The 51,532-nt window shown below is 39.7% G+C and carries 55 protein-coding genes, 1 tRNA gene and 1 pseudogene (1 of these 57 running past the window's edge); 31 read left to right on the forward strand and 26 right to left on the reverse strand.

Features of this window, described 5'->3' with window-relative positions; translation table 11 throughout:
* The 3 genes from purL to FTU34_RS02085 form a co-directional block, all read left to right on the forward strand.
* On the forward strand, positions 1-1,226 hold the end of the coding sequence (purL, locus tag FTU34_RS02080; protein ID WP_180034371.1) for a phosphoribosylformylglycinamidine synthase. The gene continues 2,611 nt to the left of window position 1, outside the view; 1,226 of the gene's 3,837 nt are visible here — the last part of the coding sequence; the start codon falls outside the window, past its left edge; it ends in the stop codon at positions 1,224-1,226.
* Positions 1,227-1,553: 327 nt separating this feature from the next.
* Positions 1,554-1,682, forward strand: coding sequence for a KGW motif small protein (locus FTU34_RS17820; RefSeq protein ID WP_257223223.1), 129 nt, complete (start codon positions 1,554-1,556; stop codon positions 1,680-1,682).
* 78 nt (positions 1,683-1,760) lie between these two features.
* On the forward strand, positions 1,761-2,216 hold the full coding sequence (locus FTU34_RS02085; protein WP_180034370.1) for a hypothetical protein: 456 nt from the start codon (positions 1,761-1,763) through the stop codon (positions 2,214-2,216).
* Positions 2,217-2,257: 41 nt separating this feature from the next.
* Here the strand turns inward: FTU34_RS02085 and FTU34_RS02090 are convergent.
* Positions 2,258-3,999: pseudogene (locus FTU34_RS02090) on the reverse strand (FAD-dependent monooxygenase).
* 156 nt (positions 4,000-4,155) lie between these two features.
* Between FTU34_RS02090 and FTU34_RS02095 the strand changes: the two are divergent.
* Together FTU34_RS02095 and FTU34_RS02100 are read left to right on the forward strand one after the other, a co-directional pair.
* Positions 4,156-5,037: a LysR family transcriptional regulator gene (locus FTU34_RS02095; RefSeq protein WP_180034369.1), complete on the forward strand. Its 882-nt coding sequence runs from the start codon at positions 4,156-4,158 to the stop codon at positions 5,035-5,037.
* A gap of 15 nt (positions 5,038-5,052) precedes the next feature.
* A complete protein-coding gene (locus FTU34_RS02100; RefSeq protein WP_180034368.1) occupies positions 5,053-5,370 on the forward strand; it encodes an NGG1p interacting factor NIF3 in 318 nt (105 codons plus the stop codon).
* Positions 5,371-5,578: 208 nt separating this feature from the next.
* Here FTU34_RS02100 and FTU34_RS02105 read toward each other — a convergent pair whose 3' ends face one another.
* The gene (locus tag FTU34_RS02105; RefSeq protein ID WP_078192029.1) at positions 5,579-6,352 is read right to left on the reverse strand and encodes a nitroreductase family protein; all 774 of its coding nucleotides are present in this window, start codon (positions 6,350-6,352) and stop codon (positions 5,579-5,581) included.
* Between the two features lie 95 nt (positions 6,353-6,447).
* Positions 6,448-7,248 carry an enoyl-CoA hydratase-related protein gene (locus FTU34_RS02110; RefSeq protein WP_078192396.1) on the reverse strand — a complete coding sequence of 267 codons (801 nt, stop codon included), beginning with the start codon at positions 7,246-7,248 and terminating at the stop codon, positions 6,448-6,450.
* A 106-nt stretch (positions 7,249-7,354) separates the two neighbouring features.
* Here FTU34_RS02110 and FTU34_RS02115 point away from each other — a divergent pair, with 106 nt between their 5' ends.
* Entirely contained in the window at positions 7,355-7,924 is a 570-nt protein-coding gene (locus FTU34_RS02115; RefSeq protein ID WP_180034367.1) for a nicotinate-nicotinamide nucleotide adenylyltransferase, read from the forward strand.
* 86 nt (positions 7,925-8,010) lie between these two features.
* Positions 8,011-8,577, forward strand: a complete 567-nt coding sequence (locus tag FTU34_RS02120; RefSeq protein ID WP_180034366.1) for a YceI family protein — start codon at positions 8,011-8,013, stop codon at positions 8,575-8,577.
* 17 nt (positions 8,578-8,594) lie between these two features.
* On the opposite strand, the gene FTU34_RS02125 is transcribed toward FTU34_RS02120, so the two are convergent.
* Complete coding sequence (locus FTU34_RS02125) at positions 8,595-9,482, reverse strand: LysR family transcriptional regulator ArgP (protein WP_180034365.1); 888 nt, start codon at positions 9,480-9,482, stop codon at positions 8,595-8,597.
* Positions 9,483-9,621: 139 nt separating this feature from the next.
* Between FTU34_RS02125 and FTU34_RS02130 the strand changes: the two genes are divergently transcribed.
* Positions 9,622-10,221 (forward strand): LysE/ArgO family amino acid transporter, encoded by a 600-nt coding sequence (locus FTU34_RS02130; RefSeq protein WP_180034364.1) that lies wholly within the window; start codon positions 9,622-9,624, stop codon positions 10,219-10,221.
* A 60-nt stretch (positions 10,222-10,281) separates the two neighbouring features.
* On the opposite strand, the gene FTU34_RS02135 is transcribed toward FTU34_RS02130, so the two are convergent.
* The 5 genes from FTU34_RS02135 to dapD all read right to left on the reverse strand — a co-directional run bounded on the left by FTU34_RS02135 (position 10,282) and on the right by dapD (position 13,642).
* Positions 10,282-10,740, reverse strand: a complete 459-nt coding sequence (locus FTU34_RS02135; RefSeq protein WP_078192395.1) for a peroxiredoxin — start codon at positions 10,738-10,740, stop codon at positions 10,282-10,284.
* A gap of 135 nt (positions 10,741-10,875) precedes the next feature.
* Positions 10,876-11,283: a hypothetical protein gene (locus FTU34_RS02140; protein ID WP_078192024.1), complete on the reverse strand. Its 408-nt coding sequence runs from the start codon at positions 11,281-11,283 to the stop codon at positions 10,876-10,878.
* A gap of 13 nt (positions 11,284-11,296) precedes the next feature.
* Positions 11,297-11,968 carry a 7-cyano-7-deazaguanine synthase QueC gene (queC, locus tag FTU34_RS02145; RefSeq protein WP_078190349.1) on the reverse strand — a complete coding sequence of 224 codons (672 nt, stop codon included), beginning with the start codon at positions 11,966-11,968 and terminating at the stop codon, positions 11,297-11,299.
* 29 nt (positions 11,969-11,997) lie between these two features.
* On the reverse strand, positions 11,998-12,708 hold the full coding sequence (queE, locus tag FTU34_RS02150; protein WP_180034363.1) for a 7-carboxy-7-deazaguanine synthase QueE: 711 nt from the start codon (positions 12,706-12,708) through the stop codon (positions 11,998-12,000).
* A gap of 112 nt (positions 12,709-12,820) precedes the next feature.
* Complete coding sequence (gene dapD, locus FTU34_RS02155) at positions 12,821-13,642, reverse strand: 2,3,4,5-tetrahydropyridine-2,6-dicarboxylate N-succinyltransferase (protein WP_078190347.1); 822 nt, start codon at positions 13,640-13,642, stop codon at positions 12,821-12,823.
* A 374-nt stretch (positions 13,643-14,016) separates the two neighbouring features.
* Here dapD and carO point away from each other — a divergent pair, with 374 nt between their 5' ends.
* Entirely contained in the window at positions 14,017-14,745 is a 729-nt protein-coding gene (gene carO, locus FTU34_RS02160) for an ornithine uptake porin CarO (protein ID WP_111883964.1), read from the forward strand.
* A 58-nt stretch (positions 14,746-14,803) separates the two neighbouring features.
* Here carO and FTU34_RS02165 read toward each other — a convergent pair whose 3' ends face one another.
* The 8 genes from FTU34_RS02165 to FTU34_RS02200 form a co-directional block, all read right to left on the reverse strand.
* Complete coding sequence (locus tag FTU34_RS02165; protein WP_180034362.1) at positions 14,804-16,018, reverse strand: OmpP1/FadL family transporter; 1,215 nt, start codon at positions 16,016-16,018, stop codon at positions 14,804-14,806.
* Between the two features lie 164 nt (positions 16,019-16,182).
* Positions 16,183-17,106, reverse strand: a complete 924-nt coding sequence (locus FTU34_RS02170; protein WP_078192020.1) for a CysB family HTH-type transcriptional regulator — start codon at positions 17,104-17,106, stop codon at positions 16,183-16,185.
* Positions 17,107-17,161: 55 nt separating this feature from the next.
* On the reverse strand, positions 17,162-18,223 hold the full coding sequence (locus tag FTU34_RS02175) for a sulfate/molybdate ABC transporter ATP-binding protein (RefSeq protein ID WP_111883965.1): 1,062 nt from the start codon (positions 18,221-18,223) through the stop codon (positions 17,162-17,164).
* An 11-nt stretch (positions 18,224-18,234) separates the two neighbouring features.
* A complete protein-coding gene (gene cysW, locus FTU34_RS02180) occupies positions 18,235-19,122 on the reverse strand; it encodes a sulfate ABC transporter permease subunit CysW (RefSeq protein WP_078192018.1) in 888 nt (295 codons plus the stop codon).
* On the reverse strand, positions 19,119-19,952 hold the full coding sequence (gene cysT, locus FTU34_RS02185) for a sulfate ABC transporter permease subunit CysT (RefSeq protein WP_078190342.1): 834 nt from the start codon (positions 19,950-19,952) through the stop codon (positions 19,119-19,121). Before cysT ends, cysW begins: the two co-directional genes overlap by 4 nt.
* 85 nt (positions 19,953-20,037) lie before the next feature.
* On the reverse strand, positions 20,038-20,643 hold the full coding sequence (locus FTU34_RS02190; protein WP_180034361.1) for an alpha/beta hydrolase: 606 nt from the start codon (positions 20,641-20,643) through the stop codon (positions 20,038-20,040).
* A 33-nt stretch (positions 20,644-20,676) separates the two neighbouring features.
* The gene (locus FTU34_RS02195; protein ID WP_180034360.1) at positions 20,677-21,690 is read right to left on the reverse strand and encodes a sulfate ABC transporter substrate-binding protein; all 1,014 of its coding nucleotides are present in this window, start codon (positions 21,688-21,690) and stop codon (positions 20,677-20,679) included.
* 175 nt (positions 21,691-21,865) lie between these two features.
* Positions 21,866-22,873, reverse strand: coding sequence for a sulfate ABC transporter substrate-binding protein (locus tag FTU34_RS02200; protein ID WP_180034359.1), 1,008 nt, complete (start codon positions 22,871-22,873; stop codon positions 21,866-21,868).
* Positions 22,874-23,034: 161 nt separating this feature from the next.
* Here FTU34_RS02200 and pabC point away from each other — a divergent pair, with 161 nt between their 5' ends.
* The 6 genes from pabC (at position 23,035) to FTU34_RS02230 (ending at position 28,032) form a co-directional block, all read left to right on the forward strand.
* A complete protein-coding gene (gene pabC, locus FTU34_RS02205; RefSeq protein ID WP_180007631.1) occupies positions 23,035-23,844 on the forward strand; it encodes an aminodeoxychorismate lyase in 810 nt (269 codons plus the stop codon).
* 1 nt (position 23,845) lies between these two features.
* Entirely contained in the window at positions 23,846-24,898 is a 1,053-nt protein-coding gene (mltG, locus tag FTU34_RS02210) for an endolytic transglycosylase MltG (protein ID WP_180034358.1), read from the forward strand.
* Between the two features lie 9 nt (positions 24,899-24,907).
* On the forward strand, positions 24,908-25,513 hold the full coding sequence (gene tmk / locus FTU34_RS02215) for a dTMP kinase (RefSeq protein ID WP_180034357.1): 606 nt from the start codon (positions 24,908-24,910) through the stop codon (positions 25,511-25,513).
* Positions 25,514-25,582: 69 nt separating this feature from the next.
* Positions 25,583-26,002: a PaaI family thioesterase gene (locus FTU34_RS02220; RefSeq protein WP_180034356.1), complete on the forward strand. Its 420-nt coding sequence runs from the start codon at positions 25,583-25,585 to the stop codon at positions 26,000-26,002.
* A 195-nt stretch (positions 26,003-26,197) separates the two neighbouring features.
* Complete coding sequence (locus tag FTU34_RS02225; RefSeq protein ID WP_180034355.1) at positions 26,198-27,154, forward strand: hypothetical protein; 957 nt, start codon at positions 26,198-26,200, stop codon at positions 27,152-27,154.
* An 11-nt stretch (positions 27,155-27,165) separates the two neighbouring features.
* Positions 27,166-28,032: a histone deacetylase gene (locus tag FTU34_RS02230; RefSeq protein ID WP_180034354.1), complete on the forward strand. Its 867-nt coding sequence runs from the start codon at positions 27,166-27,168 to the stop codon at positions 28,030-28,032.
* Positions 28,033-28,083: 51 nt separating this feature from the next.
* Here the strand turns inward: FTU34_RS02230 and nadB are convergent, their stop codons facing one another.
* Positions 28,084-29,730, reverse strand: coding sequence for an L-aspartate oxidase (nadB, locus tag FTU34_RS02235; protein WP_180034353.1), 1,647 nt, complete (start codon positions 29,728-29,730; stop codon positions 28,084-28,086).
* A gap of 228 nt (positions 29,731-29,958) precedes the next feature.
* On the opposite strand from nadB, the gene FTU34_RS02240 reads away from it, so the two are divergent.
* From FTU34_RS02240 to FTU34_RS02295, 12 genes are all read left to right on the forward strand, one after another.
* On the forward strand, positions 29,959-31,341 hold the full coding sequence (locus FTU34_RS02240; protein WP_111883975.1) for a Do family serine endopeptidase: 1,383 nt from the start codon (positions 29,959-29,961) through the stop codon (positions 31,339-31,341).
* Positions 31,342-31,460: 119 nt separating this feature from the next.
* Positions 31,461-31,910, forward strand: coding sequence for a thioesterase family protein (locus FTU34_RS02245; protein ID WP_180034352.1), 450 nt, complete (start codon positions 31,461-31,463; stop codon positions 31,908-31,910).
* A gap of 195 nt (positions 31,911-32,105) precedes the next feature.
* Positions 32,106-33,923 carry a translation elongation factor 4 gene (lepA, locus tag FTU34_RS02250; protein WP_111883977.1) on the forward strand — a complete coding sequence of 606 codons (1,818 nt, stop codon included), beginning with the start codon at positions 32,106-32,108 and terminating at the stop codon, positions 33,921-33,923.
* A gap of 21 nt (positions 33,924-33,944) precedes the next feature.
* Complete coding sequence (gene lepB, locus FTU34_RS02255) at positions 33,945-34,772, forward strand: signal peptidase I (protein ID WP_168378032.1); 828 nt, start codon at positions 33,945-33,947, stop codon at positions 34,770-34,772.
* A gap of 20 nt (positions 34,773-34,792) precedes the next feature.
* The gene (locus tag FTU34_RS02260; RefSeq protein ID WP_078192003.1) at positions 34,793-35,164 is read left to right on the forward strand and encodes a DUF4845 domain-containing protein; all 372 of its coding nucleotides are present in this window, start codon (positions 34,793-34,795) and stop codon (positions 35,162-35,164) included.
* Positions 35,136-35,834, forward strand: coding sequence for a ribonuclease III (gene rnc, locus FTU34_RS02265; protein WP_111883979.1), 699 nt, complete (start codon positions 35,136-35,138; stop codon positions 35,832-35,834). The genes FTU34_RS02260 and rnc overlap by 29 nt, the downstream gene beginning before the upstream one ends.
* Positions 35,834-36,862, forward strand: coding sequence for a GTPase Era (era, locus tag FTU34_RS02270; RefSeq protein WP_067765139.1), 1,029 nt, complete (start codon positions 35,834-35,836; stop codon positions 36,860-36,862). Before rnc ends, era begins: the two co-directional genes overlap by 1 nt.
* A 31-nt stretch (positions 36,863-36,893) precedes the next feature.
* Positions 36,894-37,088 (forward strand): NF038104 family lipoprotein, encoded by a 195-nt coding sequence (locus FTU34_RS02275; protein ID WP_078192000.1) that lies wholly within the window; start codon positions 36,894-36,896, stop codon positions 37,086-37,088.
* Positions 37,089-37,096: 8 nt separating this feature from the next.
* Positions 37,097-37,813: a DNA repair protein RecO gene (recO, locus tag FTU34_RS02280; protein ID WP_180034432.1), complete on the forward strand. Its 717-nt coding sequence runs from the start codon at positions 37,097-37,099 to the stop codon at positions 37,811-37,813.
* A gap of 9 nt (positions 37,814-37,822) precedes the next feature.
* Complete coding sequence (gene pdxJ, locus FTU34_RS02285; RefSeq protein WP_180034351.1) at positions 37,823-38,548, forward strand: pyridoxine 5'-phosphate synthase; 726 nt, start codon at positions 37,823-37,825, stop codon at positions 38,546-38,548.
* 16 nt (positions 38,549-38,564) lie between these two features.
* Positions 38,565-39,218 (forward strand): tRNA-(ms[2]io[6]A)-hydroxylase, encoded by a 654-nt coding sequence (locus FTU34_RS02290; protein WP_078191997.1) that lies wholly within the window; start codon positions 38,565-38,567, stop codon positions 39,216-39,218.
* A 136-nt stretch (positions 39,219-39,354) separates the two neighbouring features.
* On the forward strand, positions 39,355-40,179 hold the full coding sequence (locus FTU34_RS02295) for a DUF4198 domain-containing protein (protein ID WP_180034350.1): 825 nt from the start codon (positions 39,355-39,357) through the stop codon (positions 40,177-40,179).
* Between the two features lie 56 nt (positions 40,180-40,235).
* On the opposite strand, the gene FTU34_RS02300 is transcribed toward FTU34_RS02295, so the two are convergent.
* Positions 40,236-41,309 (reverse strand): hypothetical protein, encoded by a 1,074-nt coding sequence (locus FTU34_RS02300; protein ID WP_180023361.1) that lies wholly within the window; start codon positions 41,307-41,309, stop codon positions 40,236-40,238.
* An 88-nt stretch (positions 41,310-41,397) separates the two neighbouring features.
* Positions 41,398-41,473: transfer RNA gene (locus tag FTU34_RS02305), tRNA-Asn, on the reverse strand.
* Positions 41,474-41,724: 251 nt separating this feature from the next.
* On the opposite strand from FTU34_RS02305, the gene FTU34_RS02310 reads away from it, so the two are divergent.
* Positions 41,725-42,183 carry a hypothetical protein gene (locus FTU34_RS02310; RefSeq protein WP_180034349.1) on the forward strand — a complete coding sequence of 153 codons (459 nt, stop codon included), beginning with the start codon at positions 41,725-41,727 and terminating at the stop codon, positions 42,181-42,183.
* Positions 42,184-42,234: 51 nt separating this feature from the next.
* Here FTU34_RS02310 and FTU34_RS02315 read toward each other — a convergent pair whose 3' ends face one another.
* The 3 genes from FTU34_RS02315 to map all read right to left on the reverse strand — a co-directional run bounded on the left by FTU34_RS02315 (position 42,235) and on the right by map (position 45,322).
* Positions 42,235-42,669: a PaaI family thioesterase gene (locus tag FTU34_RS02315; protein WP_111883987.1), complete on the reverse strand. Its 435-nt coding sequence runs from the start codon at positions 42,667-42,669 to the stop codon at positions 42,235-42,237.
* A 328-nt stretch (positions 42,670-42,997) separates the two neighbouring features.
* Positions 42,998-44,224: a pyridoxal phosphate-dependent aminotransferase gene (locus tag FTU34_RS02320; RefSeq protein WP_111883988.1), complete on the reverse strand. Its 1,227-nt coding sequence runs from the start codon at positions 44,222-44,224 to the stop codon at positions 42,998-43,000.
* A gap of 270 nt (positions 44,225-44,494) precedes the next feature.
* A complete protein-coding gene (gene map / locus FTU34_RS02325; protein WP_078191991.1) occupies positions 44,495-45,322 on the reverse strand; it encodes a type I methionyl aminopeptidase in 828 nt (275 codons plus the stop codon).
* A gap of 207 nt (positions 45,323-45,529) precedes the next feature.
* Here map and rpsB point away from each other — a divergent pair, with 207 nt between their 5' ends.
* The 3 genes from rpsB to FTU34_RS02340 all read left to right on the forward strand — a co-directional run bounded on the left by rpsB (position 45,530) and on the right by FTU34_RS02340 (position 47,978).
* Positions 45,530-46,276, forward strand: a complete 747-nt coding sequence (gene rpsB / locus FTU34_RS02330; RefSeq protein ID WP_078190314.1) for a 30S ribosomal protein S2 — start codon at positions 45,530-45,532, stop codon at positions 46,274-46,276.
* Positions 46,277-46,418: 142 nt separating this feature from the next.
* Entirely contained in the window at positions 46,419-47,294 is an 876-nt protein-coding gene (gene tsf, locus FTU34_RS02335) for a translation elongation factor Ts (RefSeq protein ID WP_078190313.1), read from the forward strand.
* Between the two features lie 174 nt (positions 47,295-47,468).
* Positions 47,469-47,978, forward strand: a complete 510-nt coding sequence (locus FTU34_RS02340; protein ID WP_180023365.1) for a DUF3465 domain-containing protein — start codon at positions 47,469-47,471, stop codon at positions 47,976-47,978.
* 253 nt (positions 47,979-48,231) lie between these two features.
* On the opposite strand, the gene FTU34_RS02345 is transcribed toward FTU34_RS02340, so the two are convergent.
* The 3 genes from FTU34_RS02345 to mltB all read right to left on the reverse strand — a co-directional run bounded on the left by FTU34_RS02345 (position 48,232) and on the right by mltB (position 50,742).
* On the reverse strand, positions 48,232-48,687 hold the full coding sequence (locus FTU34_RS02345; protein ID WP_180023366.1) for a DUF962 domain-containing protein: 456 nt from the start codon (positions 48,685-48,687) through the stop codon (positions 48,232-48,234).
* Between the two features lie 152 nt (positions 48,688-48,839).
* On the reverse strand, positions 48,840-49,454 hold the full coding sequence (locus FTU34_RS02350) for a septal ring lytic transglycosylase RlpA family protein (RefSeq protein ID WP_180007647.1): 615 nt from the start codon (positions 49,452-49,454) through the stop codon (positions 48,840-48,842).
* 286 nt (positions 49,455-49,740) lie between these two features.
* Positions 49,741-50,742, reverse strand: a complete 1,002-nt coding sequence (gene mltB / locus FTU34_RS02355; RefSeq protein ID WP_078191987.1) for a lytic murein transglycosylase B — start codon at positions 50,740-50,742, stop codon at positions 49,741-49,743.
* Positions 50,743-51,532 lie beyond the last annotated feature (790 nt).

The following is a 51,532-nucleotide window of genomic DNA, read 5'->3' on the forward strand; positions in this document are numbered from 1 at the left end:
GTGGTCTAATCAAGGCTTACCATGACATCGGTGATGGCGGTCTGCTGGCAACTGTTGCAGAAATGATGTTTGCTTCACGCCTAGGTGTAGCACTTGAAGATCAATCTACTGCAAGCTTGTTTGCAGAAGAAATTGGTGCAGTGCTTCAAATCAGCAAAGCGGATTGGGCTGCCTTAGAAGCTGAAGTTGCAGCGTCTAGCCTTAAAGATGCAATTGCGGTTGTAGGTACTGTAAATGATACAGATATTTTAACTGTAAATGGTTTGTGCTTAGACCGTGCTGAATTACAGCAAGCATGGACAGAAGTGTCACATCAAATCCAACGTCTGCGTGACAACGTAGAAACTGCGGATCAAGAATATGCGCTGATTGCTGACAAATCACATGCAGGTTTAATTGCAAAACCAACATTTGATTTGAACGAGCCTATCGAAGCACCGTACATCAATGAACGCCGTCCAAACATGGTGATTCTGCGTGAACAGGGTGTAAACGGTCATGTAGAAATGGCTGCTGCATTCGATAAAGTCGGCTTCAACACTGTAGACGTACACATGAGCGACTTGCTTGCTGGCCGTATCAGTCTTGATGACTTTGAAGGTTTAGTTGCATGTGGCGGTTTCTCTTACGGTGACGTATTGGGTGCAGGCGGCGGTTGGGCTAAATCTGTATTGTTTAACCCGAAACTTCGTGACCAATTTGAGAAATTCTTCAACCGTGATGAAACTTTCTCTCTAGGTATTTGTAACGGCTGTCAAATGCTGTCTCAGCTTGCACCATTAATTCCGGGTGCAGAAGCTTGGCCTCGTTTCCACCGCAATACTTCAGAGATGTTTGAAGCACGTGCTGTCAACGTACGCGTTGAAAAATCGAACTCTGTATTGTTAGAAGGTATGGAAGGTTCGATTCTTCCTATCGCTGTAGCACATGGTGAAGGCCGTGTAGTTGCTAGCGCGGAAAACATTGCAGCATTGAATGCAGGCGATCAAGTGATCTTGCGTTATGTAGACAGCCAAGGCAACCCAACGCAGCATTACCCAATGAACCCGAATGGTTCGCCAGAAGCGATTTCAGGTGTAACGTCTAAAGACGGTCGTGCAACGATTATGATGCCGCACCCTGAACGTAACTTCCGTGCGATTCAGCATTCTTGGAAACCAGAAGATTGGGATCAAGACGGTGCTTGGTTACGTATGTTCCGTAATGCACGTAAATTCATTGGTTAATCTTAGATAGATGAATAATAGAAAAGAGCCGCCTTCGGGTGGCTTTTTTTATGTTTAAAATTTACCAAAAGATATATTAATTATTGTGAATGCTTATTTTTACACATATAATCGCTTTCGATTTTTAACCACCTGCGGGTGGTTTTTTGTTGGTTTTAAATTTTTATTTCTCCCACTGAACTTGGTTTAGATTTTGCTTTTATATTTGTGGAAACATGCTAGTGTGTAATTTATGCACAATAACTATGCAAGATTAAAGACTAGCAAGATAAAAGAAAGATGGATAACTAACGCGTTCAGTATCAACACTCATGATGAGGTGATGACATGATTAAAATAGTAGAATATTCGGCAGTGGATAAGTCTGCGCTGCGTAAAAAGGGCTGGAAGCTTTTTAGTGCAGTCGTGTGTTTGCAGTTGGTGTTTTTAGTTTTGGGTTATGCTTTGCAGATGTAATATTTGAACAATTGAAACCGCCGTGAGGCGGTTTTTTATGTAAACTAATGCATAATTAAAAAACTGCAAAAATTAATAATGAGCTTTAAACAATTTGTATTATTAAAAGATATAAAAATATTTTTACTTTTAGGCTTTATTTTTCCGTCAACATTGTTAAGTGGGTGCTTTCCTATTTTAAAAACGAAGCATCCGAAAATTAATATAACTGTTATCAATGATCAAAATGAAAAGTTGGACGATGCAGAAGTATTTTTAAATCTTACAACATGGCAAGGCAAGTCTTTTACTGAATCTACATTAAAAAAAACACAGGACGGAATTGCTACATTTTCTGCAGAGAAAAGTTTGCAATTTATTCATATATTTCCAGCAAAATATAGTTGGTCGATTTGCGTTTATAAAAATGGATATAGTCAAAATAGTTTTGTGCCAAAAAGTTCAAATAATCGAACACAAAATTTAGTATTGTTGTTAGATAAAGCTGAAATAGGTGTAGAAAAAAAACAACATTGTTGGAAAGAAAAATCCTAAAATATTGAATTAATAAAACCACCCGAAGGTGATTTTTTTGATTAAACAGCCAATTGAATCTGTTTTAACACCGCCTTCAACGTATTTTCATAATCAAAAGCAGCATTAGTACTGTCTTGGTATCGCCAAGCGACATAACCATCTGGACGAACTAAGACAGCGCCTGATTCATGAATTTCAGATTTCGCATTCCATGTACCATAAACGTCACGGTATTCACGAGAACCAACTTGAATAACATCCAAATAAGGCAAATCCAAAGCTTCTGTAGCTTGCTTCCAGCCTTTGCCAGACAAGCCCGTAATTAAGGTAAAACGCCCTTTGCCTGTGATGTCTAAGGTTGAAATTTTTTGGCCTTTGGTATTAATCAACCATGTATGCGGAACTTTTGCCCCCGGACGTGTGGTCGCTTGCAAGTAAAGCTGTTGATCTTTCTCAAAGACTTCCGCTTCAGATTCAGCAATCATGGCATTAGATATATAACGTTGATTCAACTCTACGCCTTGGGCATTAAACTCAAAGTTTTTAATTTCTAAGGCTTGATAAAGCTTTTGACGTATTTCTGCAGCTTGTTCATCTTCTGCAAAAATACGTTGCATCATTTGAGCTTGAGTTGTGATGCCTTGGTCAAAACCAAATACCTCTTTGAGATGCTTATAGTCAAAGCGAGATTGATTGGCACGCGCCACGATTTGCTTGCCAACAGGCGCACGCTCTAATGTATAAGAATCAAGTAGAGTAGGAGCAGCCCAACCTTTAATGGCATATGCCAATTTCCAACCGAGGTTAAAAGCATCTTGCATACAGGTATTTGAACCTAAGCCACTTGATGGTGGATGACGATGCACCGCATCACCACCGCAGAATACACGACCTTTCGAGTATTCAGTTGCCCATGTTTGGTTCACATACCAATAAGACAGTTTTTGAATTTCGACATTTTCAACTTCAGCACCGACAAAGGTATTGAGTCGAGCACGAACTTGTTCTTCGGTGACTTGTGGTTCACCTTTGCAAATATCAAAGCCCCAACCCATAATCCATTCATTCCACGGTGTAATGGCACGGAGTAAGCCCATGCCCAGATCACCAAAGCTCGCTTCAGGGTTAACAATCCATTGCAAAATAGCAGGGCGGTTTTTCACATATTGAGAGAGATCTGCTTTGAAGGTCACATAGACTGTACCCGCGCGAGCCATGATCCCTTCGAGGGGCAAATCAAGCTGTTCAAGGACTTTGGATTTTGCCCCATCCATACCGACCAAATATTTGGCACGTAAGCTGAATTCAGTATTTGTAATACGATTTAAAAAGGTTGCTGTTACACCATGCTCATCTTGCACATGGGACAAATATTCAGTATTAAAATTATAAATTGCACCACGTTCAGCCGCATTTTTTACCAACAAAGCTTCCATTTTCGGCTGAATGAGATCGACCAATGGACAAGGACTGCCTTTAATATAATCGCCATGACGTTCATCACCGGTTCCCCAAGCACTCATACGGGCAATTTCTTCACCGACAAGGCTCGTGGTAATGAGGCTTTCACCCATCTGTTCCCAAGGCGTTGCAATTTTTTTGACCTGTTCTTCGATACTTAAGTCACGTAACACTTCCATCGCACGTTGGTTGGTAATATGGGCCGAGGACTATTGGCTAACCAATTAAATTGGGTAAAAAGCTGAACCTGAATACCGTAATTTGCCAAGGCTAAACCTAAAGTAGAACCTGCAGGCCCTGTGCCAATAATCAGAACATCGGTATCGTATTGCTGTGTCATACAAAACTCCATGTGTATGTGAAGCGCAAACTTGGAATAGTCCGAAGTCTAGGCAAATGATTTTCCGAGTAGAATGGATATTCATATAAACTATAGATCTATTGGTATTTTGACTGCATGACACGGGTGATGTAGTGAGTGTGTGGAGTGAAGCGAATGGAATTACGACATTTACGTTATTTTGTGACGGTGGCGAAAGAACAGAGTTTCACCAAGGCAGCGGAAAAACTATTTACAGCGCAACCATCGCTTAGTCAGCAAATTCAAGATTTAGAGCAGGAGGTTGGGGTGCAATTATTTGAACGTTCTGCTCGTAAAGTCTTACTGACCGACGAAGGGCAGGCTGTTCTGAAATATGCAGAGCAAGCACTAGAAAATGCCAAACAAGCTGTAGCAGCAGCTCGCCACGTGGCGCAAGCTAAAAATAACCAAATACATATTGGCTTTTTAAATGTCGCAGAATTGAAAATTATGCCGAGTATTTTGGCGCAATTAAAACAACATATCCCTGATTTAAAAATTCATTTACATAGCTTGACGTGTACAGAGCAGATTCAAAAACTAAAAAATACTGAATTGGATATTAGTTTTACGCGATATCACTTAAGTCATGACGACTTTAACAATATTCAGGTTTTAAGTGAGCAGATCTATCTAGTCGGTGCAGCGCATCTGCATCCATCAGATCGAATCTTAAAACTTCAAGAGTTAAAAAATCACACCATTATTATGTGTGAACAAAATGCTTCTCCTGTTTTTTACGATACCTTAAATGCCTTGATTCCTTTGGATCAGCATCAACATGATCATATGCTGTGGGTGACCAATGTCATGCAGCATTTAAATTTGATTAATATGGGCATGGGCCTGAGTTTTGTGCCCGAATATTTACTCAAATTTTTAAATGATTCGGTCAAAGTCATTCAAACAGATGTGGAATTACCGAAACTAGGTTTATATGCAACCTATCCACATGCATCGAATAATGTGGCATTGAAAATGATTTACAGTGCTTTAAATAATGTAACTGCACAATAGCGTCTGGAATAGCCAATGTTAAAACTGATTTATTATGTACCTGAGTCTCACTTAGAGTCGACTAAATTGGCCGTATTTGAAGCAGGAGCAGGCGGTATAGGCAACTATGAACACTGCGCTTGGCAAGTTTTAGGGAAGGGGCAATTTAAACCTGTAAAAGGTGCAAATCCGTTTATTGGTGAGCTAGATACTTTGGAGCAAATTCCAGAATGGCGAGTGGAAACGATAGTGCCTGAAGAAAAGGCAAGTGCGGTAGCGAGGGCTTTAAAAGTAAGTCATCCTTATGAAGAGCCGGCATTTGAGTTTATTCAAATGGTGGATATTCAATTTTAATGATGCTTTTAAATTTTTAAGTTATAGAAAAAAGTAGATACACGAAGGGTGACATGGATGTCACCCGTTAGACAGAGATTCAAGGATGAATCTTCTGTCTAACAAGGGATTTTGGTTACTTTGATCCTTCAAAGTAACGTAATACCTACGCGTTATACACTAAAGTCACGTAGCTAATTGAGGTTGTGAGTATTCAATTGAAAGCAAGTTAAACCTTCTGAATAAATAAATCACGGTCAAAACGATACTGCGGGAAGAACACACCATCTTTAGCACGTTCACCTGCACCAATCACCATCACTGGGTATTGCTGGGCATTTAATCCTAAAATCTTCTTCACCAAAGGTTCATCAAAACCTTCCATCATACAACTGTCAAAACCATAGGCACGTAAAGCCAAAACTAAGTTTTCACAAGCCAATGCTGTGGTTTTGCTCGCCCAAAGTTTTGCATCTGCTTCATTAAAAGCTGTTACAGGCAATTGTTTATCCAGTGTACGTGCAACTTTGAAAGCAACTTTCTTAAAGTTACCTAGGGCGTTGAAGTAACCAGTTTTATAGTTATAAGGAATAAACTTGTAATACTTCTGTACCGCTGCAGGTGCTTCAGGAAATGGAAATTCCGAAATATTACGCTTTGCCATTTCATCTACACGGTCAGTACGCGCGACACAGACGATCAATTCAGCAGCAGTTTTTGCAGCTAATTGCCCTAAGCAAGCTTTCACCAATTGTTTTTTCTTTGCGGGATTCTGAACGACATAGAATGTCCACGGTTGTAAATTCGATGAATTTGGTGCAAGCAAGGCGAGGTCTAAGCATTCATCTAAAACGTCGTTTGGAATGGCCTTGTCGGTAAACTTACGTACAGAACGACGGCTTTGTACAACTTTTTTAAAATTCTCGATATCGATGCCTTCAGGCGCAGGCTCGTAGTAGCGTTTCTTTTCAGGTTTAGTTTCAGTTTGTGATACTGCAGTCATGTGGAAACATCCAGTTTTTTAATTTAGAAAATAGATTGGGGCTGAGATGAAAAAAACCACCCAAATATGAGTGGTTTTTTAGTTCCATTAAAACATTAATTGAACTGAGAGAAGTCAGGTTTGCGTTTTTGCATAAAGGCGGCAACAGCTTCCATCATTTCTGGAGAGCCTACTCGGTCCATGAAAATTTCAGCTTCATGGTCAATCCATGCCACGATTTCATCTACATTATGTTTCATTAATGCTTTTGATTGAACCAAAGACGCTAGTGGAAGTGCAGATAACTGTGCTGCTTTTTTCGCAGCTGTCGCATAAGCATCTTCTTCGATGCTATTGACCAAATTTGCTGAAAGCGCTGTCGCACTATCAAACTTCTGAGCAGTTAACAGTAATTCCGCCGCTTTATGGTAGCCGGCTTGTTGAACCAATAGCTTGCTCGATGCACCTTCAGGCGATAGACCAAGGCTCACAAACGGAATTTGGAATAGGGCAGTATTGTCGCTGTAGACTAGATCGCAATGAAGCAGAATCGTAACACCAATCCCAATGGCAACACCGCGAACCGCAGCAATCAGCGGCTTAGAAAATTGAGCAGCAGATTTTAACAAAATAAAAGGTGCGCCTTCTGAAGCTGGAGCTTGTCCTTTTTGAGCAGCAGATTTCATAAAATCTTGCATGTCATTGCCCGCACTGAAGTCTGCATCTTGACCACGGAGTACTACTACACGCACTGAAGTATCTTGATCAGCTTCATCTAATGCTTTTGCAATCCACAGATATAATTCTGTATACAGCGCGTTCTTCGCCTGAGGTCGGTTAATGGCTAAGGTCAGTACGCCATTGTCCAAATTCGCATTCAAATGTTCATGGGGTTGTTGAATACAGCTCAGTGTCATCGTACTATCCTTGCGTAAAAGTTTCGTTTTGATTTTATGCTCGACATTATGTCGCATATTTCAGCCTGTGGCACAACTGCTCAGTTCATAAAAAGTTTGATTTGATATGAAATATACATTTGATTATTTGGTTTTCATTGGGCGTTTTCAGCCGTTCCATTTAGCGCATTTGCAAACCATTAAAATTGCCTTACAACAAAGTCAATATGTGCTTTTAGCACTGGGTTCGGCGCAAAATGAACGTAATATCAAAAATCCATTTTTAGCGACAGAACGTGAGCGAATGATCTTGTCGAATTTTTCAGAGCAAGATCAGAAGCGAATTAAGTTTGTGCATGTGATAGATGTATATAACGATGAAAAATGGCAAAAGTTAGTCAAATCTTTGGTAGATTATGTAGTTGAAACGAATGCAAAAGTCGGTTTGATCGGGCATTTTAAAGATGATTCTTCTTATTATTTAAAATTCTTCCCCGAGTGGGAAATGGTTGAGCTGGATAGTCTAGAAGGGGCGATTTCTGCGACACCAGTACGTGAAGCGTATTTTCGTGGTGAAATTGAACGAGATGCCTTTCCTCAAGGTACCGTCGATTTTTTGCAAAAATTTCAACAGACAGACATTTATAAACAACTTCAACACAAATTTATGACTCAGGATAAAACAAATCTGCTATAAAAAAACGCTAAATTTCTAGCACCACAATGGAGTAAAAAAATAAACATTGTAGTGCTTTTAGGCTGTGTTTTATTCAGGAGAAAAACATGAATTTGCGTCAGGGAACGTTTGCAAAATATATGGGAGCCTTCGCTTTATGTTGCGTATTGCCCCTACATGCTGCTGAATGGACGCTAACGCCTAATAGTCAGGTCACTTTTGGTATTAAATCTGTGGGGCTGTCTATTGTAGAAGGCCGCTTTAATAAGGTTCAATCGAACCTAAAATTTGATCCTGAAATTCCGCATAAAGGTTCAGCGCATTTAGTGTTAGATGTGGATAGCATCAGTTTTAGTAACCCAAGCTTGAAAGGATTAATCTTGGGCAGTGAATATTTTGATGCCGCTGAATTTAAGCAAGTGAAGTTTGTCAGTAAACAAATCGAACCCGTGGCTTATGCCAAGTATATGATTCGAGGGGATCTCACCATTCGTGGCATCACTAAACCTGTGATCTTTGATACCACACTTGTCCCTAGTCCACAAAATCCAAAAGTGTTGGATGTTCAATCTTTAGCAACCATTAAACGTAGTGATTTTGGTATGCGTAAAGCACTCGGTGGAGTAGGTGAGCAAGTATTGATACAGCTCAAAGGCCAATGGCGGCTTGAATAACCGTAGTCTTACAGGGTTTAACACATATGATCTTTGGCGTGTTGTAGCATAACAGCAGTTATTTTCTGTAATTGAATTGATTGTTGGTTCCAATGATGCCAATACAAGGCTAAATCAATACTGAGTTCTGTTGAAAGCTCTATCAATTTTCCCGCTGCTAATAAGTCTTTGCTTTGATAGTCGGGTAACCATCCATAGCCCAAGCCCATCGTAATGGCATCAAAAAATGCAGTTGAAGAGGGAATGAAATGATGCGGATATTGTGAAGGATTGAGCCCGAAATTCTTCTGAATCGATTGCGTATGCAGGTCATCCTTCTCATTAAAAATCAGTGCAGGCGCAGCCCTTAACGCATTTCGCGTCACGCCTTTACCGAACCATCTTTGGATAAAATCAGGAGTTGCTACAAATCGATAATGCATTTCACCCAGATATTCTGCAATGCAGCCCTTCATGGCTTCTGATTCTGTTGTGACACAGGCATTGACCAGTCCTGCTTCTAATAAATGATGTGTTTGTGACTGATCATCGACCTGAAAATGAATCACGATTTTTTCTTCAATTAAGAGATTTTTGAGTAGCGGAAGCAACCATGTCGCAAGTGAGTCAGCATTGGTTGCAATATTGACTTGATAAAACGCATTCGCGGTTTGTCCTGTTAGATTTTGCAGAAAATTATGTTCTAGTAATTTGCTGTGTTGTAAATAATGCAATAAAGATTGGCCCGCAAGTGTTGGGCGGCACGGACGTTCACGCACAATGAGCACATGACCTAATTTCTTTTCTAAGGTTTGCAGTCTGAGCGTGACCGCAGATGCCGTAATGTTTAAACGCAGTGCCGCTTGTTCAAAGCTTCCTGTTTCAGCTACTGCAAGAAAAGCTTCACTATGTTTACTTTGTAACATGAGTCACCTATGAGCATTAGAAATTTTATAAACTAAGAAAAACTTAGTTATAATGATATTTATTTATAAATACTTATTTTTAACAATAAGCTTCGATAATAGCAACATTCATTTAATGCTTTGAAAGTGTAGTTAAAAAATGTTGCACAGTTATATGCAAGGGCTCGCAATTGGATTTAGCCTAATTATCGCGATTGGTGCGCAAAATGCGTTTATTCTTAAGCAGGGGTTAAAAAAGCAGTATGTCTTTTGGCTTTGTGCTATTTGCGCAGCTTCTGATTCGATACTCATCTTATTGGGAGTGCTCGGATTCTCCCAATTGGTTGAAAGTCATCCGGAAATTGTGAGTGGAGCGAAATATTTAGGCGCAACGTTTTTAACAGTTTATGGGGCACAGCATTTTCTGCAAGCCTTTAAAACTTCGAGCAGTTTAGCGCCCAGTGAGAAGAATGAAACCAAATTATTGAAACTGGTACTGATTTGCTTGGCTTTAACGTGGTTAAATCCACATGTGTATCTCGATACGGTTGTGCTGATTGGATCTATTTCCACGAAGTTTGAATCGACAGCCGTATATTTTGCGATTGGGGCAATTACAGCTTCATGGGTATTTTTCTTTGTCCTCGGATTTGGCGCGCGCTATTTATTACCGCTCTTCCAAAGTGCAAAGGCATGGAAAGTTTTAGACTTTATTATTGGCGTTGTGATGTGGGGAATTGCAATTTCATTATTGCTCTAGTTAGAAGCTTCTTATTAAGTTTGAGCCCATTCCTAAAGGAGCGGGCTCAAATCATTACTTTTATGCTGCTTGTAATGCTTTTAAATCTTCTAAGACTTGTTCTGCATGGCCTGCGGCTTTAACTTTACGATATTCTTTTACCAGCTTGCCATGATGGAAAATAAAGGTTGAACGTTCGATGCCCATGACCTTTTTGCCATACATATTTTTTTCTTTAATCACGTCAAAATGCTGACATAGCACTTCTTCTTTATCACTGATTAAATCAATGCTTAGATTTTGCTTTTCAGTGAAGTTTTGATGGGCTTTAACCGAGTCACGAGAAATGCCGTAGATTGGGGTATTAAGCGCATCAAACTGATCTTTTAAGCATGAAAACCCAATGGCTTGCGTCGTACAACCCGGTGTTGAATCTTTAGGATAGAAGTAGACGATCAGCCAGTCATTATTTAGTTCTGCAAGGTTGACTTCACCAGTCGTTGTTGGAAAGGTTTGATTTGGTAAGCTAATTTCAGTCATGAAGATTTCCTTTTTCATGTCTTATCCCTAAACGGGCTTAAACAAAGTATGTGAAATATGACCATCATACAGAATTTACTTTGAACTTAAAGCAATAAAAAAGCCTGCAATTGCAGGCTTTTTTAAGACGAAAAATTATTTTTTCGCTTGAGCAGATTTCATTGCTTCTTCAGTTAAATTTTTTAATTTACCTGTTAACTGAGGACCGAAACATGCTTGAAGGTCTTTATTTTGTTTTTGAACAAAAGCGAGTGTTGCAGGGCTTTTCTTCTGGTTGATTGTGCTTTGGATTTCCCATTTTTGAGCATTGGTTAAACGACCATCTGCTTCAACAGCACAAGTACAGTATTTGCTAACTTCAGCGGCAGTTAGTTTTTTACCTTTGCCAGTTTCTTCTTTACAAACATTAATTAACGAAGATTTTACGTTAGTGCTCTTATATGCTTGTTGAAGCTTGTCGTTGTCAGCGTGTGCAACTGAAGCAAACAATGCAGCTGCAGAGAAAGCAGCAGAAAGAATAATGTTTGATTTTAAATTTTTCATAAACCCTACCTTGTTATTTCGGTATGTAACGTGTCGGATCTTCAACACCTGCGTCAACGAAACCTTGTTTACGAAGACGGCAGCTATCGCATTTACCGCAAGCACGACCTTGGTCATCTGCTTGATAGCAAGACACCGTTTGACTGTAGTCTACGCCATGTTCTATACCTAAGCGAATGATATTTGCTTTGGATAAATGTAACAGAGGTGTTTCAAATTTAAGTGGTTTTCCTTCAACGCCAACCTTTGTTGCAAGGCGAGCCATGTTGGCAAATGCTTCGATAAACTCTGGACGACAGTCTGGATAGCCTGAGTAATCAACTGCATTGATACCAATCACAATCGCTTCTGCACCAAAAACTTCCGCCGCAGCTAAAGCATATGACAAGAAAATCGTGTTACGCGCTGGTACATAAGTTACAGGAATACCGGCTTGTTCATGATCAGGAACTTCAATGCTATGGTCAGTTAACGCAGAGCCACCTAAGTTACCTAAATCGATATTAATGACACGATGTTCTACACCAGCCTGCTTAGTTAACTCACGAGCAGCATCCAGTTCTGTCGTAGAACGTTGACCATACATAAAACTCAAGGCGATACATTCATAACGTGCTTGAGCCCAAGCTAAACAAGTGGTTGAGTCTAAGCCGCCAGACAATAAAACTATGGCACGAGGGCGCATATGCATTACTCCAAATAATTCTTTAAAACTTAACGACCAGTTTCATCGTTCCAAAGCAACTTATGTAATTGCAATTGGAAGCGAACAGGGAGATGGTCTTCTAAAATCCATTGTGCTAAATCACGTGCAAGCTGAGGCAAACGAACAGCACCTTTTTCAATGGCAAAGGCCGGAGAGAACCAAATGGTGCTAACTTTTTCGTTTAGCTTATAGCGCTCAACTTGCTGTTTTGACCATTCATAGTCTTCACGATTACAAATTACAAATTTGATCTGATCATGCGCTGTTAAATGGTCGAAGTTGCTAAGCAAGTTTCGTGCAACTTCACCCGATGTCGGGGTTTTTAAATCCATAACCTTTGAAACACGTGGGTCAACTTTAGACACGTCTAAAGCACCACTTGTTTCTAAAGAAACTTCGCAGCCTAAATCGGCCAGACGAGTCATGAGGGGAAGGGCGTTCGGTTGAGCAAGCGGCTCACCACCCGTCACGCAAATATAAGGGGTTTTAAAATCTAAAGTGGTTTGAATAATTTCTTCTAATGATTGGCGTTCACCGCCTTCAAACGAATAGGTCGTATCACAATAAGTGCAACGTAACGGACAGCCCGTTAAGCGGATAAAGACCGTAGGCAAACCTGCGGTATTGGCTTCACCTTGCAATGAATAAAAAATCTCCGTAATACGTAAACCCGCAGACGGATCAGAAACAGGAATAGCGGAAGATCGAAGGGTACTCATAACAAAATTAACCAGATATAAAAAAACAAAAAATCTCTACGATTATTGCTAACCGTAGAGACGAGGAGCGATAGAAGCTCCACGGAACACGAATGCTCCGCTGAAATAAAACTTAGTCTTCGCGTAATAATTCGTTCAAGCTTGTTTTCGCACGAGTTTTCGCGTCAACTTTTTTCACGATTACTGCAGCATATAGGCTGTATTTACCGCATTTAGAAGGCAGGCTGCCAGAAACCACAACAGAGCCAGCAGGAACACGACCGTAATGGATTTCGCCAGTTTCACGGTCATAAATCTTAGTCGATTGACCAATAAATACGCCCATTGAAATCACAGAACCTTCTTCTACGATCACACCTTCAACGATCTCAGAACGCGCGCCAATAAAGCAATTGTCTTCAATGATTGTTGGGTTCGCTTGAAGTGGTTCAAGAACACCACCAATACCAACGCCACCAGATAAGTGAACATTTTTACCAATTTGAGCACATGAACCAACGGTTGCCCATGTATCAACCATAGTACCTTCGTCAACATATGCACCAATATTGACATATGAAGGCATCAATACAACATTTTTTGCTTGGAAAGAACCTTTACGTGCTACAGCAGGTGGTACTACACGTACACCAGCAGCTTTAAATTGTTCTTCAGTCCAGTCAGAGAACTTAGTATCAACTTTGTCATAGAAGCGTAAGTCACAAGCTTCCATTGGTTTGTTGTCGTTCAATTTGAATGAAAGCAAAACGGCTTTTTTCACCCATTGATGAACAATCCATTCACCATCAATTTTTTCAGCAACACGTAATGTACCGTTATCTAGGCCAGCGATCACTTCTTCTACTGCTGCACGTACTTCAGCAGGACAGTCAGCTGCAGTGAAATTAGCACGGTCTTCAAACGCTTGTTCAATGATTGTTGAAAGCTGAGACATGTTCTTCCATCCAGAAAAAAATTTTCCAAGATTTTACACTAAATCGAGTTAAAAATAGATGGTAAATCGGCCTAGGATCGGAATTAATTATTAAGCAAGCACTAAATCCAAGAAATTAAGAGTGATGAATTTAGCATTTTCATAAGGTTTGTATAAAAAATACGCAAAATATACAGAATTATTCCTTAACATCATTATTATATTTAAAAAAATGAAACAAAAACTCTTTATTAATCAATATTAAAATCTAAATGTATCAAAAGTTAACAAAAAATCAGTAAATTTGCATAAATGTTGAGCTGTTTTTCCTTTTAACATGTGCCATATAACAAGTCTGTAAAATCTGAATAACAGTTTATTTTGAGGAGAAACACATGAAATCATTACGTTTATTAACAGTAGCTGCTCTACTTACTGCTGCAGGTACTGCAATGGCAGATACCTCTGTAGTTCATGATGGCTATGCATTTGATCAAAACCAACTTATCCCAACTGGCGCTCGTCTAGAAGTGGGTACGACGGGTTATGGTGGTGCGTTACTTTGGACTGCGAATCCATACGTCGGCCTTGCATTAGGTTATAACGGTGGTGATATTTCGTGGACAGATGATGTTTCTATTGATGGTACAAAGTACGATCTAGATATGGAAAATAGCACTGCGTATTTGAATGCTGAGATTCGTCCTTGGGGAGCAAGTGCAAATCCATGGGCACAAGGTTTATACGTTGCAGCAGGGGTGGGTTATATTGATAACGAATATGATCTAACTAAACGTTCTAAAGATGGCACAATTAAAATCAATGGTACAAATTATTCGTATAACGGATCTGTTAACGGAAACATGTCTTACGAAAATGATATTGCACCGTATGTAGGTTTGGGTTTTGCGCCTAAATTAAATAAAAACTGGGGTGTCTTTGGTGAAGTGGGTGCTTACTACACAGGTAATCCAGCAGTTGACTTAGATAAATCTGGTACATTTGTTAATGCTGCTGGTGGTAATGCATCTGCAGATTTACGAGCAGAAGAGCAAAAAATCCGTGAAGATGATAAATATCAATGGCTTCCAGTAGGTAAAGTAGGTGTGAGCTACCATTGGTAAGTTCTTACTGAAATAAAAAAACGAGCTTCGGCTCGTTTTTTTTGTTTTTAGAAAGCGTTTAAAATGTGTGACCAAATTTCAGACCATAGATCATGGCATCATTGTCTGAGACACTTGCAAGACCTGAAATATGCGATGTTTCAGCATTAGATGGTTTTGAGAGTTTCATATAATACAGGCCAGTCGCTAGAAAATTGTTCGGGTTAAATTTATGCATCATACCTAAACCTAAACCTCGATAGCCATCACTTGGGTTTAAGGTCGACGCCGGATTTCCTGTCCCGTTGTCCCAAATAAACTCTGCAGCAGCGAGCCAACTCGGATTCAATTGATGTGCAATCCCTAACTTTCCTGACCATTGATCTTTCTGATATTCCACCAATTGGATATCAGTTAAATCACGGTATTGTGGATCGAGTGCTGTGTATTGAAGCACGGCATTAAACTGCGGTGGCTGAATGTTGAAATCTTTCCAATTAATCCACCGAACTGTGCCATATACAACATTGTGTGGGCTAATGGCTGTTTGAAAATCAAAATTGACGCTTGGTGGCGTTTGAATTGAGGTATGGGTGTCAAGTACTAATTGAAAAGGACCATTTGAATATAAAGTTGATTCAGAGGTCTTATTTTTATGTTTGATTTTTGAACGATAGGTTAGGCTAGTTTTAATAGCATATTCAGGGATTTGATAACTGAATCCGAGCAGCCAACCAAGCGCTTCATCTTGTTTAAAATCGGCATGGTAGCCATTGAGAGCAGCATATTGTTGTCCAGAAATTTTTAAATCACCCTTAAATGTTTGTAGGCTTAAACCGCTATAAATATTCCAATTTTTATTGGGTTGATAGCCTACCAGCCCAGTTAGGTTATGCGTTCTAAAGTTAATATCGGCGCTTTCAATATCGATATTTGAGCCATCTGGTAAGCGTGGACTATATTGATAACTGATATCGGTATGAAAGGGTTGTTCATAAATCACCCCCGCAGAAATATTTTCATGCGGTTGAATTTTAAGTGCAAATTTCCCAGAAAATTGTTGATGGGCGAGATTCCCTGTAGAAAAATCAGTTACGCCTAGTTCACTAATTAAACCTTGGTTTTGAACTTTGCCGCCCACTTGAGCATCGACATAAGCCAAACTGACTTCAGTATAATTTCCGGGTTCAAGAAAGGCCGAGATCGATTGATCTGAGTTTTCTATCCCTGCTGCATACATGATTTGTATGGGGCAGATGATACCGACTGCCACTGCGACGAATTGATTTTTCATAAAGTCCTGGCTTATGGGTCGGAAGTGATGAAGTTTTAATTTTTATTGTGTTGAACGTATTTTAATCACAATTAAAAATAAAGCCAAGAAAACTTAGATAAAATATGAATTTACCAATAAAAAAGAGGACAGCATGTGTCCTCTTTAATTCGTCAATTGGGATATCAGTCTTCTGGGTAAGCGACTTTTTTCAACGCTTTGATGTCAGCATCTGGTGAGCATAAAGAAATAAACTCATAGCCATAACCGCGTAGCAAATGTCCTTTGCGAACAGCAATCCAAGTGGTATTGACCCCGAAAATATCGGTTGGAATTTGTTTTAAACGGTAATCTCGTTCTGGGTCATATGCCACATCGTTGACAATACCCACTCCCATATTAAGTTCAACATAGGTTTTAATAACGTCTGCATCAAGTGCGGACATCACGATATCAACATCAAAGCCTGAATCTTCAAAGGCTTTATCAATTTTTGAACGACCTGTAAAACCACCGTGATAGGTAATAATTGGATAGTTCGATAAATCTTCAATGGTGATATTTGATTTTTGGGTCAGTGGGTGCTCTTTAGGCGTAATGATGCTGTGTTGCCAGTTGTAGTAAGGCACGCTTGCCAGGTTATCTTCATTGGTTAATGATTCGGTTGCGATCCCGATATCCGCTTCACCTTGAAGGAGCATTTCTGTAATTTCAATAGGGCTTGCTTGTTGCAAAATTAGATGAACTTTTGGAAATTCTTTTTTAAATTGGTTCACAATCGGCGGCAAGACATAACGTGCTTGCGTATGTGTGGTAGCAATCGTCAATGTCCCTTCATCTACTTTGTTAAAGTCATCTGCCAGACGTTTAATATTGTCAGCATCCACGAGCATGCGTTCAACGATACCCAATAATGACTGGCCTGGTTCGGTTAAACCGAGTAGACGTTTACCTTTACGGATGAACAGCTGTACACCAAGTTCATCTTCTAGATCTTTGATGTGTTTACTCACGCCTGACTGCGAAGTGTAAAGTGCAGCAGATGCTTCTGTTAAATTAAAATTCTGACGTACGGTTTCTCGAATAATTCTTAATTGTTGGAAATTCATAATTTTATTTTACCTTAAAAGCAAGTGGGGCTTGTGACGGCCCCAACTTTTTGTTTTATGCAACTTGGTTTTCAAATAAATGCAAGTTTGTTGCACTTAACCATACCGTTTGATTTGGGCGGAATTGATGCGCTTTCGCTTCATCAGCCGTTAATGAAATTTCGATCAGATTGCCTTGGCGGTCATGCAGTTCAGCAATGACTTTACCTGCAATCCAAAGCTCACGTACAAAAGTCGCTTGGATGGCATTTTCTTGCGGCTGTGCATGAATACGCAGTTCATCCGGACGAGCAAAGGCAATGACATTGCCTTGCGGTGCATTGGCATTTTGTGGCAACAAAATTCGGTCTTCACCAATTTGAATAAGGCCATTGCTATTTTGACCTTCAAAACGGTTGGCTTGACCTAAAAAGTCAAATACAAATGGTGTTGCAGGTTTTTCATAAACTTCACGTGGCGAGCCAATCTGTTCTACGTTGCCTTTATTCATCACAATGATTTGATCGGCCACTTCAAGCGCTTCTTCTTGGTCATGGGTCACGAAAATAGAGGTGATGTGGAGTTCGTCATGTAAGGTACGTAACCAGCGGCGTAATTCTTTACGAACTTTGGCATCCAATGCACCAAAAGGTTCATCCAGTAATAACACACGCGGTTCAACCGCTAAAGCACGCGCTAAGGCAATACGTTGACGTTGACCACCTGAAAGCTGAGCTGGGTAACGGTCAGCCAAGAAGCCAAGCTGAACAAGATCAAGCAAACGAGTAACCCGTTTTTTGATCTCTGCTTCAGATGGGCGTGTTGCACGTGGGCGTACGCGTAAACCAAAAGCAATGTTGTCAAATACGGTCATATGACGGAATAGTGCATAATGTTGGAATACAAAACCAACTTCACGTTCACGGACATGAACTTTAGTGGCATCTTCACCTTCTAGAATGACTTGACCGCTATCGGCAGATTCAAGTCCTGCAATGATACGGAGCAGGGTGGTTTTACCACAGCCAGATGGGCCAAGCAGCGCAACGAGCTGGCCATCAGGGAAATCTAAAGAGATATTTTTAAGTGCATGGAATGCACCAAAGTGTTTTTCAATATTTTTTACTTGAATACTCATGAGGTCATTCCTTAAGAAACTTGTGAATCTTCTTTACGCTTGTCTTGTCGTTCCTGACGTAGTTCAACCCATGTTTTTAAAATCAGGGTCACAATCGCCAAGAGCGCTAATAGTGAAGACACAGCAAAAGCAGCACTAAAGGTATATTCGTTATAAAGGATTTCTACGTGTAGCGGTAAGGTATTGGTTTCGCCACGAATGTGACCTGAAACTACAGAAACAGCACCAAACTCACCCATTGCACGTGCATTACATAGAATCACGCCGTAGATTAAGCCCCATTTGATATTTGGAAGTGTCACTTTCCAGAAAGTCTGCCAGCCTGAAGCACCCAATACGATAGCTGCTTCTTCTTCCTCTGTCCCTTGAGCTTCCATTAATGGAATCAACTCACGTGCCACAAAAGGAACGGTAATAAACACAGTAGCAAGGACAATGGCTGGAACGGCATATAAAATTTTGATGTCGTTATCCATCAGCCAGCCGCCTAACCAACCTTGAGTACCAAAAATCAGTACCAACATTAAGCCTGCAATGACTGGAGAGACTGAAAATGGCATATCAATAATCGTGGTTAAAATAGATTTACCACGGAAATTAAACTTGGCAACAGACCATGCCGCAGCTACACCAAAGACAACGTTTAACGGTACGGCAATCACAGCTGTCAGTAGCGTAAGTTTTACTGCTGATAATGTATCTGGATGTACCAGTGCTTGGAAGTAAACGCCAACACCTTGTTTAAAGGCTTCAACGAAAACCAAAACCAATGGCAGAATCAGGCAGCTTAAGAAGAAAATTAAAGCAATGATGATTAGGGTATAACGAACCCATGTCGGTTCACGCGTTGCATCACGCGACTGTAATTTTTCCGCAAGCGCATTACTGTTCGTATTCATCGTGCAGTTCTCCCTGTACGGCGACTTGCCCATGCTTGAACCAAGTTAATTAAGAATAAAATGGCAAAAGAAATCACCAGCATCACAACAGCAATCGTGGTCGCACCTGCATAATCATATTCCTCAAGGCGAGAGATAATCATCAATGGGGCAATTTCAGTCTTGAAGGGTTGGTTACCTGCGATAAAAATCACCGATCCATATTCACCCACACCACGAGCAAATGCCAAAGCAAAACCTGTTAACAGCGCTGGAAATAGAATAGGTAAGATCACTTTGGTCACGATCTGAAAGCGGTTTGCGCCCAGTGCCGAAGCTGCTTCTTCAAGTTCAGTTTCTAGATCACTCAGTACAGGCTGTACAGTGCGAACCACAAAAGGAATACCAATAAAGATGAGAGCCAAGGTAATACCGATCGGGGTATATGCGACTTTAATGCCAATGGGTTCAAGGTACTGACCGATCCAACCAGTCGGTGCATATAACGAAGTTAATGCAATACCCGCAACGGCAGTTGGCAATGCAAAAGGTAAATCAACCAAAGCATCGACAATACGTTTACCCGGGAAGGTATAACGAACCAAACACCATGCTAAGAGCAAACCAAAAACCACATTGACTAACGCAGCAATAATGGCGGCACTAAAACTCAGTTGTAACGATTTTAAAATACGTTCTGAGCTTAAAATTTCCCATAGTCCATCCCAACCGATACCTAAAGATTTAATAAATACGGCCGAAAGGGGAATGAGCACAATTAAGGATAAATACGCTAGGGTAAAGCCTAGAGAAAGACCAAATCCTGGCAGCACTCGGGATCGCTGCGACATGTTGACTCCTCAAAATGAGAAAAGCTGACTTAAAAGGTCAGCAAAATTGAATAAATGATTTTGCGACAAGCTTAATGCTCAGTACTTAAAAAGCAAATTGAAATAAATACTTGTTTTCATCAGTAAAGCTGATATGTTTCATGTGGTTTTCTGAAATTAAGTAATTGAAAATTTCAGGAAACGGTCCAAAACCTGATGCAACATTAATGTGTCCTACAGCACCCATATTCACAGGGTAAAGCTTCCAAGCATCAGCAAGTTGTTTTGCATCTTCAAAGCCAAGCCAAGGATCATTTTCACTAATCAACATCGTTGTCGGCACACGAATACTCAGCTGATGAAAAAAAGCTTTGTAATCCGTTGTACTGTCGCGTGCAAAGCCTTTTTCTCCAAAGCGTGCTGGATTGGCTGGCGCAACCAAAACTAAATTTTTGATTTTTTTATTGAGTTCTGGATACAAGGCCAATGCTGCCACCGTGGTTAAACAACCAAAGCTATGCGCCACAATTTGAATTTCACCCTGTAAAGGTCGTACGGTTTGAACGAATTGTTTAATCCAGTCCTTGAGTACAGGATGATTCCAGTCTTTTTGCTGAACACGAGAGCTAGACATGAGCTGACGTTGTAACCAAGATTGCCAATGTGCGTGTTCACTACCGCCTACACCCGGGACAATTACTGTATGTGTCATGTCAAGTTCTCCTGATTCAGTCAATGAATGGTCTTATTTTCCATTGTTGGCTTTGACGATTTGGTCAAACACGCCGCCATTTTCAAAGTGTGCTTTTTGGACTTTATCCCAACCACCAAATTCTTTATCAATGGTTACGAGTTTAAGTGGCTTAAAGACTGACGCGTATTGTGCAAGCGTTATAGCGTTACGTGGACGGTAAAAGTTCTGAGCTGCGATTTGCTGACCACGTGGTGAATAAAGGAAGTTTAAATAACCTTTGGCTAAATAAAGATTGCCTTTTTTCTCTGCATTTTTTTCTAAAACAGCAACAGGTGGCTCAGCTAAAATTGAAAGTGAAGGGGTCACAATTTCAAATTTACCCGGTTGTTCACGAATCGCTAAATGTGCTTCATTTTCCCAAGCCAGTAATACATCACCAATGCCACGTTCAGCAAAGGTCGTAGTCGAACCACGTGCGCCTGAATCGAGTACTTTGGTGTTTTTATAAATCTTACGGACAAATTCTTGAGCCGTTGTATCATTACCACCCGCTTGATGTTTTGCCCAAGCCCATGCAGCTAAATAGTTCCAACGTGCACCGCCTGAGGTTTTCGGATTTGGAGTGATAATACCCACGCCTGGTTTAACTAGATCGCCCCAATCTTTAACTGCTTTGGGGTTGCCTTTACGGACTAAGAATACAATCGTTGAGGTATATGGCGTTGAGTTTTGTGGAAGTTTCTTCTGCCAATCTGCAGGTAAAAGTTTGGCTTTTTCTGCAATCACATCAATATCCGCTGCAAGTGCTAAAGTCACTACATCGGCATCTAAGCCATCAATGACTGCACGCGCTTGTTTGCCTGAACCACCATGAGATTGTTTAAAATTAATTTTTTGACCTGTACGGCTTTCCCAATATTTGCTGAAGTCTTTATTCACACTTTCATAGAGTTCACGCGTTGGGTCGTAAGATACGTTTAAAAAATCTTTCGCAGCTGCGCCAAAAGAAACCGTCGAGATGACTGCTGCAAGAACACCCAATTTTAATTTTGCGGAAAGACTCATGTGAACCTTAATAATTTTTACTTAGTCTGTAACATGGATGAAGAATAGCGCCAATCTTTATGCATAAAAAATAATTAAAAACGAATTTTATATGAATAAAAAAGATAATAAGTGTGTCTACGAAAAAAAGCATCGACCTTATGCGAAAGGAAGATGCTTTTCAGTATTTAAAGCATTATTTTGAATTATTGATCTTCACGATTTGATCAAAGACACCACCATTTTCAAAATGTTTTTTCTGCACTTTGCTCCAACCACCAAACTCTTTATCAATCGTGACGAGTTTTAAAGGTTTAAAAACATTTTTATATTTTGCTAAAACTGCCGCATTACGTGGACGATAATAGTTCTGTGCGGCAATAGTTTGACCTGCAGGTGAGTACAGATAATTTAAATACGCTTTGGCTAAATTTTCATTGCCATCTTTCTTGGCATTTTTTTCTACAATCGCAACAGGTGGCTCGGCCAAGATAGAAAATGAAGGGGTCACAATCTCAAACTTACCCGGCTGTTCACGAACTGCCAAATGTGCTTCATTTTCCCAAGCCAATAACACGTCACCAATACCACGTTCAGCGAATGTAGTTGTTGCACCACGTGCGCCTGAGTCGAGGACTTTGGTTTGCTTATAAATTTGACGGACAAATTCTTGGGCTTTTGCATCATTACCACCTGCTTGATGTTTTGCCCAAGCCCACGCTGCTAGATAGTTCCAGCGCGCACCACCCGATGTTTTTGGGTTCGGGGTAATAATGTCGACACCCGGTTTAATTAAATCGCCCCAGTCTTTAATGCCTTTCGGGTTGCCTTTATGCACTAAGAACACAATGGTCGATGTATATGGCGTTGAGTTTTGCGGGAATTTTTTTTGCCAGTCTTTTGCAACTAAACCACGTGCAGCAATTTCATCAATATCAGCAGCCAAAGCCAACGTAACAACATCGGCATCTAGACCATCAATAACTGCACGAGCCTGTTTGCCTGAGCCACCATGAGATTGTTTAAAGTTAATGTCTTGGCCTGTGGTTTTTTTCCAATAAACACTAAAGTCTTTATTGAAGTTGTCATACAATTCACGGGTTGGATCATATGACACATTTAAGAAATCTTTGGCAGATGCACTAAATACTGTGGCAGAAATGAATGCAGCCAAAACCCCAAGTTTTAATTTCGATAGATTCATGTTGTCCTCAATTTTTATACATTTTTTGTTGGATCAGGCAAGAATATCTGTAGTTTTAATGCAGAAAAAATAATTAAAAAAGAATTTAATATGAACAAAAAAGAAATATATGCTGAGCGATTATTTTTTAAAATAAAGTGATGTAATTGGGATGACGACGTATGCAGTGTTTTAAAAATGCGCAGCAAATAGAACAAGTTAATTTACTTGATCGCGCCTTTCACTATGGCGATGGCTGTTTTAGCACGGCACGTATTCGCCAAGGACAAATAGAACTTTTAGCTTTGCATATTGCACGATTAAAACTGAGCAATGAGCGATTAAAGCTAAATGCAGATTTAAACCTTATTGAAGACACTTTAAAATTGTTACGTAAACAAGATGTCGTCAATGGCACTTTAAAAATTGTGTTGAGTCGTGGTATTGGTCAGCGTGGCTATAGTTTACCTGAGCACCCAGCAGATGTTTGGGTGTTTTATTACCCTAAAACCGTTGCTGATTTTGAGTACGAAACTGTCGAAAGTGGTGTATTACATCAAGCCATTGGGTTAACCATGCCAAGTTTGGTGGGTTTGAAGTCCTTAAATCGATTAGAACAAGTTATGCTCAAAGCAGAGTTGGATCAAACCCCATGGGGCGAAGCTTTGGTGACGGATGTGCAAGGTACAGTTGTTGAAGGTGTGAGCAGTAATTGTTTTATTCGCACAAATGAAGGATGGATTACACCCGAACTTCGTTATAATGGCGTGCATGGTGTCATGCGTGCAGAAATTTTAAAACGGATGCAGCAGCTTCAGATTCCATGTACTCAACGTCACGTCAATATGGATGAAATTACGCATTTTCAGAGTGTTTTTTTCTGTAATGCCTTAAGTCCCATGAAAATTGCATCAACTCTGAATGGAGTTGAGTTAGATGTTCAAGCTTGTATTGAACTTTTCCGAACACTTCAATTAAGTCAGATTCGTTAATATGTCCACCGTGTCTAAAAAAACAAATAAGAAAAAATCTGCCAAAGCAGGTTTTCCATTTAAAGCATGTTTGGTTGTGCTACTTGGTATCGTTGTACTTGTGGCGATTTTACTGTGGTCGAGTTTGTTTAAAGCCTATCCTGTGGAAGGCAAAAAGCAAATGTTGGCGATTGGTGCAGGGGATACCTATTCAGGATTTATTGACAGACTAGCCAAAGAGAAACAAGTTCATTTTCCTATTATTTTGAAGTTGTACCAAAAGTTCATGATCAATGACACCTTAAAAGCAGGTGTGTATGAAATCCATGAAGGCATGAGTGTGCGAGAAGTTATGGAGTTGATTTCGAATTCTGAAAATGCACAAATGAATCGTATTTTAGTGATCGAAGGGACGACATTTAAGCAACTCATTGATGCTTTAAAAAATGACCCATTGGTAACGCATGACATTAGCAATCTGCCTTATTCAAAGATTTTGCAGGAACTGGGTATTCCGTATTCACACCCAGAAGGTTTATTTGCTCCGAATACTTATTTCTTTGCAAAAGGCGAGTCTGATCGCAAAATTTTGAAGGATTTGTATAACCGACAAATCAAAGCCTTAGATCAGGCTTGGAACAATCGAGCTCAAAATTTACCGTATAAAGATAAATATGAAGCCTTGATCATGGCATCGATTATTGAAAAAGAAACCAGTATTGATAGTGAGCTTGAACAAGTGTCTGGTGTATTTGTGCGTCGTCTCAAACAAGGGATGCGTTTGCAAACAGATCCAACTGTGATTTATGGCATGGGCGATAAATACCAAGGCAATATCACTCGCCAAGATTTACGTACACCTACAGCATATAATACTTATACGATCAATGGCTTACCGCCTACACCGATTGCTTTGCCGAGTCAAAAAGCTATTGAAGCTGCAATGCATCCTGATTCATCTAACAATATATATTTTGTTGCAACAGGAAATGGCGGCCATAAATTTAGCAGTAATTTGCAAGACCATAACCGCGCGGTACAAGAATATTTATCTGTAATTCGTGCGAAAAACTAAGGAGTGAGCATGTTTATTAGCTTTGAAGGCACGGAAGGTGTGGGTAAAACTACACTCATTCGTAAATTACATGATCATTTCCAAAATTTGGGTAAAAATGTCGTACTTACACGTGAGCCGGGTGGTACACCTATGGCTGAACAAATTCGTGCATTACTTTTGGCCGTCAATCATGATGAAGCAATGAGTGATGATACAGAGTTGTTACTTATGTATGCTGCACGCGCACAGCATTTGGCGCGCGTGATTTTACCTGCATTGGCAGAAGGTAAAATCGTTTTATGTGATCGTTTTGCCGATTCGAGTTTTGCTTATCAATGTGCAGGACGTGGTTTAGATCGTGACAAGCTCAATGTCTTAAATGCAAGTTTTGTTGCGCGTATACCGGATATTACTTTTTGGCTTGATGCACCGATTGAAACAGGAATGTTAAGAGCAAGAGAGCGTGGTGCTTTAGACCGTTTTGAACAAGAGAAAGCAACGTTCTTTGAGAAAGTGCGTTCAGGTTTTGCTGAAATCCATGAAAATGAGCCTGCACGCATGAAGCGCCTTGATGCGACGCAAACACCTGAACAGGTTTTTCAACAGGCATTATTGCATTTGCCGCAGATCTAAAATGCCATAGTAATCTTTAGGTATTTGATTTAAAAATCATTCATAGCATAAGTTATGGATGATTTTTTTATGCCGCATCGAAAGCAGGCGATTATTGATTTTTTACAACGTGAATTTGCCCCAAGTTTAAAAAACTGCACGATTCAAGAAGTTGGACAGCAAACCGCGACCTTAATTTGGCATGTCACAGAACAAGATCTAAGACCGGGCAATACGATTTCTGGCCCGACTATGATGACTTTGGCTGACTTTGCGCTATATGTGGCAATATTGGGGGAGATCGGGATTGTAGGGCTTGCGGTCACGACCAATATGAATATTAATTTTTTAAGAAAACCAGAAGCCAATCAAGATTTAATAGGCGAGTGTCGATTGTTAAAAGTGGGCAAAAGTATAATTTATGGTGAAGTGTTGGTGTATTCAGTAGGTGTGGATGAGCCCGTTGCACATATAACAGGGAGTTATTCGATTCCTCCGCAGCGACATTGAACTGAAAATATGCAGTTGATCCATTAGATTGGATTAAAATGCAGCAGTCTGTCTAAATAAATTGTGCATTGGTTGGTGAATTTTCTGCGTAGTGTATTTTTATTTGCATAATTTCAAGAGCTTAGTGGAAATCAATCAACTCATAAGTGTTATTTTAAATCTATAATTGAATCACAGATTTGATTGGTTAAATACATGACTGCTACTGCACATGAAGTTGTTCGGCTCTTTCAGGAGCATGCATATCCTTTGTCAGAAAAATTGACAGAAATGTTGAATGAGCATTACTCACATCAAACTGAACGACGTGGCTGTGGCTATACCCAAGCCACACGTGTGTTAGCTGAATATATTAATGTGCCGCGTGCATCACATGAATTTCAAGATCTCAAACTTTTTGATCAATATGACACGCATGGTTTACGCAAAATTTTAGATCATAGTCGTGCTTATCATTTAGATTTGTCTAGTTGGCGTCATCTAGATTTAAATCAAAATATTCAGCAATTGAAACAATCCCCAGACTTTTACGAGGTTTTACAGAAAGAATTGCATTTTCAAAAAAGTTTGCGTCAAATCCAGCAACATGCAAATTTGGAAGAAAGTCAGCTTATTTGTACCTTGATTGAAGATCTGATTTTGCCAAAATCGGCAACTGAAAACCAAATCGTTGAAGTGCAAGCACTGGCTAATAAGCCAAAAGTTGGCTCTTGTCCGATGGCTGAAAATTTCTTTTTAAAAATTGCACATCGACGTGTATTTCGTAGCGGTGAAATTAATATTTTTGTAGATGAATACGGTCAGCCCTTATTTATGGAAAAATTAAATATGGGGGATAACCATTCTTGTATCAGCTTGAAACCTGTACTCATGAATGGTGTCCGTATTCCAGCCGGTTCACTTTTTTCCGTTGATTATGATGCAGAACAATTAGTTGAAAAACGGGGGAATCGTGAGTTTAAAGGCTTTGTGATTCCTTATCAGGCTATTTCTGGGTGGTGGTTTTTACGTTTAACGACTTTGTCAGTGTCGCCTCAAAATCGAAAGCGTGCCTTCAGTACACATTTTCAGCAGCAAGTGGATAATGGTCTGTATAGCCCAGGTACGACTGAGCTTCAGCAATTAATTGATGTGGCAATAGCGCAACTTTGAGTGTTTCCATCATGTTAGATGTATGCTTTTCGCCAAAATATTTTGCTCATACTCATACCAATAGTATGGAAAAATTATTGGCGGTTGGAACAGCTTTAGAACAATGGCAGAACATCAGAATACATGAGCCTGAGTGTATCGACGCTGAAATTTTAAGCCAAGTGCATGATCCTGTTTATGTGGACGCATTTATGATAGGGCAGCCCACTAAGCTTGCGACCTTTTCAGGTTTTAAGCCTTGGAATACTCAGCTTCGAGATGCAGTGCTGAGAATCAATGCAGGGCAGTTGATGGCAGCAGAAATGGCTTTGCAAAAAGGCATTGCAGCAAATGTTGCACAAGGTTTTCACCATGCAGTGTATGAATATGGCGGATCATATTGCACATTCAATGGTTTGGCTTTGGTGGCACAGCAGAATCCGAATAAAAAAATCTTTGTACTCGATTGCGATCAACATGGGGGGAACGGCACAGCTGATTTTACTAGACGGTTAGAGAACCTTTTTAATTTTAGTATTTATGGGCTACATTTTGGTTGTCCTACTTATGAACGTTCTTTAACACGGCATGTGCATAAAGATCGTGGAAATTTCGCACAATATACTTTGGCTATACATGAAGGAATACAGCAAGCTAAAGCATGGGGTGCAGATTTAATTATTTATCAAGCAGGGATGGATTGTCATCAAGCTGACCCTTTTGGCTCATCATGGTTTAGCACCGCTTTGATACAAAAACGTGAAGAAATGGTCTTTAACTTGTCTAAACGTGCAGATATACCATTGATGTTTGTATTGGCTGGGGGTTATCAGAATATGAATGATCTGGTAAATCTACACTTAGAAACTTTCAAAGCTGCGCTACGTATTTATGGATAGTAAAATCAAAAAAAGCCGACTTCATGTGCGGCTTTTTTTGATTTAAAAGTTTTAAGAAACTAATTCAGTATTGACTACAGGGCAATCAACCGTGAAATCGGGTGGACTTAACACAGTTTTACGTAGTTCGTCTGCTTGTTCAGGATAGTCTAAAGTGAAATGCAGACCACGAGACTCTTTACGTTCCATTGCACAGCGCACAATCATTTCTGATACCAATACTAAGTTACGGAGTTCAATCAGATTTTTACTGACTTGATAATCTTGATAATACTCGGTGATTTCACGCTTAAGCATTTCAATACGATGGAGCGCACGTTGAAGTCGCTTGGTTGTTCTGACAATACCGACGTAGTTCCACATGGTTTGGCGAAGTTCATCCCAATTCTGCAAAATCACCACGTCTTCATCAGGGTTGGTCACTTGCGAGTCATCCCATTCTGGGACATGAGGCGCCTGATAAGTTCCTTGATGCTGTGCTGTGATATGTGCTGAAGCACTCATACCATAGACAAAACATTCCAGTAAGGAGTTACTCGCCATACGGTTTGCACCATGTAGGCCGGTATAAGAGGTTTCCCCAATGGCATATAGGCCTGGAATATCGGTCTGACTGTTTTCATCAACCACAACGCCACCACAGGTGTAGTGTGCTGCAGGAACTACTGGGATCATTTCTTTGGTAATATCAATACCGAGTTCCATTAAGCGTTCATACAATGTTGGGAAATGTTCTTTGACAAATTCTGCAGGTTTATGGGTGATATCAAGCCAAACATGACGAATTCCTAGACGTTTGATTTCATAATCAATAGCGCGCGCTACGATATCGCGTGGTGCTAATTCGGCACGCTCATCAAAGCGCAACATAAAGCGTTCACCATCTGGAAGACGTAAATAGGCACCTTCGCCACGCATCGCTTCGGTAATTAAGAAAGAGCGAGCTTGAGGATGGTATAAGCAGGTTGGATGGAATTGGTTAAACTCCATATTGGCAACACGGCAGCCTGCACGATACGCCATGGCAATACCATCACCCGTCGCAATGTCGGGATTTGATGTATATAAATATGCCTTCATGGCACCACCACAGGCAAGGGCAGTGAAGGGTGCTAAAAAGGTATGTACTTTTTCGGTTTTTTCATCTAAAGCATACAGACCGAGAGCACGGTTTTCAGCTTCAGGATTTAATTTTTGTGCCGTGATTAAATCGATTGCAATAAAATTTTCAAAAATATGAATATTGGCTTTTTCTTGCGCACGTTCAACCAATGTTGTGGAAATAGCACGACCTGTGGCATCTGCTGCATGGATAATCCGCCGGTGAGAGTGACCACCTTCACGTGTCAGATGTAACTGTTCTTGGTCGTCTAAAGTAAATTGCACACCCTGATTCAGTAGAAAATCGACAGAAGATTTACCACCTTCAACGGTTTGTTTTACCGCCGCCATTTCACATAAATGCGCACCGGCAATCATGGTGTCATTGATATGCTGTTCAATGGAATCTGTTTTATCGAGGACGGCAGCAACACCACCTTGGGCATAATATGTGCTGGCATCCGTCAGCGTCGATTTAGCTAAAACAGCAATATTAAAATGATCTGGTAGCGATAGGGCTAAACTTAGGCCTGCACCGCCACTTCCCACAATAATTACATCAAATTGATGTATCGTGTTTAAATTAGACATGTCCATCAGCTAATTTTAAAAATGTCCGATCATCACAACTGTTTTTGCCTAAAAACGCAATGACTATAAATTAACTAAATAATGAAAAATATTCATAGATCTGTAATATTTAAGGAATGTTTAAGATTGTTTATCATAAATAATCATCAAACATTTTATTACGAAGCTTAGACTTGCATTGTGATAAAAACTAACGTATTTCAAATGATAAGCACAATTGAGTGAATGCTAACAATGAATAAATCGTATTTACAAAAGGGACTCTATGCAGCTGTGTTTACGGTTGCTAGCGTGCAGACTCAGGCAGCGGGTCCTGTTGATTTTTCCAATTTGGTTGAACAAGTCAGCCCAGCTGTCGTAAGCGTGAATGTGGTTAAAAAGCTTAGTCAAGAAGAGCTTTTGCAGCAACAAGTCCCAGAAATATTACGACGCTTTTTCGGTAATCAGGTGGTTATTCCGCAGCAAAAAATGCCGCAAGAAAAGACCGGTTATGGAAGCGCATTCTTTATTAGTAAAGATGGTTATTTATTGACAAATCACCATGTGGTAGAAGATGCCTCGAAAGTCACCATTGTACTGAATGACCGCCGTGAAATTGATGCCACAGTTGTGGGTAGTGATGAGCGGACTGACGTGGCTTTGTTAAAGGTCAAAGGTTCAAATTTTCCTGAGCTACGCACAGGCAATGTTGACCGTTTACGTGTAGGTGAGCCAGTGTTGGCCATTGGTTCACCATTTGGCTTTGACTATTCAGCTTCAGCAGGAATCGTTAGTGCTAAAATGCGTAATATGATGGGAGAAACCTCGGTTCCATTCATTCAAACCGACGTGGCATTGAACCCGGGTAATTCTGGTGGTCCATTATTTAATCAGTCTGGTGAAGTGGTCGGGGTAAATTCTCGTATCTTTAGTGGTACAGGCGGTTATATGGGGTTATCGTTCTCGATTCCCATTGATGTTGCAATGGATGTTGCAGACCAATTAAAGAAAAACGGCAAGGTAACACGTGCTTATTTAGGCGTCATGCTACAAGATATCGATCGTAATCTTGCAGAGTCTTATAACCTTTCAAAACCAGAAGGTTCTTTGATTACTCAAGTTGCACCAAATTCACCTGCTGCAAAAGCTGGCTTTAAAGTGGGTGATGTCATTTTGAAATTTAATGGCACACCAATTTCACGTACAGGTGAACTGCTGAATTATCTTAATCGTACAGGTCCAAATCAAAGTATTCAGCTTGAAGTGCTGCGTGATGATAAACGCCAAAATATTTCAGCAACCTTGATCACAGCACCAGATGATACGCCTGCAAAAGCTGAAACGACATCTGTGAAAAAAGGTCCAGTGATCGGGGTGTCAATTCGCAACTTAAACGCAGATGAATTAAAACAACTGAGTCTAAAAGGCGGTGTTTTAATTCAAGATGTACGTGCAGGAGGTATAGCTTCACAAGCACGAATTCAGCCGGGGGATGTTGTCACCCAAGTTAATAATAAAGTCGTAAACAATGCTGAAGATTTTGTGAAAGTTATTTCTGAGTTGAAAAATGGTAGCATTGCACGTGTTTCTTTGATTCGTCAGGGACAGCGTGCGATTGTGGGCATGCGTATTCAGTAATGATTTACTAAATGAAAACCACTCCAAGCGAGTGGTTTTTTAACTTTAGCGTTTTTGCAATTCACCCTTAGATAAAAATGGGTAGACTGTGGGCCACAATTTAAAATTTGCAGGACGCTATGAGCGATATCTTTGATTTAAAAATTACAGTTCAAGCTGAACATATCGACACATTAAATCATGTGAATAACGTGGTGTACGTCAGTTGGATGCAAGATGTCGCGACAGCACATATTGAAGCTTTGGGTTTAGGCTTAAAAGAATATATTGAATTGAAGCATGCCATGGTCGCTGTTGAGCATCATGTGCAATATCGTAAAGCAGCGCTCGAAGGTGAGGAGATTATTTTACGAACTTGGCTAAATGATATCAATGCATTGTATTCGTTTCGGCAGTATGTATTTTATCGCCCTAAAGACAAAGCGATATTATTTACAGGCAATACACAGTGGGCATGCATTGAAATTGCTACAGGGCGTCCAAAGCGCATGTCGCCAACATTTACCCAAGCTTATCAACCCATCGCAGATAGCATAAATCCGCTTGATTTTAGTACTTATGATTTCTGATTTTTAAATGAATCCTCATATTAAAGCGAAGACTAGTTAAGTTCTACACGCAGGATAAGTGGTTAGCATAAAAGCAATGCATTATTTTCGATACTTTGAAAAATCCATCTGCTATAATCCTCGGCAATTTCTATTCGGCTTTTGCTATGCATAAAGAATTGCATGCATAGCGCTTTTATTTTTCCAAGGTAGCCCATGGCGCAAGCTAAAAAATCTGTTGATATAAAAAACATTCGTAACTTCTCGATCATTGCGCATATCGACCATGGTAAGTCGACGCTTGCCGACCGATTTATTCAAACTTGTGGTGGCCTGCAAGATCGTGAAATGCAGGCACAGGTTCTAGATTCTATGGAATTAGAACGTGAGCGTGGTATCACGATTAAAGCTACGTCTGTGACTTTGTATTACACTCATCCTAACGGTGAAGAATACCAACTCAACTTCATTGACACACCTGGGCACGTTGACTTTTCTTATGAAGTTTCACGTTCATTGGCTGCGTGTGAAGGTGCACTGTTGGTTGTCGATGCTGCACAAGGTGTCGAAGCACAGTCTGTTGCTAACTGCTATACAGCAATTGAACAAGGTTTAGAAGTACTACCTGTTTTAAATAAAATTGATTTGCCGCAAGCAGAGCCAGAGCGTGTTATTCAAGAAATTGAAGACATTATTGGTATCGAAGCGACTGAAGCACCTACATGTTCAGCTAAAACCGGTCTAGGCATTGAAGGGGTGCTTGAAACACTAGTCAATGTCATTCCTGCACCCGAAGGCGATCGTAATGCACCATTACAAGCCTTAATTGTTGACTCTTGGTTCGACAACTATTTGGGCGTGGTTTCTTTAGTTCGTATTAAAGAAGGTCGTGTGCGTAAAGGCGATAAAATGTTGATGAAATCAACTGGTCAAACGCACATCATCACCTCAGTAGGTATTTTTAATCCTAAACATACAGAAACTGACATGCTCGAAGCAGGTGAAGTTGGTTTCGTGATCGCGGGTATTAAAGATATTTTTGGTGCTCCAGTTGGTGATACGATTACCTTGGCAACTACACCAGAAGTTGAAAGCTTACCGGGTTTCAAAAAAGTGAAACCACAGGTCTATGCAGGTTTATTCCCAATCGATTCAAGTGAATTTGAACCGTTCCGTGAGGCGCTGCACAAACTGCAAATTAATGACTCAGCGTTGTTCTTTGAACCTGAAAGTTCAGATGCACTTGGTTTTGGCTTCCGTTGTGGCTTCTTGGGTATGCTGCACATGGAAATTGTACAAGAACGTTTAGAACGTGAGTATGATCTGGACCTGATTTCTTCAGCACCAACCGTAATTTATGAAGCGGTGATGAAAAATGGTCAAACCATTTATATCGACAGTCCTTCTAAAATGCCTGATGGTTCAACAGTTGAAGACTTACGTGAGCCAATTGCTGAATGTCACATTTTAGTACCGCAAGAATACTTGGGTAATGTGATGACTTTATGTGTTGAACGTCGCGGCGTTCAAAAGAATATGAAGTTTATGGCGAACCAAGTGGCCATTACGTTTGAAATCCCAATGGCTGAAGTAGTTATGGATTTCTTTGATAAATTGAAATCATGTTCACGCGGTTTTGCATCGTTAGATTATAACTTTGTGCGTTTTGAGAGTTCATCTCTAGTTAAGGTGGATGTGTTAATCAACGGTGAAAAGGTTGATGCCTTGGCCATGATTTGCCACCGACAAGATGCACGCCATCGTGGTATTGCACTTGTGGAAAAAATGAAAGATTTGATTCCACGTCAAATGTTCGATGTGGCTATTCAAGCAGCAATTGGCGCGCAAATCATTGCACGTTCAACTGTAAAAGCGATGCGTAAAAACGTATTGGCAAAATGTTATGGTGGTGACGTGTCACGTAAGAAGAAACTTCTTGCGAAACAAAAAGAAGGTAAGAAACGTATGAAGCAAGTGGGCAGTGTTGAAATCCCACAAGAAGCGTTCCTTGCGGTATTGAAAGTAGAAAGATAATAAATAGAGGTTTATGAGCTCATGGATTTTGACTTTAATTTGATCCTTGTTCCTGCCACAGTCATTTTTTTCTTAATTTGGCTGTTGGATAAGTTTGTCTGGAAGCAACGGCAGACCAAAGGTAAAGGGAATGAAAATGTCGTTATCGCATGGGCTTATGATTTCTGGCCGATTCTAGCGATAGTCTTGGTGATGCGTTCATTCTTATATGAGCCATTTAATATTCCATCTGACTCTATGGTTCCAACCTTAGAAACAGGTGATTTTATCGTGGTGAATAAATATCAGTATGGCGTACGATTACCTATTATTAATAAAAAAATTATTGATGTCGGTGAACCTGAACGTGGTGATGTCATTGTATTCCGTTATCCACCACAACCAACCATCAGCTATATTAAACGAGTGGTCGGTTTACCAGGTGATCATATTATTTACGATCATGGTCAACTGAGTGTGAATGGTCAAAAGGTGGCAAAAGTTCCTGTAGAATTTAGCCGTGAAAAAGATCAACTTGATACACCTACATCGATTTATCATAAAGAAACCATGGGTAAGCATACGTTTACCATGCGTGAGCTTGAAGGCGTCAATGTTGCGCGCCAAGCACCATTTATCAACTATGTTGAAAATGGTAAATATTCAACAGAAAATGGTTTATATTGGGAAGTTAAGGTTCCTGAAGGTCACTATTTCGCGATGGGGGATAATCGCGATCAAAGTGCGGACAGTCGTTTTTGGGGCTTTGTGCCTGAAGAAAACCTCACTGGACGTGCTTTTTACAAGTGGATGCATAAGGAACCTGGTTTAAAACTGCCTTCATTTAGTCGTAATGGCAGTATTGATTAGTCTTACATCAGGAAAATAAAATGAGACATCAACGGGGAACGTCTTATATTGCAATTTTAATTGCTGTGATTGGTTTTGCTTTTTTAGCTAAAGCTTTAATTGCGGTTTGGGGACCGTATGTTGACGATCGTCTCGTCAACAATGAAATTGAAGAATTGATGAAGAGCAGTCCTAAAAATATTGCTCCGAGTAAGTTTGAGTCACAAATGTCACAGCGTTTAGATATGAATGGTGTACGTGATTTAAATTTTAAAGATATTGCTCAAGTCACTAATGTAGACGGTCTACAAGTGAAAACAGATTATGAAATAAGAAAACCTTTCTTATTGAATATTGATATTGTGTTGAAGTTCGAGAAAAGTTTTGATCAAAGCTCAGTCCAAGCTAAATGAAGCTCGTTTAGCAAGTCGTATCGGTTATCAGTTTAAACAACCTGAATTGTTACAACTGGCCTTGACCCACCGATCGGTGAGCCATAAATACAATTATGAACGCCTAGAATATCTGGGCGATTCATTGTTGGGTATGATAATTGCCAATTATCTGTACCATGCCTACCCGCATGAAAATGAAGGGCGTCTAACGCGTATGCGTGCGACACTGGTTCGTCAGGAAGCGCTAGGAAAAATTGCCAATGACTTAAAACTCAGTCAAGAATTAATCTTGAGTACAGGTGAGTTGAAATCTGGCGGTCATCATCGCGAGTCTATACTTGCGGATACCGTTGAATCGATCATTGGTGCAATCTATGTCGATTGTCAGGATTTAAAAATTCTGGAACCGATTGTTCTTAAATGGTATGTGCCATATTTAGATCATATTGAACCAACTGATCAACTGAAAGATCCTAAATCACGTTTGCAGGAGTATTTACAAGCACGTAAAAAACCTCTCCCGGTTTACGAGGTTGTAGATATTCAGGGTGATGCTCCGAACCAACATTTTAAAGTTGAATGTACAGTTGAAGGGCTCCCTGTTAAATACGGTGAAGGTTCAAGCCGTCGCTTTGCTGAACAGGCAGTAGCGGCAGAAATCTTAGAAATTTTGGAGAAAAAGTCTTAATGACTACTCATTCCGATCACGTAGATGCTGATCACGAGTCGCAAGGCGACAGTAACGATTTAATTAGTCAGTTTTTTAGTGCACAAGGCACTGAAATTCCAGCCGATTTTAAAAGTGGGTTTGTGGCGATTGTTGGTCGTCCAAACGTGGGTAAATCAACGTTGATGAACCATATTTTGGGTCAAAAACTTTCCATTACCTCTCGTAAACCACAGACCACACGTCATAAAATTGTGGGTATTGACTCACGCGAAAAATCTCAAGCGGTATTCGTAGATACCCCGGGGATGCACAAAAAAGAAGTCCGTGCCATCAATAAAATGATGAACCGTGCGGCACATTCTGCACTTCGTGATGTGAACTTAGTTTTGTTTGTGATTGATGCAGACAAATGGACACAGAATGATGATTTAGTGTTAGAAAAGCTAAAAAATGCCGATATGCCAGTGATTCTTGTGATCAATAAAATTGATACACTAGAGAATAAAAACCATGCATTACCATTGATACAAGAGCGTGCAAAATTAATGAATTTTGCAGAAATTGTTCCTGTATCAGCATTACGTGGTGCAAATTTAGATCATTTGCGCAGCACGATTGAGAAATATTTACCATTTCAACCACCACTGTATTCACTTGAGCAATTGACTGATCGTTCAGAGCGTTTCCTTGCCTCTGAAATTATCCGTGAAAAAATCATGCGTCAATTGGGGGAAGAGCTTCCTTATGATCTAACCGTTCAAATTGAGTCGTTTAAAACAGAAGAAGCAACAGTTAATCCAAAAACTGGTCGTCCTAAAGCGGCGTGTACCTATATTGATGCGACGATTTTTGTCGATCGCTCTGGCCAAAAAGCCATTGTTATTGGTGAGAAGGGTGCCAAACTGAAGAAAATCGGTATGGATGCACGTGTAGATATGGAAAAAATGTTCGAGCAAAAGATCATGTTGACGCTTTGGGTGAAAGTCAAAGGCGGTTGGTCTGATGATGAGCGTGCATTGAAAAGCTTAGGTTATAGCGATATCTAATCGTTAAATAACAAACTTTGAGGGAAGAGTAATGATGAAAGTATTGGCCGTAGTTGCATGTGTTTTGTTTCTACAAGGGTGTATTCATAAAATCGTTACTGTTCCTGTCAAAGTGGCTTATAAAACCACAAAAGGCGTGGTTAAAGGTACTGCTGCAGTTGTGGGTGCAGTCATTCCAGATGGGGATGAAGATGAAGACGACAAGAAAAAGAAAGACAAGGATTAATATTTCAAATCATGCGTAATGAGATACTGCATGGTTATTTAATTCACCATCGTAAATATCGTGAAAAAAGTCATATTGTGCACTTGTTTACTCAGGAGCATGGTCGAATTGATGGTATTCTCAGGCAAACGCCACCTCCCCAGTATCAACCAATTTGCTTGCAAGCATCTGGTAAGTCCGAACTTAAAAACTTTAGTAAACTCGAAATTGTAAATCAACCCATTTTCTTTTTTGGGGATGCTTTTTTTTCAGGATTTTATCTAAATGAAGTCTTATTGAGGCTATGTCCGTTAGAGGTTGAGATGCCTGAGACATTTGCTCAATATGCACACACCTTGGAACAACTTCAATGCATGTCTGTCCAGGCCAACCCTGATTTATTCTTACGGCAAATCCTTAGACAATTTGAGCATGTGCTGCTTGAAGAGTTGGGTTTTGCGTTGGATTTTTCAACTGATGCAAATCAACAGCAAATTCAACCTCATGAAAATTATCAATTTCATTTAAACGAAGGTTTTCAACCTGTCATTAAAGCCTCACGCGCAACATTGTCAGGTCAACATATTTTAAGTATGAGTGATTATGAAAAAGGTGGGGAATTTAATCCTGAACAGTTACAATTACTGTCTAAGTTGTACCGACAAATGATTACTTCCTTGCTTGGCGATCGTCCATTAAAAAGTCGTCAATTGTGGATACAGAATTCTCAAACTCAACGTCATTAGGAAAGAATTATGGCAGCTTTGCTTGGTGTAAATATTGACCATGTGGCAACACTACGAAATGCACGTGGGACAACTTATCCAGATCCTGTGAATGCCGCAATTATTTGTGAGCAAGCGGGGGCGGAAGGGATTACGCTGCATTTACGTGAAGATCGTCGCCATATTAAAGATGATGATGTACGGCGTATGCGTTCTGTATTAAAAACCCATATGAACCTTGAAATGGCAGTGACCAATGAAATGGTTGAATTTGCCAAAGAGATTCAGCCGCATCATGTATGCTTTGTTCCTGAAAAGCGTGAAGAAGTCACGACTGAAGGTGGTCTAGATGTGGTTGGGCATTTTGAAGATGTAAAAAACGCGACTCAAGCACTCGCGGCGATTGGTTGCGAAGTTTCATTATTTATTGATGCTGACTTTGCTCAAATTGATGCAGCGATTGCCTGTGGTGCGCCTACGATTGAGTTGCATACAGGTGCATATGCAGATGCTGAAACACCTGAAGCGCAGAAAGCAGAGCTGGAACGTATTATTCGAGGTGCTGAATATGCCGCATCTAAAGGTTTGATTGTGAATGCTGGCCATGGCTTAAATCTTGACAATGTCACTCCGATTGCGCGCATTGCGCAAATTCATGAACTAAATATTGGTCACTCGATTATTGCTGATGCAGTGTTTATTGGATTGGCACAGTCTGTAAAACAAATGAAAGCTGCGATTAAAGCCGCACGTTAATTTTTAAGTAAAGTATATGTCAAATATTGATTATGATGCCCTAATGAAGCCAGTCATTGGCTTCTTGGGGTGTGAAACACCAAAAGCATGGCTAGATGAAGCTTTAAATAATTTGGATATCCTGATGCAGGATCATGCCAATTGTGAAAAGAAAGCAGCAAGTACAGCAATGAATTTGATGTTTCGTTATAGTTTTTTCTCGGATTTACAAATCAAACTGGCACAGCTAGTACGTGAAGAAATGCTGCACTATGAGCAAGTGCTGGAACTGATGGCAAAACGTGGTCAGGAATGGACTGCAATCAGTGCTGGACGGTATGCAGGTGGCCTACGCAAAGAAGTGCGGACTTATGAGCCAGAAGCGTTAATTGATATTTTGGTGATTGGCGCATTTGTTGAAGCACGGTCATGTGAGCGTTTCTATGCGCTTGCACCACATGTGGATGAAGAGTTGGGGCGTTACTACCGCTATTTGCTAAAGTCTGAATCACGCCATTATGAGGACTATTTAGCATTGGCCATGGATGTGGCGACGACCAATAAGCTAAAGAACCCGAAAGAAGATATTCAGATGCGTATTGAGCATATTCGTGAAGTTGAAAAAAATTTGATTAGCAGCCCAGATGATTTATTCCGCTTTCATAGTGGCGTGCCAGTCAAAGCCGCTTGATAAAATAATCCTCCAGAATGGGGGATTTTTTATGCACTTAAAATAAATGATAATAAGAATTATTTACAACATGCTTGAGTGAATCTAAAATGAATCGATCTCTATGAATCAAACAATTTAAGCTCACTTATTCAATATGAAATTACAATTCACTTTACTCTGTATCGCTTTGTGTGTGGTTGGTCAGGCTCAAGCGCATTATCCTTATGTGGCGCCATTAAACTATCAAACATTTAATAATCATAGTGCCATTCTTTCTGGTTTTTATGACAATCCGTTTGTTTCTGAAATAGCCATTAAAAACTTTAATTTCCATGTACATACACCATCAGGTGATAAGCTGCATTTAACAGATGCCGATTGGGTAAAAACGCAAACGGTCAGCAGTTATAGTTTAGAAAATAAGCAGGATGGCACGTATCGTATTCGTGGTGAAAAACAGGGAAGTACAGCGCGTTTTGCTTATGATCAAAAGCAGTGGAAAGCGTTAATCAATGGTGTACGTGATCCTCAAAAAACTGCGAATGCAAATGTCATTTATACAGCCGAGTTGACTAAAAAGTCGCAAATCAAAAGTATTCAAACCCAAGAAATCATCGAAACTTTTATATCGCGCCGTGTAACGTCTACAAATGTAGTGAATCATTTGCATGATGGTTTTGATGTGCAATTTAGAACCCATCCGAATGCCATTATGCAAAATGAGTCAGTACAACTGAAAGTGCTAGATCAGAAAAAAGCGGTTGCGGGTTTGCAGATTGAAATTTTGCAGCAAACAACGGATTACAGCCGTGAGGGAAAAGTTTATAAAACGCTTAAAACTGATCAAGAAGGAAACTTGAATTTTAGCCTATCAGATCGTGGTCAGTATTTACTGAAAATTGACTATCAGCAGCCTTTTGAAATGAAGGGAGACGCATTAAAACGATATAAATATACTTTGAGCTTTAATGTAATCTAAGGGTAGTTAAATGAGAAAAAGCTCTGCGATTTGCAGAGCTTTTTTATGAAAATGATTTAGCTATCTTTAGGTTCAAGATAAAACATCGATAAACCTATCAATAAAATTAAACTGGTTTGAGTGAAAAAGTGTTTATTAAAACCACCATAATATTGCTGCGAATAGCCTGCAATCAGTAAATAACCCGTTAAATAGAGCAATCGATAATATCGGCTCTCAAAACAATAACAGATACTTGCAAAACATAAAATCAGGCAACCAATGACCATATAGTGGATATCCCAAATGATGGTGTTGATAGCAAATAAAAGTGCTGCAAGTGCGCCGATAGATAAATTACGCAGGCTTTCAAACCCTTGAAAAATGTGCATCAAAGCTAAAATGAAGAGTGGTAATAGAGCAAGTGCATATTTTATTTTCATACTGTTTTGCGTCATGAGCATAAAATTTTGCTGTTTCTCAACAATGGGGCTAGTACTGATGCTTAGCCTAAGCCATTGAAGGGTTAAGTGTTCAGGGGTGTTGGCTTTAACTAAAAATTTGAGAGTGGCTTGTGGTGGGATAATATAATTTTCTTGGAATTCATGGCCATAAAACATCCAGGATTTATTGGTCTCCAATGTGCGATATTGCGTATTTTTTTGAGTTGAGATGTTAAAAAGTTGTCCACTTGCATTTAACCCGGCTTTCATACATGGCGTTTCTTTCTCGTTAACAATGCATAACGGAAGTACTGAAATTTCAAGATCTTTTCGTGTTTGTTGCTGACCTGCAAAATCAATATGAACATACAGTTGATCAGATTGGTTTTGCAGTGTAATCGGTGTGCTCGCCCAATATTGTCCTTCTGTCATCTCGTTCAATACAGATTCAGATATTTCCGGAATAGTATTGTGATTTTGAATCTGCTGAGGTGGAATCAACCATTGTAGGCTGCTGTCAAGAAGGGTGTTGGTTTCACTATTATATAAATTGGGTGGCGTTTTGAAATGTTGCTCAATTTCACTTTCGGGTGTGCAGCTCACCAAATAAATTGCAAATGGGCTGATAAAAATTAAAAGAAAAATGAATGCAGTGAGATAGTGTTTTAAGGCAGTTTTATTTGATTCAGCATCAACTTGAATGAACATTTTTTTTATTTTAATGACAATGACTTATAGATTATATGTAAATCATAGGCATTAAAAAAGCCCATTTAAATAAATGGGCTTTAGAATTTGGCTCTCCAACCTGGGCTCGAACCAGGGACCTGCGGATTAACAGTCCGTCGCTCTACCGACTGAGCTATTGGAGAATCTGAATGCGATTATAAGCAGATTTTGAGGAGGGTCAAGCTAAAAATACCAATATGAGGAGAAATGCGTGATAGATGTTTTTTATTTGAACAAAAAGAATGATTTTTTAGAAAAAATGAATCTTAGGCTTGCAAAGAAAAAATTCAATTGATAGTCTGAATACAACAAAAGAGCGTTTAAACATATGTTTAAACAGTGTGGATTTAAACCCAACTTGCCAGCACTAAAATGGCTAAACAGGAGAAAGCGAATGAATACGCTGACTATTTCTCAGATTTTTTCAAATTTTTCTTTTTACCAAGAAAACTATCTTTCTATTATTAGTAATCAAGAGCAATATCAAACACCTGTCGAAGGTGCATACGTTGACGTTTGGCCTTTGGGTCGACGTGACTTGGCATTGGGTGATTTATTACAACTGTGGTTTAGTGAAAAATGGTTGATCAACGCGCCATGTCATTTACGTTTTGAACATCAAGATGATGGTCGTCGTGTGCCTTTGCAACGCAAGCAAGACTTGTATTTATACCAATTGGCAGGTAATGCATTATCAGGCTCAAATCGTTCTAAAGTATGGTCTATTTCAGAACAACGGGAACTTCGTGTTGAGTTAGATAGTGCTTTAAAATATTACTGCTTTCAAAAGGGCAGTAATCGCATTGATCTAAGCGAAGGCCAATTAATTCGCGCCTTACATTCAGCAATTTAAGTTTGAATCATCATCTGCTCGCATTGAATTGCGAGCAGAAAAATAAAAATATTAAGGACGTATAATCATGCATGTCGCTGTTGCATGAGCATATATCTTTCCATTGTTATCCATAATTCTGCCTTCTGAAATTGCTAAATTTTTGCTGATATTAATTAAATGGCCTATTGCGGTTAAATCTTGATTTTTAGGGATAGGTCTACACATTTTTATATTGAGATCAATGGTGCCATAGCCTATACCAGCTTCTAATGCCGAGTGTACGACACACCCTGTAACTGTATCTAAGACTGTTGCTGCAAAGCCACCATGCACACCACCAAGGGGATTTAAATGGCGCTGATCGGCTTTTACAACAAACTCTACATTACCTTGCTCAATCTTTTTGGGTTGCATTGGAATAATTTCACTAATGCTTGCAGGTGGAATTTGGCCTTGCATCATTGCCTTTAAAATTTCGAGTCCAGTCATTTCTTTGATGTTCATTGGTATATCTCTGGATAGGTTAGTTTTGTGGTTGTTTTGGGTTCTAAAAAGGAACTTATTTAAATAACATAGCTGAAAACGTAAAAAGAATGCAAACCAAAGATTTGAATATGAAGGTTAGTTTTAGGTTTTATCGTTTGGTTTTTTAATATTTAAGTTGATTTGAAGGAAGTCAAATGGGCTGGATGAGCTTTGTTATTTAGTTTGAACCGCGAAAAAAATTGATCAAAAGCGTGTATAATTGAAGCGTATTAATTTATTTTTTTGATGAGTATAAAAAAACCCGCGATATTCGCGGGTTTTTTAAATCTAGCTTTTTAAAAGCAGATTATTTTTCAGCAGCAATTGAAGCAATCGCAGCATCTACGCCTTCGATTGAATCAGCAGCTTTCTTAATACGTGCAAGCGCATCTACAAGTACTTCGTCTGCAGTTGCATAAGAAATACGCATGTAGCCACCAAGACCGAACGCATCGCCAGGAACTACTGCAACACCAGTTTCTTCCAACAACCATGCAGAGAATTCTGTGCAAGATTTTAAACCTTTGGCACGAATTAAAGGACGGATGTTTGCGTATGCATAGAATGCACCGTCAGCAGGAAGGCAAGTAATACCGTTGATGTCGTTCAAGCCTTTCACAACTAGGTCGTGACGGCGTTTGAATGCTTCAATCATTGGCTCAAGAACGTCTTGAGGGCCATTCAATGCAGCTTCAGCAGCAACTTGTGAAATAGAAGTTGGGTTTGAAGTTGATTGAGATTGGATTTTTTTCATCGCACCGATCAGTTTAGCAGGGCCCGCTGCGTAGCCAATACGCCAGCCAGTCATTGCATAAGCTTTAGATACACCGTTAAGAACGATTACACGGTCGTAAAGGTCTGGTGCAACTGTTGCGATGTTGTAGAATTCGTCGTCCCAACGGATTGGTTCGTACATATCATCAGAAGCAACTAAAACTTCTGGGTATTTACGTAGTACGTCAGCTAAAGCAAGCAATTCTTCTTTAGTGTAGATCATACCTGTTGGGTTAGAAGGGCTGTTTAGAACCACTAAACGAGTTTTGTCAGTGATTGCAGCTTCTAATTGAGCAGGCGTAATTTTGAAACGTTGGTCTTCACCACATTTCACGATTACAGGAGTACCTTCAGCAATGATCACCATGTCTGGGTAGCTTACCCAGTAAGGAGCAGGAATAATTACTTCGTCACCTTTGTTTAACAAAGCAAGTGCCAAGTTAAAGAAAGATTGTTTACCACCACAAGAAACCAAGATTTGGTTTGCAGCGTAATCAAGGTTATTGTCGCGTTTTAATTTAGCAATAATTGCTTTTTTAAGACCTGGAGTACCGTCAACAGCTGTATATTTAGTGAAGCCATTGTTGATAGCAGCAATTGCAGCATCTTTGATGTGTTGTGGGGTATCGAAATCCGGTTCACCTGCGCCTAAACCAATTACGTTTTTACCAGCAGCTTTCAATTCAGCAGCTTTGTTAGTAACAGCAAGTGTAGGGGACGGTTTGATGCTATTTACACGATCAGACAGACGTACGTCCACGGCAGTATTCCTTCTTATAGGGATTAAAAAATAAAAAGCACACTATCTTAGCTTAAATGCATAGTAATGGGGAGTGGCAAAATCAACAATGTGCAAAAAAGTGTGATATTCCATCCTAACCCTATAATTAAGAAAATTTACATTGAGTTACTTAAATTTTTAATCAAATTTTATGGAAAAATCTTAAAGTCACGGATAAAAAAAGGGCATAAAAAAGGCCACAACCTGTGTGACCATTTTTAATAAAATTTTATACTTCAAATACTTTGCTTATTGAACAAAACGCGATAAATCTTCTTCAGGGCGAGCAGTTAGCACTTCTACACCATTTTTTGTTACAAGTAGCGTGTGTTCGTACTGTGCAGACAAGCTATGATCTTTAGTCACGACAGTCCATTTATCGCCAAGAAGTTTGGTTTTCCAGTCGCCACCATTCACCATTGGTTCGATGGTAAAGGTCATGCCTTCTTCTAAGATCATGCCTGTATTTGGTTGACCATAGTGTAAAACTTGTGGTTCGTCATGGAAAACGGTACCAATACCATGACCACAATATTCACGTACAACACCAAAACGTTCTGATTCAACATATTGTTGAATAGCATGGCCGATATCACCCATGGTTGCGCCTGGTTTTACCACCGCCATACCACGGTACATGGCTTCTTGGGCAACTTTGCATAAACGGTTCGCTAAAATAGATGTTTCACCACCCACGATATACATCATGTTGGTATCACCATGGTAACCATCTTTGATCACAGTGACATCGATGTTTAAGATGTCACCTTTTTTTAATTTTTTGCTTTCAGATGGAATACCGTGACACACCACATGGTTCACTGAAGTGCAGATAACGTGCTGAAATGCTGGACGACCCGGCGCAGCGCCATAACCTAAACATGCAGGAATAGCTTCTTGTTTATTGACAATATAGTCATGACAAATCGTATCAAGTTCTAGGGTAGTCACACCTGGAACAATATGCGGTTTGATCATATCCAAAACTTCTGCCGCCAGTCGACCCGCGACGCGCATTTTTTCAATTTCGTCAGGCGTTTTAATTAATCGACGTGGAGCTTCGTAAGTACTGTTCATGATCTCTAAAAACTTTTGGAAATTTGTATGTGACTATGGTATAAATAGCCGCCCATTTTATCAAATGCTTTTTCGTGAATATCTTTCACGAGCTTTGTGCGATGGGGCAATAAAATCCGCACATATATCGACACATTTCTCTGGGTGCCTTTTTAGGTGGAGAATGCGGGTATATGGAGGCCTAACCCAAACTTTAAGGTAAAGAAAATGGCAGATTACAACGTAAGCATGCGCGACCTTCTTCAAGCAGGCGCACACTTCGGTCACCAAACACGTTTTTGGAATCCAAAAATGCGCGAATACATCTTCGGCGCGCGCAACAAAATTCACATCATCAACCTTGAGCACACTGTTCCTGCGTTAAATGATGCTTTGAACTTTGCTAACAACTTGGCTAGCAAAAAGAACAAAGTTTTGTTCGTTGGTACAAAACGTGCAGCTTCTGCAATCATTCGTGAACAAGCTCAACGTGCAGGTCAACCATATGTTGATCACCGCTGGTTGGGTGGTATGTTGACTAACTGGAAAACTCTTCGCCAGTCAATCAACCGTCTAAAAGACCTTCAAACTCAATCTACTGACGGTACTTTCGCTAAACTTACTAAACGTGAAGCTTTAGAACGTACTCGTGAGATGGAAAAACTTGAACGCGCTCTTGGCGGCGTTAAAAACATGGGTGGTTTACCTGACGCATTATTCGTAATCGATGTTGATCACGAAGCAATTGCAATTAAAGAAGCTAAAAACCTTGGTATTCCTGTTATCGGTATCGTTGATACAAACTCTAACCCAGACAACGTAGACTACGTTATTCCTGGTAACGACGATGCGATCCGTGCAGTTACTCTTTACGCTTCTGCTATGGCTGATGCGATTCTTGCTGGTAAAGAATATGCTCAATCACAAGCAAATGCACAAGCTAAAGGCGAAGAAGCTCCTGCTTCTGAGGCTTAATGCGTTTGACGTAAGCTTGTCATTTTTGCGACACGTGATGGTGGCAAAGTAAGCGTCATGTATGCAGACGGCCCAAGAGACAGCTCTGGGCCGTTTCTGTTCTAAAAAAGAATTCATTTTCTACCGTATTTAGGAGATTAACATGACTGCAGTTACAGCAAGCATGGTTAAAGAATTGCGCGATCGTACTGGTCTTGCAATGATGGAATGTAAAAAAGCATTAACAGAAGCGGGCGGTGACATCGAATTAGCGATCGACAACCTTCGTAAATCTGGTCAAGCTAAAGCTGCTAAAAAAGCAGGTAACATTGCTGCTGACGGCGCGATCACTATCGCTCAAGAAGGCAACAAAGCAATCCTTGTAGAAGTTAACTGTCAAACTGACTTCGTTGCTAAAGACGAAAACTTTGCTGGTTTCTCTGCTAAAGTTGCTGCTGCTGCGCTTGCTGCTGGTGTAACTGACGTTGCTCAAATTGCTGAATTGAAACTTGAAGATGGTGCTACTGTTGAAGAAGCTCGTATCGCGCTTGTTCAAAAAATCGGTGAAAACATCCAAGTACGTCGTGCTCAAATCGTTGAAGGCGACAACCTTGCAGTTTACAAACACGGTTTAAAAATCGGTGTTGTAGTTGCATACGCTGGTGATGCTGAAACTGGTAAAGGTTTAGCTATGCACATCGCTGCATTCAACCCAGTTGCTGTAAACGAAGCTGGCGTTTCTGCTGAACTTATCGCTAAAGAAAAAGAAATTGCTGAAGCGAAAGCAATTGAATCTGGTAAACCAGCAAACATCGTTGAAAAAATGGTAACTGGTTCAGTTCAGAAATACTTGAACGAAGTTGTTCTTGAGAACCAAATGTACGTTATCGACAACGATAAGAAAGTTGCAGAAGTTCTTAAAGCAACTGGTACTACTGTTGCTAACTTCGTACGTTTCGAAGTTGGTGAAGGTATTGAGAAAAAAGCTGAACTTTCTTTCGCTGAAGAAGTTGCTGCTGCTCAAGCTGCTGCAAAATAATCTCTGATTATTTGTAGAAAAAAGCCCTCGTTTTTGAGGGCTTTTTTTATGGCTGTAGCTTTGCATAGTTCAAAGTAATTTTGACTTTGTGACGTGTACATTCTTGTTTATAAATTCTATTTATATCCATATTAATGACTATAATGAGTTAAAAATTTAGATTTAAACTTAGTTATGGCAAACAAAACAAACTTAACCATCGGCGGAATTATTGTTGCGCTTACAGCCGCTTATTTCGGAATCGATTTACAACAACAAAAATCTGCACCAGTTCAGACGACAGCGGAACAAAACGCACAGCCACAAATAGAATCAGTACAACCTGCAGATGCTCAACAAAAAGGGCAGAGTGCTGAAGATGTTATTGTGCATGCATTTAAAAATAAACTCAGTAATGTTCAGGTTGAGGGTACAGGTCGAGTGAAAGCGGTACTTCGAGATGATAATGAAGGTAGTCGCCATCAAAAGTTCATTTTGACCTTAAATAATGGTCAAACGCTTTTGGTCGCACATAATATCGATCTAGCCCCACGAATTGATGATTTGCAAAAAGGCGATACAGTTCAATTTTATGGTGAATACGAATATTCAGATAAGGGTGGAGTGATGCACTGGACACATCACGATCCGAATGGACGTCATCAGGATGGTTGGTTAAAGCATCAAGGTAAAACCTATCAATAAAAATCACGTAGTCATTTTTAACTTTAGTCATTTAAATGATCATGATTTAGATGAAGCTATCAACATAAAATTGGATTAACCATATTGAGTAAAAGCCAGTGTTTAAACACTGGCTTTTTGGTCGTATAAATAGAAAAAATGATTGGAAATACCAGAGATAAATACACCTATAAATAATAGGGTTTTAAGCATCGAATATAAAGAAAACCGATGTGGAAGAAGTGAAAAAGAGATCTATGAAATTAATCGTGCTCTAAATGCTCTTTATTTGCGATTTATAGCGTGTTTTCCAATTACCAAGTACTTTTCCTGCAAATGTATCTAAACACCAAATAGGGCCAATGAGGAGGAATTGGAGATCTTTGAAAAAAGAGGGCTTTTTACCTTCAATTTTATGGCCATAAAATTGACCAATCCATGCGAATATAAAGAGCGCGATATAAAAGCCATATCCAACTGGTAACACCCAAATTAGCCATGCCATGATTAATGTTAACGCGGCCATTGCAACAGCAAGGACAATGTCTAAACGTGCGTAAAAGATAAATGCTAAAGCAAGTAAGACAGCAGTAAGTAGCGCGCTAAAATGCGCCAATATGCCAACGATTGAAAAATAAATCGTGGGTACGCAAATCCAGTGAATCATTTTATTGGTTTTATTTTGATGACTTTCGCTGTATTCATCAAACCATTCGTTGATTGTTTTCATGATAGTCCTTAATCATGGGGAAGGACTCCAATATAAACAAGAATGGAGGAAGGGTCAAAATCAGGATTATGATGATTTGAAAGGCTAAGAGGCTACAAATAAAAAAACCACGCTAGGCGTGGTCTGTTAAATGCAGTCACTTCATTGGAGAATTAAGAATTTGGACCGTCTACGCGTTCAATGCTCACATTTGCAGTACCCGCACTGGTAATACCCAATTGCTTAGCAGCACCATAAGATAAATCAAGAACACGGTTACCATGGAATGGACCACGGTCATTTACTTTCACCACGACGCTTTTACCATTATTGCGATTCGTAACACGAATAAAGCAATTAAGTGGCAGGCTACGATGTGCTGCTGTAAGTGCGTTCATGTCAAACGTTTCACCGCTTGCTGTTTTACGACCGTGGAATTGACGACCGTACCAAGAAGCAGTACCTGTTTGAGTGAACTTACGAACAGTATTCGATGCAACAGTATTTAACTTTTCAATCACTGAAGGCTCATCTTCAGGAATTTCGATTTTAGCAGCGATTGTTTGACGACGAATTTTATCGCCAGAACGCTCAGTGATTGAAAGGCTACTTAAATTCGTAAAGTTTGAATTGAAGCTTTGAGCTTCTTTATTCAATACACGAGCTGCAAGACGCGAGTTGTCATTATCATGATTGAATGATGATGACTGAACCATCTCAGCTTGTGACTGACTTAGCGCGACTGCCGTGGCAAGCGCTAAGGCATATTTAATAATTGATGACTGCATTGTTTATCTCCCAATGGCATATTTACTGGTTCAACTAAGTCGCTGATATCCATGTAAACACGTCTGATATTTCACTTTTGCAACTACATTTAACGAGGTGGATAATATTCATGCCATCGATAAGCTGTCTAGTGTTTAATTAAAATACTTTGAAAATGTCTAAAAAATTAACAATATTTGGTTAAAAAATAATCAATAATGTAACAAGGTGTGTAAAATGTCGAATAAATGCTCATTTTAATGAAAATATTTGTTGACTTTTTTGATCTATATAAAAAAACCAGTCTTATCGACTGGTAACTTCAGTGCCTAAAAGCCATAGTGCAGTCGCATACATACGGCTTTTGTTATAGGTTGTAATGACCTGAAAATTTGGATAAGTGATGTAATAAATTGGTCCATAACTATCTTGCAATTGGATGACATTGACCAAATCGAGATCATCGATTTTTACCAATGGATTCATAGGGGTTACACCTTGAGCCTTGAGTACACCATAGGGTGTTGGCTGGTTTAAATCCTTTGCAATAATAGCATCTGGGTTGTTTCCACTGTACCGAGCAGCAAAAGCAATTGGTTGATTACGCTGCCAACCATAATTTGCTAGATAATTTGCAATTGAACCAATGGCATCAACAGCCGAATTACGCAGGTCAACATGACCATTACCATCGTAGTCCACACCAAATTTTGGAATGTTACTTGGCATAAATTGAGGATAACCCACAGCACCTGCATATGAACCGACGACAGAGTTGGTTGGAACACCATCTTTATATGACCAAGCAATCAGTGCAGCAAGTTCATCTTGGAAATATTGCGCACGGCGTTCATAGCCAAAACCAAGGGTCGCCAAAGCATCACGGGTAATAAAATTACCTTTATTGCTGCCGTAGCCTGTTTCAACACCCAAAATGCCTAAAATCACGGATTGAGGCACACCAAATTGTTGTTCTGCACGATTTAAAGTGTCGGCATATTGATTTTTGAAGCGAACGCCGCGTTGAATTGTACTTTCAGCTAAAAAATTGGTTTTGTATTGGTACCAAGGCTTTGATTCACCAGGTCTATTCATAATGCTAATAATGTTGGGTAGGTTTTTACTGCCTTGCATTGCCCAATCAATTTGATTTTCACTCAGACCATAGGTTTGCATTGCATTTTGTTTAAAGCTTGCATATGCCGGATGAGATTGGAAGTCGTTAGCCTGACAAAAACTGGTCAGTGAAATTGAACCGGCCATAATGGCAATATGTGATAGTTTTTTATAAAAATTTCGATTTAGCATAAATAAAAAATTTCCAGTTGCTTTAGCGATGAGTATGAACAAAATTTCGAGGGGAAAAGATCCTGAAAATTGTGATGACCTTCTGGTTTCATAGCTCATTAAAGGTAAACGTTACCAATAGCAACTAAGATACCACTGACAGCGCATGCTTTCATAAATAGATATACAAAAAAAGACAAAGCAAAGGGTTTTTTCGCAGTTAACATATTGAAAAGTGACATATTCATTTACATAACTTGCAAATATTCACAAATCATTTGAAATAAAGATGACTCTAAAACTCATGCGTCATAAAAACGCAGAACGAGTAAACTTTATCGCGTTGCGAAATACTGTTTAGAAGCTACAAAAGTTGCAATGTTATATCTATAAATAAAGGGACAGGATTAAAAAGGTACCGGTCTAAAACACCCATATGCAAGCAGTGGTTTATTCATTACATAGTTTTTGTTCGTCAGCGCTTCAATGCTGTTGAAAACGTCGCTATATATAGTAGAAATATAGACTGAATGATAAAAAAGAAAGAGATTGAATATTAAAATGGACACATTGAGATTTAAGCCAAAATGACGGCTCACATTAAAATATGATCTATATTCAGGTTCTTCCTGTTCTTTGTAGATTTTTAAAAATTGTGGATATCAATGTACTGTCTTTCTTTTAGAGACCTTTGCACAAACCAGCGACCTACTCTCGACACCAATCTCAAACTCAACTAAAAACTGGAATTGGTGTTAAAAGATAGAAAAAGTCACCGAATTGGCATAACACTCTCCTAAATTGCAGTTAA

The organism is Acinetobacter sp. YH12094 (assembly GCF_013419295.1).
Taxonomy (GTDB): Bacteria; Pseudomonadota; Gammaproteobacteria; order Pseudomonadales; family Moraxellaceae; genus Acinetobacter; species Acinetobacter amyesii.

What these genes read in the sequence shown, in the direction of transcription:
- FTU34_RS17820 (WP_257223223.1), top strand. Translation starts at nt 1,554, where the DNA reads ATGATTAAAATAGTAGAATATTCGGCAGTGGATAAGTCTGCGCTGCGT.
- FTU34_RS02085 (WP_180034370.1), top strand. Translation starts at nt 1,761, where the DNA reads ATGAGCTTTAAACAATTTGTATTATTAAAAGATATAAAAATATTTTTA.
- FTU34_RS02095 (WP_180034369.1), top strand. Translation starts at nt 4,156, where the DNA reads ATGGAATTACGACATTTACGTTATTTTGTGACGGTGGCGAAAGAACAG.
- FTU34_RS02100 (WP_180034368.1), top strand. Translation starts at nt 5,053, where the DNA reads ATGTTAAAACTGATTTATTATGTACCTGAGTCTCACTTAGAGTCGACT.
- FTU34_RS02105 (WP_078192029.1), bottom strand. Translation starts at nt 6,352, where the DNA reads ATGACTGCAGTATCACAAACTGAAACTAAACCTGAAAAGAAACGCTAC.
- FTU34_RS02110 (WP_078192396.1), bottom strand. Translation starts at nt 7,248, where the DNA reads ATGACACTGAGCTGTATTCAACAACCCCATGAACATTTGAATGCGAAT.
- FTU34_RS02115 (WP_180034367.1), top strand. Translation starts at nt 7,355, where the DNA reads ATGAAATATACATTTGATTATTTGGTTTTCATTGGGCGTTTTCAGCCG.
- FTU34_RS02120 (WP_180034366.1), top strand. Translation starts at nt 8,011, where the DNA reads ATGAATTTGCGTCAGGGAACGTTTGCAAAATATATGGGAGCCTTCGCT.
- FTU34_RS02125 (WP_180034365.1), bottom strand. Translation starts at nt 9,482, where the DNA reads ATGTTACAAAGTAAACATAGTGAAGCTTTTCTTGCAGTAGCTGAAACA.
- FTU34_RS02130 (WP_180034364.1), top strand. Translation starts at nt 9,622, where the DNA reads ATGTTGCACAGTTATATGCAAGGGCTCGCAATTGGATTTAGCCTAATT.
- FTU34_RS02135 (WP_078192395.1), bottom strand. Translation starts at nt 10,740, where the DNA reads ATGACTGAAATTAGCTTACCAAATCAAACCTTTCCAACAACGACTGGT.
- FTU34_RS02140 (WP_078192024.1), bottom strand. Translation starts at nt 11,283, where the DNA reads ATGAAAAATTTAAAATCAAACATTATTCTTTCTGCTGCTTTCTCTGCA.
- queC (WP_078190349.1), bottom strand. Translation starts at nt 11,968, where the DNA reads ATGCGCCCTCGTGCCATAGTTTTATTGTCTGGCGGCTTAGACTCAACC.
- queE (WP_180034363.1), bottom strand. Translation starts at nt 12,708, where the DNA reads ATGAGTACCCTTCGATCTTCCGCTATTCCTGTTTCTGATCCGTCTGCG.
- dapD (WP_078190347.1), bottom strand. Translation starts at nt 13,642, where the DNA reads ATGTCTCAGCTTTCAACAATCATTGAACAAGCGTTTGAAGACCGTGCT.
- carO (WP_111883964.1), top strand. Translation starts at nt 14,017, where the DNA reads ATGAAATCATTACGTTTATTAACAGTAGCTGCTCTACTTACTGCTGCA.
- FTU34_RS02165 (WP_180034362.1), bottom strand. Translation starts at nt 16,018, where the DNA reads ATGAAAAATCAATTCGTCGCAGTGGCAGTCGGTATCATCTGCCCCATA.
- FTU34_RS02170 (WP_078192020.1), bottom strand. Translation starts at nt 17,106, where the DNA reads ATGAATTTCCAACAATTAAGAATTATTCGAGAAACCGTACGTCAGAAT.
- FTU34_RS02175 (WP_111883965.1), bottom strand. Translation starts at nt 18,223, where the DNA reads ATGAGTATTCAAGTAAAAAATATTGAAAAACACTTTGGTGCATTCCAT.
- cysW (WP_078192018.1), bottom strand. Translation starts at nt 19,122, where the DNA reads ATGAATACGAACAGTAATGCGCTTGCGGAAAAATTACAGTCGCGTGAT.
- cysT (WP_078190342.1), bottom strand. Translation starts at nt 19,952, where the DNA reads ATGTCGCAGCGATCCCGAGTGCTGCCAGGATTTGGTCTTTCTCTAGGC.
- FTU34_RS02190 (WP_180034361.1), bottom strand. Translation starts at nt 20,643, where the DNA reads ATGACACATACAGTAATTGTCCCGGGTGTAGGCGGTAGTGAACACGCA.
- FTU34_RS02195 (WP_180034360.1), bottom strand. Translation starts at nt 21,690, where the DNA reads ATGAGTCTTTCCGCAAAATTAAAATTGGGTGTTCTTGCAGCAGTCATC.
- FTU34_RS02200 (WP_180034359.1), bottom strand. Translation starts at nt 22,873, where the DNA reads ATGAATCTATCGAAATTAAAACTTGGGGTTTTGGCTGCATTCATTTCT.
- pabC (WP_180007631.1), top strand. Translation starts at nt 23,035, where the DNA reads ATGCAGTGTTTTAAAAATGCGCAGCAAATAGAACAAGTTAATTTACTT.
- mltG (WP_180034358.1), top strand. Translation starts at nt 23,846, where the DNA reads ATGTCCACCGTGTCTAAAAAAACAAATAAGAAAAAATCTGCCAAAGCA.
- tmk (WP_180034357.1), top strand. Translation starts at nt 24,908, where the DNA reads ATGTTTATTAGCTTTGAAGGCACGGAAGGTGTGGGTAAAACTACACTC.
- FTU34_RS02220 (WP_180034356.1), top strand. Translation starts at nt 25,583, where the DNA reads ATGCCGCATCGAAAGCAGGCGATTATTGATTTTTTACAACGTGAATTT.
- FTU34_RS02225 (WP_180034355.1), top strand. Translation starts at nt 26,198, where the DNA reads ATGACTGCTACTGCACATGAAGTTGTTCGGCTCTTTCAGGAGCATGCA.
- FTU34_RS02230 (WP_180034354.1), top strand. Translation starts at nt 27,166, where the DNA reads ATGTTAGATGTATGCTTTTCGCCAAAATATTTTGCTCATACTCATACC.
- nadB (WP_180034353.1), bottom strand. Translation starts at nt 29,730, where the DNA reads ATGGACATGTCTAATTTAAACACGATACATCAATTTGATGTAATTATT.
- FTU34_RS02240 (WP_111883975.1), top strand. Translation starts at nt 29,959, where the DNA reads ATGAATAAATCGTATTTACAAAAGGGACTCTATGCAGCTGTGTTTACG.
- FTU34_RS02245 (WP_180034352.1), top strand. Translation starts at nt 31,461, where the DNA reads ATGAGCGATATCTTTGATTTAAAAATTACAGTTCAAGCTGAACATATC.
- lepA (WP_111883977.1), top strand. Translation starts at nt 32,106, where the DNA reads ATGGCGCAAGCTAAAAAATCTGTTGATATAAAAAACATTCGTAACTTC.
- lepB (WP_168378032.1), top strand. Translation starts at nt 33,945, where the DNA reads ATGGATTTTGACTTTAATTTGATCCTTGTTCCTGCCACAGTCATTTTT.
- FTU34_RS02260 (WP_078192003.1), top strand. Translation starts at nt 34,793, where the DNA reads ATGAGACATCAACGGGGAACGTCTTATATTGCAATTTTAATTGCTGTG.
- era (WP_067765139.1), top strand. Translation starts at nt 35,834, where the DNA reads ATGACTACTCATTCCGATCACGTAGATGCTGATCACGAGTCGCAAGGC.
- FTU34_RS02275 (WP_078192000.1), top strand. Translation starts at nt 36,894, where the DNA reads ATGATGAAAGTATTGGCCGTAGTTGCATGTGTTTTGTTTCTACAAGGG.
- pdxJ (WP_180034351.1), top strand. Translation starts at nt 37,823, where the DNA reads ATGGCAGCTTTGCTTGGTGTAAATATTGACCATGTGGCAACACTACGA.
- FTU34_RS02290 (WP_078191997.1), top strand. Translation starts at nt 38,565, where the DNA reads ATGTCAAATATTGATTATGATGCCCTAATGAAGCCAGTCATTGGCTTC.
- FTU34_RS02295 (WP_180034350.1), top strand. Translation starts at nt 39,355, where the DNA reads ATGAAATTACAATTCACTTTACTCTGTATCGCTTTGTGTGTGGTTGGT.
- FTU34_RS02300 (WP_180023361.1), bottom strand. Translation starts at nt 41,309, where the DNA reads ATGTTCATTCAAGTTGATGCTGAATCAAATAAAACTGCCTTAAAACAC.
- FTU34_RS02310 (WP_180034349.1), top strand. Translation starts at nt 41,725, where the DNA reads ATGAATACGCTGACTATTTCTCAGATTTTTTCAAATTTTTCTTTTTAC.
- FTU34_RS02315 (WP_111883987.1), bottom strand. Translation starts at nt 42,669, where the DNA reads ATGAACATCAAAGAAATGACTGGACTCGAAATTTTAAAGGCAATGATG.
- map (WP_078191991.1), bottom strand. Translation starts at nt 45,322, where the DNA reads ATGAACAGTACTTACGAAGCTCCACGTCGATTAATTAAAACGCCTGAC.
- rpsB (WP_078190314.1), top strand. Translation starts at nt 45,530, where the DNA reads ATGGCAGATTACAACGTAAGCATGCGCGACCTTCTTCAAGCAGGCGCA.
- tsf (WP_078190313.1), top strand. Translation starts at nt 46,419, where the DNA reads ATGACTGCAGTTACAGCAAGCATGGTTAAAGAATTGCGCGATCGTACT.
- FTU34_RS02340 (WP_180023365.1), top strand. Translation starts at nt 47,469, where the DNA reads ATGGCAAACAAAACAAACTTAACCATCGGCGGAATTATTGTTGCGCTT.
- FTU34_RS02345 (WP_180023366.1), bottom strand. Translation starts at nt 48,687, where the DNA reads ATGAAAACAATCAACGAATGGTTTGATGAATACAGCGAAAGTCATCAA.
- FTU34_RS02350 (WP_180007647.1), bottom strand. Translation starts at nt 49,454, where the DNA reads ATGCAGTCATCAATTATTAAATATGCCTTAGCGCTTGCCACGGCAGTC.
- mltB (WP_078191987.1), bottom strand. Translation starts at nt 50,742, where the DNA reads ATGCTAAATCGAAATTTTTATAAAAAACTATCACATATTGCCATTATG.